Here is a 57,671-nt window from a genome sequence, read left to right as displayed (position 1 = left end):
TGTTAAAAACTTAAACATTCGGCTTGCTGCACCAGATGCGGGAACAAATTTCTTTAGTTTTAATTTTGATTTTTGAAAGTCAAAAAAACGGGCTTTTGTTTCAAAATCATTTTCTGCTAAATTTAAAATTCCATTACCAATTGTTGCAGGGCTTATTAAATTACTCTTTAAGATTCCGTTTTTAAAAATTTTTAGTTGTTGTAAAACACTTTCAATAGAAACTCCGTGATTGTAAATTTCAACAAAATCAGAAGATGAAAATCCGTGTTCTTTGGCAATTGTCAGGTTATCAATAATAATTGCAGCTTTTGCGAGGCGGCTTTCTTTATTCCCCGAAAGGGTTATAAATGGTTTTTTATTATCTATTAAAGTTTGCTTAAAAACCGAAAAAACAGTTTCTCTTCCTTCAGGTTTATCTCTAATGTCATCTTTTTCCCAAGGAACATCTATATCTGTCAGGAAAAATAAATCGTATTCATGTTCTAATGCTTCTTCATTTAAAAGAGGATCACAAAAACCATAATATATTTCAGAAAAAACTTTGGTAACCATTAAATTAGTATCGCAAAACAGGTATTTCTTTGCCGAAGAAAGTTTTTCATTTTCTAATGACATTTGTCCGTATGCAATGGGAAGCATATCATCTGCCTCACATATATGTTGGTTTTCTTCCCACCTTTTTTGCAAATAATCCCGTGCAAACTCAGGAACCCATTCCGTTTCGTAATGTGCGGCAAGTTGTTTTGCTAAAGTTGTTTTGCCTGTACTTTCAGGACCAAACAAAGCAATTTTTATTATAGCTGTTTTTTGCTGTCTAAGATTTTTCTCCATTCTAAATAAGCTGAAATAGCTAAAATTGTAAAAATTAAATATTGAAGTGACAACATTCCTAAGCCGCGATAAGCATAAAGAGGCACAACAATAATATCACCAATAATCCAAAGTGTCCAGTTTTCGATTTTTTTTCTGGCCATGTACCACATTCCTGCAAAAAATATTCCCGACGAAATCATATCAACATAATTGTCATTATGAATCTCGTAATCGAAATATTTATAAATGCCGAAAACTACAAAAATGGTCACAAAAAACAATATAATTCCAATTATTTTTTCATTAAGATTTGTTCGTGTTATAGGTAAATTATCTTCGACTGTTCCTCCTTTTGCCCAAACGTACCAGCCATAAATGCTCATTACAGAAAAGTAACCATTAATAATCATATCGCCAATATAACCGGCAATATATAAAAGATAAACAGAAATTACAGTCGCAATTAAACCTGTTGGATATACCCAAATGTTCTCTTTTTTAGCAAACCAAACACTTAAAATTCCGAACACAAAAACCAGAAACTCTAAAGCAATATGCCATAAAGGGGCATTTTTATAACTTTCTAAAAAAAAATCAATCATTTGGGTTGTTGTATTTAGCTATTATTTAATTTCTATGACTCAAAAAAACGGCTGTTATTTTCGAAAGCTGTTCCTATAACCACTAAATCTGCACCGGCATTGTACGCATTCTGAATTCCTTGCAAATCTACAATTCCTCCTCCAACAATTACAGGAATTTTAACGCTTTGAGAAATTAGCTGTATCATTTTGAATGGAACCGCTTTTTTGGCACCACTTCCGGCTTCAAGATAAATTAATTTATTTCCTAACATTTCTCCGGCTTGCGAAGTTGCCAAAACCAAATCGAGATTCTCCCTATTTAACGGCTCTGTTTTACTTACTCTTGCCACTGCTGTTTCATTACCGCTTTCGATTAAAATGTATCCTGTTGAGATTACTTCAAGATTCATTTTTTTAAGAATTGGCGCCGCCTGAACCTGATATTCTATTAAATAATCCGGATTTCTGCCTGATAATAATGACAAAAACAAAATGGCATCTGCCTGAGGCGATATTTGTGAAGGATCTCCAGGAAAGATAACCACCGGTAAATTTGTTTTTTGTTTTAATTGAGCAATTAACTCTTCTAAAATTGTTGTCTGAACAATACTACCGCCCACAAAAATATGCGTCGCCGGCGATTGATTAATTTTCAGCAATAAATTTTCTATATTTTCTAATACAATATTATCCGGATCTAAAAGAATGGCAAGCAATTTTTGTCCATTGTTTTTGGCCTGAATAATTTGCTCGTAAATATTGGGTATTTTTTGTTGCATAATGGCCGTAAAAGTAAAAGTTTTTTAATGTAGAAGAACAATTTTGAATGAATTATATTTGTGTGAAGGCTTTTAGAATCCAAAAAACAAAATTATGATTGCTACTGAATTATTAGAAAAATATGGTGCTTTAAAGAAAGTTTTTGATAAAATGGCTATTATTTTTGAAGAAGGAAATTTACCCGCTTATTATTATCAAATTGTTTCCGGTGAAGTAAAAATGAGCAATTATAATGATGATGGAAGGGAATTTATTCAGGGAATCTTTTATAAGGAACAATCTTTTGGGGAACCGCCTTTGTTTCTAAATCAAAATTATCCCGCTAACGCAATTGCTGTTGAAGATTCGGAAATTCTTCTTCTTTCAAAAAATAATTTCATGAAATTGCTGGAAGAAAATCCTTCCGTAAGTATTAAAATAATTCAGAATCTGGCGCAGCGATTATATTATAAATCGGTTATGGCGGCAGAAATGTCAACGCAGGAACCAGAACATCGGGTTTTAAAATTAATGGATCAAGGAATTGCTTATTTCAATTTCCAAAAGGATGAAAACGGATACCTCATCAATTTTACCAGACAGCAAATTGGCGATTTAACCGGTTTACGGGTTGAAACCGTTATCAGAACTATTAAAGCATTGGAAAAAAAAGGCGTTTTGAAGATTATAAATAGGAAAGTATACAGATAAAAAAGTTTCTGTTTTATGATTAAAGTCATGAAATGGAGTTGTATAGTGCATGTACCTTTGTAGTATAAAAATCTCAATATCATGACACTATATCAAACAACATTCGAAAATTTCAACAAAAACTATATGGGTTCTGCTGCAATGGCTGTAATTGGTCAAAGCTGTTTAGGTGGTGCAGCTGCAATGTACATTCTTTCACACGGAACCTCTATTGTACAAATGATACAATTGGCAATTATTGTTTTAGCCTCTGTTTTTGCCAACACTTCAATTTTAGCACAAATGAAACATAAAGTAGTTTTTAACCTTATCATTTTAAGTGCTCTATTAAGTGTTTTCTTTATATTTCTGAATAGTTTTGTACTATGAAAAAACAAATAGAAAATAGAGCCGATGTCGAATTTCTAGTACATCAGTTTTATGCTAAAATAAGAGCCGATAGAGAAATCGGCTTTTATTTTAATACGATGATAAAAGATTGGGAAAAACATCTTGAAAAACTGACTGATTTTTGGGAAACCAATTTATTTGCCGTAAAAAAATACAAAGGAAATCCGCATGCCGTACATAATGAAGTTGATGCCCATTTTGGCGAAAAAATTACTTCAAATGAATTCGGAATCTGGCTTAATCATTGGTTTCAAACTATAGATGAACATTTTGAAGGTGAAAATGCCGACACACTAAAACGTCGTGCCAGAAAAATGAGTACTTTTTTATATATGAGTATGTTTGAACATCGAAAAAAAGAAAGCGAAGTGTAGTTTTTTGTCAATTTCAATAGAAAGGAGAAATTACACTAGAAACTCCGCAATGAAATCGCCAATCCAGGTCGAGTTTCGAGTGTGATTTCTCCCTTCGGTCAAAATGACAAGACTGTTGTCAATTTTGGAATTTGGAATTTCTATTATTGGAATTTTAAAAAAAACTACTTCTCAAAGGCATACACCAAAGTAAAAGTATCATCAAAATTATCTGATTTAATTTCTTTGTAATGCACATCAAAATCTTTTACAAGGTTATCAAAATGAAGGCTTGCATCTGTTCGACTTTCGTTTAACGAAAAATCTTCAACCTGAATATGATCTTTAAAACTTATTCCTTTTTCGTTTCTGATTTTAAAGATCGCTTCTTTTGCTCCCCAAATTACGGTAAGTTTTTTTATGTATTCTTCTAAAACATTTTGATTTAAATAATCAAATTCGGTATCAACAAATTTATCAGCAATTCGAAGTATTTTTTCGCGCTGTAATTCCATATCAATTCCAACAGTTTCGTGACTGATTATTATGGCCGCAAAATGATACGAATGTGTAATCGAAATATAGTTATGACAATCAAAATAAGGTTTTCCAAATTCGTCATAATGCAAATCGTGATCTGTAAAACCCATTTCCTGAATCAACATACGAACACTCAAAAAAGCACGCTGATGCAACTGAGATTTCATTCCGTTTAATCGATTCTGTGTTTTCTCTTTTAAAACTACTTTACTCAATAACTCCTCAAAAGATTCCGTTATTTCCCAAATTAAAAGTTTGGTAGTTTCGTTACATTGTATGGTTTGAAATAAAGGCATTACTTTTTAATTATGAATTATGAGTTGTGAATTATGAATTATGAATTTTCTAATCTTATCACTATGAATCTAAAAATGCAATTAGTAAAGAAAGTACATTTAACAGAATCTTTTTTAAATGAACTTACACCACTTATATGGTGAAAAATAATTTCGAAACTAATGTTCTAAAGATTAAGAAATTAAACATTTCACAAATCTTACAGAAATAGTCAAAATTAAAAACCTATTCCGTAAATTTGCAAAAATTTTACAATATACAAATATACACTATAAATGAGTACTACAACTACGCCTTATGTGGCTTTCAAAGTAAAAGACATTTCTCTAGCGGCTTGGGGAAGAAAAGAAATTGAACTAGCTGAAGCTGAAATGCCAGGTTTAATGGCGCTTCGTGCTGAATATAAAGACGAACAACCTCTTAAAGGTGCTCGTATCGCTGGATGTTTACACATGACGATTCAAACTGCAGTTTTAATCGAAACTTTAATCGCTCTTGGTGCAGAAGTTACTTGGTCTTCTTGTAACATTTTCTCTACTCAGGATCAGGCTGCTGCTGCAATCGCTGCTGCAGGAATTCAGGTTTATGCCTGGAAAGGTCTTGATGAGCAATCATTTGACTGGTGTATTGAGCAAACTTTATTCTTTGGTGAAGACAGAAAACCATTGAACATGATTCTTGATGACGGTGGAGATTTAACAAACATGGTTATTGATCGTTTCCCAGAATTGGTTCCTGGAATTAAAGGATTATCTGAAGAAACTACAACTGGAGTTCACAGACTTTACGAAAGAGTAAAAGCCGGAACTTTACCAATGCCTGCAATCAACATTAACGACTCTGTTACTAAATCTAAATTTGATAACAAATACGGTTGTAAAGAATCTGCTGTAGATGCTGTACGTCGTGCAACTGACTTAATGTTAGCTGGAAAAAGAGTAATCGTTTGTGGATACGGTGACGTTGGAAAAGGAACTGCTGCTTCTTTCAGAGGTGCAGGATCTATTGTAACTGTTACTGAAATTGACCCAATTTGTGCTTTACAAGCTGCAATGGACGGTTATGAAGTTAAAAAATTAAACACTGTTGTTGCTAATGCTGATATCATCATTACAACTACAGGAAATAAAGATATCGTTCTTGGATCTCATTTCGAGCAAATGAAAGACAAAACTGTTGTTTGTAACATCGGACACTTTGATAACGAAATTGATATGGCTTGGTTGAACAAAACTCACGGTGCATCAAAAATCGAAATCAAACCACAAGTTGACAAATATACTATCGCTGGAAAAGATATCATCATTCTTGCTGAAGGTCGTCTAGTAAACCTTGGTTGTGCTACAGGTCACCCAAGTTTTGTAATGAGTAACTCATTTACAAACCAAACTTTGGCACAAATCGAATTATGGAAAAACAGCGCTGCTTACAACAATGACGTTTACATGTTACCAAAACATTTAGATGAAAAAGTTGCTGCTTTGCACTTAGCTAAATTAGGAGTTGAATTAGAAACTTTACGTGACGACCAAGCTGCATATATTGGCGTTCCGGTTGAAGGTCCATTCAAACCAGAATACTACAGATACTAGTAAATTTTAGATTTCTGAGTTTAGATTTTAGATTCTAAATCTCTCGATTTCTTTATTACATATTCAAACCCGATAAGTTTTAAAAACTTGTCGGGTTTTGTTTTTTATTCAGGAAGTAATCAGATTATATTTATATATTAGCTATAAAACAGAGTTTAAATCTCATCGAACACAAAAATATGATTGAAAAAGTTTTATGCGAGCAACATGGATCAAAAGAAATGTCTTTTTCCTGTATTCATATTGCAATGGCTATAGACAAAAAAGAAAAAGTTGGTTTTTTCTATTCAGAGGCTGAAGAAGACCTTCCGCAAATTGCTTGGTGTGGTGCATGTGAACAATGGTTGTTAGACAATGGTGAAGAATGGAATGATACCTTTGAAACCATAGCCGATTTTAAAACATTATGTTCTGATTGTTTTGAAGAGGCAAAAAACAAAGAATTAGAAATTCATATCCGATAAATAAATCTCATGAAAAAAATTATTATTCTTTATCTATTCCTTTGTCTAAATTTTACTTTATCAGCACAAAATAAAGATACCTGGATTTCATTTTGGGATAAAGACACAACCCATCTGGGATTTAAAGATAAAAACGGCAATATCAAAATTGAACCAAAATTTATGGGGATGACTATTGCTCATAAATTCGAAAATATAATTGCTGTTAGCGAAGAAGAAAATGAAAACTGGAAAAGCTACTATCTAACTAAAACCGGAAAAATAGTCGGACGTGACAGTTTATATGTTTTTGACAATGGACCTGATTGTGAAAATGAAGGTTTTATACGCTTTAATGATCCTAAAACTGATAAAATGGGAATGTTTAATGGAGATGGAAAAATCGTAATTCCGGCTGAATACAGTGATTTAACAAGAGTTAGAAACGGAATGATTATAGCTCTAAAAGATGCCGTTAAAGAAAAAGATGGAGAACATTTTTTTTGGACTGGAGGAAAAGAATTTCTAATTGACATTAACAATAAAATTCTAATTGAAAATTTTGGCTTCAATGATGAGTTGAATTTTTATTCTTTAGAAAAATCAAAAGAAAAAAATCCAGATCCTGTCAGAGATAATTTCCTTGGCATTGACGGACAATATTATTCGTTTATTAATTTTGACAAGGAATTTAAAGAATGGCTTAAAAACATCTTACTTACTGATTTATCAAAAGAAAATTTATTGAAACACTCTTACGATGAAATCACGTATTGGAAAAAGAAAGACGATGACGGCTGGATTACTAAACCAAAAGAAGCGTTTATGAAACTAAATTACAAACTCATAAAAGCGAAACTATTAGAATTAAAATCGGCAAATTGTGATTATCAAATATTTTCTGAAAGCTTAAATAAATTTATCTATGAAGCAGATGAATATGATCAATATTTTGATAATTGCCGTCAGGCGAAAGACTGGATTAATCCTGTGAAAAACATTGTTATTTCTCCTCAGAATAAAAATGAATCAGGGCAAGATCATTTTGAGTTTTTAAGAACCGAAAATGGATATAAACTAATAAGCGCTTCATCAAGAAAAGAGGATCTTAAATAAAATTACAATTGAATTGTTTCATGTTTCATGTTTCACGTTCTGAAGTACTTGAAACATGAAACAAAAAGTAAAAAACTCCGCAAGTTTCGGATTTTATAACCGCAAAATCCACCTGATATTTGTATTATAAAATTGAAGAAATGAACACACAAGAAAACATCAATTATAATCGTATTGCCGAAGCTATCGATTATATCAAAGCAAATTTTAAGGATCAGCCTAATCTTGATGAAGTTGCAGAAAAAGTACATTTGAGTCCGTTCCATTTTCAGAGGCTTTTTAGCGAATGGGCAGGTACAAGTCCGAAGAAATTTTTGCAGTACACAAGTTTAGAACACGCTAAAAAACTTCTTAAAGAAAATCAGGCTACAATTTCTGAAACAGCGTACGAAACAGGTCTTTCAGGTACAAGCCGTCTTCACGATTTGTTTGTAAACATTGAAGGAATGACGCCTGCTGAATATAAAAATGGCGGTAAAAACCTGCAAATTAATTTCAGTTTTGCCGAAAGTCCGTTTGGGAATATTATTGTCGCTTCTACACAAAAGGGAGTTTGTCTTATGGCTTTCGCCGAAGATGAAAAAAGAGGATTTGAAGATTTAAAACATAAATTTCCTAATGCAGCATTTTCAAGAAAACTCGATTTAGCACAACAAAATGCCCTTTTCATTTTCCAAAATGACTGGAGTAAATTATCTGAAATCAAACTGCATTTAAAAGGAACTGATTTTCAATTGAAAGTTTGGGAAACCTTGCTTAAAATTCCAATGGGCCAACTTTCGACTTATGGTTCTATTGCACAGAAAATCGAAAAACCAAACGCATCCCGAGCCGTTGGAACTGCCATTGGAAGCAATCCCGTAGCTTTCCTTATTCCGTGTCATCGCGTTATTCAATCGTCTGGAATTTTTGGCGGTTATATGTGGGGCAATACTCGAAAAACAGCTATTATTGGCTGGGAAGGTGCGCAGGTAAATCCAATAATCTAAAATTTCTATTTACAATTTATGACGACAATCTTTGTGTAGACGCACTGCTGTGCGCCTCTACAGATATGCCTTGTGTGAATAATTCGTCATATAAAATTCAATCTAAAATTATTTTATGCAAAATGTACAATCAAAAATTCCTTCTCTTAATTGGGAAAGCATCACTGAATCTATGCACGAAAATGGATTTGCAGTTATTCCAAACATATTAAATAACGAACAATGCGAAGATTTAAAATTCGATTATGACAATCCGGCTTTATACCGAAAAACGGTTGTAATGGAACGTTATCGTTTTGGATTGGGCGAATATAAATATTTTAATTACCCTTTACCTGATTTGATTCAAAATATTCGATCTTCTATTTATCCCAAGTTAGCGCCAATTGCAAATGTCTGGATGAAAGCATTAAATATCAATACTATTTTTCCTGAAACGCACGAAAAATTACTCGAACAATGTCACGCTAATAATCAATTCAAAGCAACAGTTTTAATTCTAAAATATGGTAAAAGCGGTTTTAATACTTTGCATCAGGATTTATATGGAGATATTTATTTTCCTATTCAAATAGTGCTTTTTCTCAACGAACCTGATGAAGATTTTACTGGTGGCGAATTCGTTTTAACACAACAAACGCCAAGAGCACAATCTAAAGCAATTGTTCTGAAACCTAAAAAAGGTGATATTTTGGTTTTTACAACCAATTTCAGACCTGTAAAAGGTACAAAAGGATATTATCGCGTGAATATGAAACATGGCGTTAGTGAAATTCATTCTGGAGAAAGGCATACGTTGGGAATTATTTTTCATGATGCGTTATCTTAAGAAAAGAGAGACAGAGGGACAAAGCTACAAAGGTTTTACAGCCTTGTTTACGAATGCCTCCTTTGAACCTCTGCTTCTTTGAACCTTTGAACCTAAAAACAAATGATCTATCATAATGAAATTCTGGATTCAGATCTTCGAAATAAAATTAAAAATGCAGAAATTTGCTTTGGTGGAAACCAAAAACTAAAAATCTACGGAACCTTAAAATGTTCGTCAGGAAAAAGAATGAAACGTGAAAATCGGGTTTTCTTTTTATCTGAAGAGGAAGCAAAACAAAATGGTTTCAGACCCTGCGGACATTGTATGAAATCCGAATATCAAAACTGGAAAAATGGACTTATTTAATCCCGAAATAAACGAAACTACCAACTTGCTTCCAAAAAATGGAACTGTAAATTATTACGGAAAATTGTTTTCGAGAGAAAGCGCTAATCATTACTTAGATGTTCTTTTAAATACTATTGAATGGAAAAATGACGAAGCCGTAATCTTCGGGAAATTAATTCTGACCAAACGAAAAGTTGCCTGGTACGGAGATTCGGAGTTTGAATATACTTATTCGAATACAACCAAAAAAGCATTGCCGTGGACGAAGGAATTGTTAGAATTAAAAAAGGTTATTGAAGAAAAAACAGGCGAAACGTTCAACTCCTGTTTGCTTAATTTATATCATTCCGGAGATGAAGGAATGGCATGGCACAGCGATGCCGAAAAGGATTTAAAAAAGAACGGCGCAATTGGTTCGGTAAGTTTTGGTGCTGAGCGTAAGTTTGCTTTTAAGCATAAAGAAACCAAAGAAACAGTTTCTTTAATTCTGGAGCATGGAAGTTTATTGGTAATGAAAGATGAAACACAAACACATTGGCTACATCGTTTGCCACCAACTAAAACAACTACAAAACCGAGAGTGAATTTAACTTTTAGAACAATTGTTGAAGGACAATAAAATAAAATTTTTACCATTAAGAGATTAAGAAAATTAAGATTTAGCTTTATGAATCTTAATCTCTTAATGGTAAAATAAAAGTTCTGCTTATTTTTCTGATGACTATCTTAAATTGATTTTTACCAACCTTGATTCAAGCCATTTTTTAGAACTTCTTCATATTTATCTTTATCAAAAGTATAAAGGTTTGGCGCTTTGTGAGCAACGTTACTTTTCTTTTCGTCGAGTTTATTCAGGATTCCGATGTTGGTTATTTTTCGGAGGAAGTTTCTTCTGTCAAGTTGTTTGTCCAAAATGGTTTCATATAATTTCTGAAGTTCGGGAATCGTAAATTTTTCGGGCAATAAATTATATCCAATTGGCATTAAATTCAATTCTATTCGTAGCGTATCCAAAGCTTTATCAAGAATTTCCTTGTGATCCAAAATAAGTTCAGGAACTTCTTTATGGTCAATCCATTCTATGATTTCCTGACTATTATCTTTTTGCGGAATCGCTTTTAGAAAGTCGACCAAAGCATAATATCCAATTGTTACAAAACGCTGTGTAAACCAATTTCCCGCTTCTTTGGGAATTTTAAAATGTTCTAAAACGGCATTGTTAAAATGCTGATCGTTTCGTTTTACTTTTCCGAAAGTTGCAAATTGTCTTAAAAAAATACCCTCTATTCCGGTTCTGCCATTTAAAACGGTACTAGCCGCAGTATCAATATCCTGATCCAGAGGAATAAATCCGCCGGGCAAAGACCATTTATCTTCATAAGGGGTTTTAATCAGTAAAACTTTAAGCTGGTTATCGTGAAATCCGAAAATAACGCAATCAATTGAAAGTCCCGGTTGATAATCTTTGCTATTTTCTATAAATCCATTTGACATTTGCCTTTTTTAAAATTTGATTTCAATTAAACATGCAATTTAAGGATTTTTATAAATTGACAGAATTTTTTTAAAGAAGCAATATTTCATGCCTATAATTTAAAAGTGTAGAATTCACAATTTTTACTTAAAATAGAAATTGAATTAAAAAAATAATTACATTGCGTCACAATAACACATTAAACGGTTTTTTTGCTTTAAGTTACAGTAAGTACTTACAAAAGTAATAGTTAAAGATAAAATCTTTATTTACAGGTTTAATATTGCGACTTTTTGGTAACAAACATAAAAACAAGTAGTCTATTAGATTTAGAAATATAAATTGATTTAATTATGAGCATTCCAAATTTCACAAAACTCAACAAAGGACTTATTAAAAAAGTCTTCTCTTCTTTTGGATTAGTTTCAAAAAACGATCTTTTAGAAGCTTCTATAAAATACAGTGAAGAGCAGGAAAGAATTTTCAACCAGATGATTCTTGAAAACGAAGCTAAAAATAAAAAGGAAAAAAGAGAAGCTTTTGACAAAGCGTTATTTGCATCATATAAAGGAATTGGCGCTATGGATTTTATAAATACTGTTTTGAAATAATTCATAACCGTTTATAAAATCCATAACGCCAATTTAATTGACACTCTATTTATTGTACTAATTCAAAATTTGCTTTTAATTTAATATCTGCTGACGAAGCTCCAATCATTACTTCAAAATCTCCAGGTTCAGCAACCCATTCTATTTTATCATTATAAAAAGAAAGTTTCTCTTTGTCGATTGTAAATTCGATTGTTTTAGATTCTCCTGCATTTAGTTTTACTTTTTGAAAATCTTTCAATTCTAAAACCGGTCTTACTACAGATCCAAATTTATCCTGCAAATACAATTGCACCACTTCTTCTCCGACAACTTTTCCAACATTTGATAACTGAAAAGAAACTTTAATGGTTTCGTTACTTTTTATTTTAGCAGAAGATAATTTCAAATCAGAATAATTGAATTTTGTATAGCTCAAACCATATCCAAAAGGAAATTTTGGTGAGTTTTTCAAATCAATATAAGAAGAAACATAACCTGTTGCATTTTCATTTGGAGCCGGTCTTCCGGTACTAAAATGATTGTAATAAATTGGCACTTGCCCTACTTCTCTCGGAAAAGTCATTGGCAATTTTCCAGACGGATTATAATCTCCAAACAAAACATTGGCGATCGCATTTCCTGCTTCAGTTCCCAGCCACCAGGTGTACACAATTGCCGGAACATTATCTGCAGTCCAGTTAAACACAAGAGGTCGTCCTGCATTTATTAAAACCACAACCGGTTTTCCTATTGCCTGAATTGCCTTCACTAAATCTTCCTGAACCCCTGGTAAATGAAGATCACTTCGGCTTTTTGCTTCACCACTCATGTCGCGTCTTTCACCAATACTCAAAATAACAACATCAGCTTGTTTTGCAGTTGCAACAGCTTCGGCAAATCCGTCTTTGTTATCGCCATCTACTTCACAGCCTTTTGCGTAAAGCAATTTGGTGTTTTTGCCGACTTTATTTTGTAAACCATCCCATTGCGAAACAACCCATTTATCATAATCAACGTCTGGTAATTCTACAGACCAAAATCCCATATTGGCTTTGTATTCTTTTACTATTGGGCCAATAAATGCAATTGTTTTTACGCTTTTAGAAAGTGGTAAAGTCTGATTTTCATTCTTTAATAAAACAATACTTTTCTCGGCAACTTCAAGCGCTGCTTTTCTATTTTCCGGATTATTTAATTCTTTTTCAGCTCTTTTATCATCTGAATATTTATATGGATTTTCAAACAACCCTAATTCGTATTTTTTACGAAGAATACGTTTTACAGCATCATCAATAAGATCAATAGATACTTTTCCTTCTTTTACTAATTCGGCTAAATTATAACGGTATGCGTTACTTTCCATATCCATATCACTTCCGGCTGTAATGGCAGAAAGTGCAGCCGCTTTAAGATCTTTTGAATAACCGTGGGCTACCATTTCTCCGATTGAACCCCAATCTGAAACTACAAATCCCTGAAAGTTCCATTTTCCTTTTAAAATGTCACGTTGTAAATGCACATTTCCAGTTGCCGGAATTCCGTTAATGTCATTAAATGAATTCATAAAAGTGGCTGCTCCGGCATCCAGAGCTGCTTTAAAAGGAGGTAAATACGTTTCAAACAACATACGTTCGCTCATATCTACAGAATTATAATCTCTTCCCCCAACAGCGGCTCCATAAGCTGCAAAGTGTTTGACACAGGCCATTACAGAGTTTAAATCTCCAAGTTTGTTTCCCTGAAAACCTTTTACTCGCGCATAAGCAATTTTAGAACCCAGATAGGTATCTTCTCCTGCGCCTTCCATTACACGGCCCCAACGCGGATCACGGCCAATATCTACCATTGGCGCAAATGTCCAGTGAATACCACTTGCAGAAGCCTCGGTTGCAGCAACTCTGGCAGCTAATTCAATTGCCTGTAAATCCCAACTTGCAGCTTCGGCTAACGGAATTGGAAATGTTGTTTTATATCCGTGAATTACGTCCTGACCAAATAATAGCGGAATCTTAAGGCGTGACTGCATTGCTAATTCCTGATATTGTCTGGTATATTTTGTTCCAACAACATTAAGCATCGAACCTATTAAACCAGCTTTTATCTCCGCTTGTTTGTTTGGATTTATGGTAATTGGACCTGTTGCCGAATTATCGCCTGTATATTGATTAAGCTGACCTATTTTTTCTTCAATGGTCATTTTTCTCAATAAAGCATTTACTTTTTGATCGATTGTTTCTTGTTGTGCGGCCGCAAAAAACGACACCATCAACAAGGCAAATGTGGTTAATTTTTTCATTTTAATTTAGTTAATTTCAATATAAACCGGCAAGTGATCTGATGGATATTTTAAATCTTTCGAATCACTTAAAACGGCATGCTTTTGCACTTTTAACCCGCTGTTTTTAGAAATAAAAATATAATCTATAAGCAAGGTTACGGGCTTATTGTGTTCAAAATCATTAAAAGTTCCTGTTGGACCAAAAGGCTTTTGTATAGAAACATCTTTTGTATCATCCATTACTTTTTTTATCTCTGCAATTTGAGGCGTATCAGGTTCTGAATTGAAATCGCCCATCAAAAAAACAGGATACTTTTTTGTGTTGAATTCTTTTATTTTCGAAAGAACCAATTGTACTCCTTTTATTCTTGCCTCGTTTCCAATATGGTCGAGATGCACGTTAAAAACCCAAAAAAACTTCTTTGTCTTTAAATCTTTAAAAAGAGCCGACGTACAGACTCTGTTACAAGCAGCATCCCAACCCCTGGAAACTACATTTGGGTTTTCCGACAACCAAAATGTACTTATTTTATCAACCTGAAAACGATCTTTTTTATAATAAATCGTACAAGCTTCTCCTTCTCCTTTTTCTTCTCTTCCAATTCCAAATTTGTTATATTCCGACAAAGCCGAAGCTATATAGTTAACCTGATTTGGCAAAGCCTCCTGAACTCCAAAAATATCAGGACTGTAAAATTGTATTTGCGACGTAAAATATTCTTTTCGATTAGGCCATGCATTTTCTCCATCTGAAGGATTATCTAACCGAATATTATAGGTCATCATTTTTAAATTTTGACCATAAAATGACAAACTCACAAAAAGTACGAATACGACTAAAACAATTTTATTTAACTTTTTCATATTTAAAAAATTTTAATCTGTAAAACTAGTGTTTCCGTAGTCTTAAAGAGAAAAACTCATTTAAAAATTATGTTAATTAACTTTCTCAAATGTTGCTTTTTCTTAATCTATTGTACCAACATTTATTCGAAAGGAATATTAGCTTTATTTTTTAGGCTTACTTTTTTTAGCTTCAGAAAAATCTAAATAGTTCAAATTAAAACCTCCGTTATCAAAAAGTACTTTAACTTTATTCGTGCCTTTTTTTAATTCAATTCCCGATAAAATAAACGTTTTAAATTTGTCATTTCCTTCTGTTGGAGCAAGCGTAATTACTTCTGATTTTTTGCCGTTTTCGATTTCTAAATGAAGTTTTCCTTCTAAGTTTTCACTTGAATAACGAATTGCTACATTGTATACATTTGATTTTGAAACTTCAACCGTATATTGCAGCCATTCTCCATCTTCAATAAAAGAAACCTGATAACCATTTGAACCGGCATCTTTGCAAGGCAAAATATCAACTCCGTCATTTCGCATTGCGTTACCTTTATTCCATTCGTCAAAATTTCCGGTTTCGACTCTGTAATTCACAAAATCTGTATCTGAATAAGCTTTTCCATTCGTTCCTAAATCATAAAGTGTTGCCGCAATTTTTCCGGGAATTACATGTTTCTTATATGGTTTTGTATCGTTGGTTTGCACTTGTCTGAACATGGCATCAATTACATCTGGTTTAACGGTTAGGTTTTCCATTTTGTAATTATCTGCCATTTTCATCAATGTTTTTTTAGCAAAATCTCCCGATGGTTTTTCTCCTCCGTCTTTCCAGTATTTTAGCAAAACATCGTATTCCGGAATTTTGGTTACAGAAGTTACTCCTGCAATATTTTCGATTTTTTTCATTGGCCAAAAAGCCCATCCAATATTGTTTGTTTCAACTAATGTCAGTGCGTCTTTAAACCAAACATTTGAGTTTTCTCCGCTTTCGCCCAACCAAATCGGAACATTGTATTGTTTTCTGTAATCGAGCATTTTCTGGATAGAAGCCGTAGTATTGTAATTCCAGTATTTGTGAAAACTCAACGCCATATTCTCATCCCATAAAGGAAAAATGCCGTTGTAATTATTTCCCCAGCAATTTCCTTCAATAAAAATTAAATGGTTGGTATCGACTTCACGAATAGCTTTTGTAACGCGAACCATCAAATCTCTTAAAGGTCCGTTTGCGTTTTCGTCGCAGCCGTTTTTATTCGTTCCGGTAAAATTCCAGTTAGGTTCGTTGATAATGTCGTAAGCACCAATCCACGGATTATCTCTGTAACGCGAAGCTAGTTTTTTCCATAAAGCAATCATTTTTTTCTGATTGGCTTCACTTTGCCATAAAGATGGTTTTGTAGTATCGTAATCTGAAATTGCAGCATCATTTCCTTGTCCGCCCGGCGCAGCATGCAAATCAAGAATCAGGTACATTTTATTTGCGGCACACCATTTTACCAAATTATCTGTCATGGTAAAACCTTCTTCAATCCATGTAATTTCGCCGTTCTTTTCCTGTTCAATTGGCGGTGTGTATAAGTTGTAATGCATAGGCAAACGAATGGAATTGAATCCCCATTTTGCCAGCGAATCAACATCCCTTTTAGTTATTCCGTTTGCTTTATAAGCGGCATAAAATTCTTTTGTTCCTTCTTCGCCAATAACTTCCTGAATTTTTTGTTTAATCATATATTGCGGACTCGCAAAAGGCTGTGTCTGCAACATATATCCTTCCTGCACCATCCAGCCGCCAACGCCTAATCCTCTTAATATTACATTTTTGCCGTTGCCGTCTACAATATTTTGCCCGTCTCTGTGTAGAAATCCTTGCGCAGAAATGGCAATTGAAAACAACAATTGTAATGTTATAATTAAATTTTTCATGCTTTCTTTTTACATCTAAAACTTAAAATACCTACAAGGTTTTAAAAACCTTGCAGGAATAGTTATGACTAATTTATTTTAGTAAAAAATCCGTTTTTTGATTGGCGATTTGAACTGTAAATGTTCCTTTTTCGGAAATCCATTTTAGGTCTTCGTTTACAAATTGCAAATCTTTTTGGTTCAAAGTGAATTTTACTGTTTTGGTTTCATTTGGCTCTAAACTGATTTTTTCGAACCTTTTTAAGGATTTAAATTCTGGTGTAATCGAAGCAAAGTTGTCCGACAAATACAATAAAACAGCTTCTTTTCCGGCTCTTTTTCCTGAATTTGTAACATCTACAGAAACATTTATTTCATCTGTATTGCTGATTTCTTTTTTATCAATTTTTAAATTGGAATACGAAAAAGTCGTGTACGATAATCCCGTTCCAAATTCGAATTGAGGCAAATAACTTTTCTCGTAAGTTGCATCGTTATTTTGTTCTCCTTCAGAAATACTTTCGGTATATTTTCTATTGTATTTTTCTAATGAGTTCGGGTATCTTGGATAATTATAAGGCAATCTTCCGCTTGGGTTTACATCTCCGTAAAGAATGTCTACCAATGCTCTTCCGCCTTCATTTCCTGGCAAATAACACTGAACAACGGCACTCATTTTATCTTCAAAATCGCTAATTAATCTTGGTCTTCCTTCGTTTAAAACTAAAATAATGGGCTTATTTAATTTTGATAAGGCAAGCGCTAATTTTATTTGAGATTTACTAATATAAATATCGCTGATGTCTCCAGGAGTTTCCGTATAATTTTTCTCTCCTAAGCACAATACAATTTTTGAGGCATTCTTTGCCAGATCAACTGCTTTCTGAATTTCGGCATCGTCTTCTTTTTCAAGATCAGCTCCAGCTGTGTATAATACATTTTCTTTGCCTAATTTATTTTGAAAAGCTTCCAAAATTGTCGATTTATCTGCTGCATAAGTATCTGAGTTTTCGCCTTGCCAATTGTATGACCAACCTCCGTTAAGGTATTTCATGCTATTTGCAGTTGGACCTGTAACCAGAATTTTTTCTGTTTTGTTTAAAGGTAAAACGGCATCCTTATTTTTCAATAAAGTAATCGATTCTGCAGCCGTATTATACGCTTCCTGAATGTGTTCGGCCGAACCAAATTTTGGATAATCTTTTAAATCAGCTACTGTATTTTGGAACAAGTTCAATTCGAATTTCATTCTCAAAATTCTTGTTACCGCATCATCAATTCTGGACATTGGCACTTCGCCTTTTTTTACCAAATCAACTAAATCTGTATAAAAAGAAAATTCTTCCGGAACCATGCTCATATCAATTCCTGCCATTACAGCGATACGCACGGCATCTCTTTTGGTTTCGGCAACTTTATGTCTGGTATTTAAGTAGATAATATCTTTCCAATCAGTTACAACAACGCCCTGAAATCCTAATTCATTTTTAAGAATATCGGTAATTAAATGTTTGCTGGCGTGAACCGGAGTTCCGTTGATTTCTCCTGAACTTACCATGACGCTTTTTGCTCCGGCTTTTATTGCTGCCTGATAAATTGTTAAATCGTATTGTCTTAGAATACGTTCAGGAATAATACTTGGTGTTCTGTCTTTTCCCGTTGTTGTGCTTCCGTAACCTATGTAATGTTTCATGCACGAAGCAACGCTGTATTTTGAACCTACATTGTTGTTTCCTTCAAAACCATCTACTAAAGCCACTGCCATTTTTGAAGATAAATAAGCATCTTCTCCAAAAGATTCCCACATTCTTGACCACGCAGGATTTCTTGGAAAATCCAGATCCGGAGAAAAAACCCATGGGATTGAGGAAGCTCTGGTTTCGTAAGCTGAAATTTCAGCTCCGCGTTTTACTAAGGCACTATTAAAAGTCGCAGCCAAACCTATTTGCTGTGGAAATAAGGTTGCTCCGGCTGTATAACTTGCACCGTGAATGGCATCGATTCCGTATAAAACAGGGATTTTTAATCTTGTTTTATTGGCTTCATTTGTAATCGCGGTCATGGTTTCCTGCCATCTTTTTAAAGTTGGCGCACCCGGATTTGGTACATTCAAAATAGAACCAATATGATAATCCTGAATTCCCTGCTTTAATTTTGCAGCATCAAAATAACCCGGTTTTTTTGTATCTTCAAAAATGGTGACCGTGATTTGAGTCATTTGTCCCACTTTTTCTTCTAGTGTCATTTTTGATAACAACTCTGAAACTTTAGCATCAATAGCTGCTTTATTATTTTTTGATTGGCTCCATCCTGCTCCACAAATAAGAAACAAAGACAATAGCAAAACTGAATTTTTCATTTTAATTTTTTAAATTAATATCTTATTAAAAACTAATACACAAGCGTTTGCATCGCATGTGCCGGTATTGTAATTGTATTTTTTTGAGATTTAACTGTAATTGTATACACCACATTTTTGTCTGATTGATTCATAACAATTGTGGCTATTTTTCCATCTGTATTTTTAAATGAGGTTGAAAGCAAAACTTTATCACTTACGGTTTCACTTATTCTTTTAGCATCAGGACGAACGAATTTTGAAAGATGTCCGATATAATAATACATCGGTGTATAAATTAATTGTCCTGTATTTGTATCGGCATGAATGGGTGCAAAACAAAAATTACCAACATGATTTGGCCCGCCGTTTTGGTCAAGGAGAATATTCCAGTCTGTCCAGCCAACGGTTCCATTATTAAAATCGTTGATCATGTTAAGACCGTAACGTTCGGCATTTCCCCAAAACTGAAATTTCGTTGCGTCAAACTTTTCGATGCAGCCTTCCGTAAATAGTAAATTTTTATTTGGAAAAGCTTTATATACATTGCCAACCGATTCGAATTTTGGTGTTCCGCCATTCCAGGTTTCGTACCAGTGAAATCCAATTCCCCATGCATATTTTGAAACTTCAGGATCTGAAAAAACAAGCTGTGCTCTTTTTTCCAGCATATCACCGCGATTATGATCCCAGATAATTATTTTTTTATCTCCTAAACCGTCTTTTTCTAAAGTGGGTCCGAGGAAGTTTTTCAGGAAATCTCTTTCGGCTTCGGGAGTATAAATACAAGATTCCCAACGCTGGGTCGCCATTGGTTCATTTTGAATAGTCAACCCCCAAACAGGGATTCCTTCTTTTTGGTATTCTTTTATAAATTTTGCATAATAATTTGCCCATGATTGTGCAAACTCAGGCAATAAAACGCCGCCGTGTAATATATCATTATTGTCTTTCATGAAAGCTGGGGGACTCCACGGACTAACAAATAAAGTTAATTTTCCGTCGGCAGTTTTAATTGCTCTTTTGAGTAATGGAATCCTGAATTTTCGATCGTGATCAATATTGAAAGTTTTCAAATCTTTGTCACCTTCAGCTATATAAGTATAACTTTCGCTGCTAAAATCACAGCTATGAATGTTTGTTCTGGCTAATGAATAACCAATTCCTTTGTTTTTATCGTAATAAGCAGTTAGAAATTCCTGTTGCTTTTCCGGAGAAAGTTTAGCAAAAACTTCAGCACTGGCATCCGTTATTGCACCGCCGATTCCCAAAAAAGTCTGAAATGTTTTAGAAGCATCAACTTCAATAAAAACCGTCGCTTTTTCATTCGAAATAAAATTATTAGACAACGACAGCCTTAAATCTGAATTTTCGGCTGTTGTATATATCTGGATTTTTTTATTTGATTTTGATGATGAAACTCCAGAAGATCCTGCATTTTGTGATGAAGAATAATTAGCCTGCAGAATTAATATCGAGGTTAAAAATATGCTGCTGATTGATTTCATGTCTTTCTAAAACTTATTACTTTAAAAATTGTCTTTTACTATTGTGAAAAATTAATAAACCAGCGTTTGTATTGCGTGCGCCGGAATTTTAACTATTGATTTTTCGTTTCCAATGATAAAATTGTATGTGATTTCATTATCGGTGTGATTCATTACAATGGTAGCCATTTTACCATCAGTATTTAAAAATGAAGTACTTAACAAATAGCTTCTGCTTACTGCACTACTTACTCGAACTGCATTTGGACGAATGAATTTTGAAAAATGTCCGATGTAATAATATGATGGTGTATAAATTAACTGACCTGTATTTGTATCGGCATGAATAGGCGCAAAACAAAAATTGCCTACATGGTTTGGTCCGCCACGTTCGTCCAGAAGAATATTCCAGTCTGTCCAGGCAACGGTTCCATTGTTAAAATCGTTGATCATTGAGGTTCCGTATCTTTCGGCATTTGGCCAAAACTGATATTTTGTGTCGTCAAATCTTTCTACGCATCCTTCTGTAAACATTAATTTTTTATCCGGATATGCTTCATGTACTCTTGCTACGTTGTCGAACATTGGCTGAGCGCCTGTCCAGGTTTCGTACCAGTGAAAACCCATTCCCCAAACATATTTTGAAGCTTCGGGATCTGAATAAATAACGTTTGCTCTTTGTACCATTAAATCACGATTGTGATCCCAGGCAATAATTTTTACATCTCCTAAACCTTCTTTTTTTAATGTTGGTCCAAGATAATTTTTAAGAAAATCTCTTTCTTCTTCTGCAGTATACAAACAAGATTCCCAGGTTTGAGTTGCCATTGGTTCATTTTGTACCGATGTTCCCCAAATTGGAATTCCTTCTTTGTTGTAAGCTTTTATAAATTTAGCATAGAAATTTGCCCAGGGCTGAAAATATTCAGGCAATAATTTTCCGCCTTTTAATACGTCTTTATTACTTTTCATAAAAGCATTTGGCGACCAAGGCGTTGCATAAGTAACTAATTTTCCGCCAGCCGTTTTAATAGCATCTTTTATTAGCGGGATACGGTATTTTCTGTCGTGATCTATCGAAAAAGTTTTTAGCTCTTTATCGCCTTCTTCGATGTACGAATAGCTGCCACTGCTAAAATCAGAACTCTGAATCGTTGTTCTTAGCAATGAATATCCAATTCCTTTTTGAGTATCATAATAGGCATTTAAAAATTCTTGTTGTTTTTCTTTAGATAATTTAGCGAAGATTTCGGCACTTGCGTCTGTAACGGCACCACCAATTCCCATAAAGGTCTGAAACTTTTTTGAAGGTTCTACAAAAACCGAAACCTCTGTTTCAATGGGTTGTTTTGATGGTGTAAAACTTAAATTATCTGTAGGGGTTAACCTTAATTTTGTATTATCGGCAGTAGTATAAACTGTGATTTTTTTGTTGGTTGTTGTAAATTTCTGTACCGGTTTTTGGCTCTTTTGTGAAAAAACAGATAAAGAAAAACATAAACAAGTAGTAATAATGAATGTAATTTTTTTCATTGTATATGTTTTAGTAGTAAGACTTTTGTACAAATCTCGTTTTGAACTTAGTCAACCTGATTAAAAAATAGCCCATAATCAATAAAGAATATGGGCTATTCTGACAACCAAACTTAAACTTAACTCAAACTAACATCATATTTGAAGTTACAATTCTTATATGATATTATTATTTTTAAAATAATTTAGTAAAGATCGTTTTGAACCATTTTAGTATTGTTGAATTCACTGTAAGGAATTGGGAAAGCCTCATTTTTTCCTGCAGTAAATCCTTTGAAAGCCAATTTAGCAGCAGCCTGACCTGTTCTTACCAAATCAAACCAACGGTGTCCTTCTCCGGCAAGTTCTAATCTTCTTTCTGCATAAATAGCATCTAAAGAAACGGGGACCGGTAATACTCCTGCTCTTAATCTAACTGCATCTAAAAGTGCCTGAGCTCTTGCTCCTGTCCCTCCTAAAGCTTCAGCTTCCAGCAAATAAGTATCAGCTAAACGAATGATATAAGTATTAATACCAAAATTTAAGAATGGATTAGACGATTTAATATCGCTATTAACAGCCGCATATTTAATAAAATGATATCCAGTTTCATTATAACTGTCGGTATATGTTATAAGTCCATTAGGATCAGTATTTCCAGTACCTCTTGCTGTACCTGCATCAAAAATAGTAGAAGCATAACGCGGATCTCCTAGTAAAGCAGTTCTTAAATCATTAGTAACTACCATGAAACCCCAACCATTAATATAATCCGGTAAAAGTGCGGCAATACCAGCAGTTTTTCTGGTATAATCTCTAATACCCATTAACTGAGCAGCAACGTTTCCTTCATCGTCACCTCTTTCAAAATTACCCCAGTCAGCATTTGATTTATCTGTATAAGCAATTTCAAAAATAGATTCTGTATTAAATTTGTTCGCATGATTCCATAAATCCGAAAATTTAGGCATCAAATTATAACCATAACTACTTGGCTGGCCAGGAGTAGTTCCGTTTACTTTTGCTAATTCGACAGCAGCTTCTGCTTTTTTATTGTCATATAAATATACTTTTCCTAAAAGAGCAGTTGCAGCTCCCTTTGTAAATCTTCCTAATTCAGCTGATGGTAATGTTATTGGCAAATCAGGAATAGCTTCGTTTAAATCTTTTTCGATTTGAGCATATACTACTTCCGGTTTAGACTGTTCAACTAATGGAATTTCTTCCTTAAGTACAATAGGAGCCAGGATTAAAGGAATGTTTTTAAACATTCTAACAAGATCAAAATAATAATAAGCACGTAAAGCTTTTACTTCGGCAGTAAATCTTGTTTTTTTAGCAGCATCCATAGGAATAGCAGGAAGTTTTGCCAACATGATATTACATCTTGCAACACCTTTGTAATAATCTGCCCAAATATTTGGCGGAATATTTCCAGGGCTTATGCTATAGTTTGACGCAACCTGAAGACCTGGCTGGTCATCTGGCCCTCCACCACCTGCATAGAAATCATCTGATGCAGAGTTTAAAAATAATAAAGGTGCGTTTTCCATTGCTCCTGCAAACTTTCCTAATTTATCGTAAGCGGCAACAAGACCTGAATAAGCTTCTGTTTCGTTTCTATAAAAATTTTCTTCATATACTACTCCATCACCTTTCACTTCTAATTTTTCATCTGTATCGCACGCTCCAAGTGTAAGCAACACTCCAAATGCCATAAGTGACTGTTTAAAACTTATAAGTTTCATAATATTTTATTTTTTTAATTAAAATTGCAAATTAACTCCTAACATGTACGATTTTGCCTGAGGATAATAACCTCTGTCAACACCTTGTACGTTGTTCATCCCTGCAGTAGTAGGCCCTCCAATTTCAGGATCATAACCAGTATATTTGGTTATTGTCCATAAATTTTCTCCTGTTACGTACAATCTTACTTTTTGCAATGAAATGCTTTCTATCCATTCTTTTGGAAATGAATATCCAAGTTGAACTGTTTTAAATCTGAAGAAATCTCCTTTTTCTAAGTTAAAATCAGATGGGTTTGTAAAGTTTTTGTTCGTGTCATTTGTAGTAACTCTAGGATAACTGTTTGTTGATCCTGGTCCTGTCCAACGACCTAAAACTTCTGTTTGGTAGTTTGCGTTTGTAATATCAAGTCTTCTTAAACCTTGATAAATCATGTTTCCACCAGCTCCCTGACCAAAAACTAACATATCAAATCCTTTGTAATCTAAGTTTAAAGTAAACCCGTAAGTATATTTAGGCAATGAAGTTCCCAAGAAAGTTCTGTCATTAGATCCAATTGAACCATCTCCATCTAAATCTTGCCAACGGAAATCTCCTGGTTTAGCATTTGGCTGAATTACTTTTCCTGCAGCATTTTTATAATTATCAACATCTGCCTGAGTCTGGAAAATACCATTTGTTTTAAATCCGTAGAAAGAGTTATAAGCTTGTCCTACTTGTGTTCTGTTGATCTCATAAGAACTCGACTGAACTGTTTCATCACCTACTAAAAAGTTAGTTCCTTTATCAAGGTAAGTAATCTCATTTTTGATGTATGAGAAGTTTCCATTAACTGAAAGGTTTAATGCTCCAATTTTTTTACGGTATCCTAATTCAATATCAATACCTCTATTTTCCATATCTGCTAAGTTAGCATATGTTTTTCCTGTTGCTCCAACATATCCCGGAACCGGAACTGGCATTAAGATACCTTCTGTTTTTTTGTTGAAAAAATCTACACTTAAATTGAAATCGTGAAATAACATAGTTTCAAAACCAATGTTTGTTTGTTTTGTTTCTTCCCATTTCAAATCAGGGTTTGCAATTGCATTTGTACTTTGTCCGTTAGCAATGTTTCCACCAATAGTGTAGTTTCTTTGAATTCCAACTGTTGAAATATATAAGAAATCCGGAGAAGAGTCATTACCAGTTACACCGTAACCTCCTCTAATTTTTAAATTATTTACAACATCATTTTCTTTCCAGAAACCTTCTTTAGACGGTACCCATCCTAAAGACACAGAAGGGAAAGTTCCGTATTTGTGGTTTGGTCCAAAACGTGTGGAACCATCACGACGAATAATACCTGTAAAAATATACTTCTCTTTGTAATCGTAATTTAACCTTCCAAATAATGATTCAACTCTGTGCTCTAAAGCTTGTGCATTATAAGCATTTGCAATTTTATCAGCAATTGGAATATCAACGTTAAATGATGCGTCAGCATGAGTTGTTGCAGGAACGCCTCTGTAAGTGATATCATTACCAGATGTAATGTTATCCACATAAGTTCCTTTACCTACTAAAACACTAAAGTTATGATCTCCGAATTTTTTAGCATAATTCAAAGTATTCTCCCAATTCCAGCTATATGATTTTTTGTAAGATCTAAATAATTCGTTTACATCTTTTTTCGTAGCTCCGTTTAAGTAGTAAACCGGAGTAAAATTATCTGAACCGTAATAAGCTAATTTAGCACCTGCAGTAGATCTAAATTTTAATCCAGGCAAAATTTCTGCTTCAACAAAAATATTTCCAACAAAATTTTCAGAGAAATCATTATTTCCTAATCTTGTTTGTGTATAAGCTAATGGATTTGAAGTTTCCTGAGTAACGTTTGTAGAAATACCATAGTAGTTTCCGTTTGCATCTCTAAGCGCATTTGCATTTACATATGGGCTACCTGCAACTGCGGCTTCTGGACCAACAATTGATGGTGTTAACGGATCTAAGTTGATTGCAGATGATAATGGACCGCCAAACTCATCATTTGTGTTACCAATACCAATTGTTTTTTCGTTAGAATATCCTAAAGTCTGACCAATTTTGATATACTTACCAAGCTTATGATTAGAGTTTAAACGGATATTTTTTCTTGTATAATTTGAAATATCAGTTGTAATAATACCCTCCTGATCTGTTAAACCAAATGACATATAAAAAGTCGAAGTATCATTACCACCACTAAAGCTTAATTCGTGAGAATACCGTTGAGCATGATCATTAAAAATTACATCCTGCCAGTTTGTTCCTTTAGCTGTTGTTGGTGCGAAAGGTGCAGCTTTACCTCCATTTACATATGCTTCATTTAAAATAGTTGTATATTGAGAAGCATCTAATAAATCGATTTTTTTAGCAGCCTGAGATGTTCCTGCATAACCAGTATAGTTTACTGAAATTTTACCTGCTTTACCTTTTTTAGTAGTTACCAAAATAACTCCGGCGGCAGCACGAGAACCGTAAATTGCACCAGAAGCACCATCTTTAAGCACCTCAATAGATTCAATATCAGATTGATTCAAATATCCAATTCCGCCATTATCTACAATTACACCATCAACAACCCATAAAGGATCGTTATTGTTTAATGTAGTAAAACCACGAATACGTATTGTAGACGCTGATCCTGGCTGACCTGCATTTGCAGCAATAGAAACCCCTGAAACTCTACCTTGTAAAGCTTGCTCTACTCTCGTTATTGGTAAACTTTCTAAATCTTTTGCTTTAACACTAGAAATTGATCCAGTTACAACACTCTTCTTTTGAGTACCATATCCTACTACTACAACTTCATTTAAGTTTTGAGATTCTGGTCTTAATTTAATATCCAGTTTAGTTCTTCCATTTACTGGCTCATCTACAGTAACGTATCCTACAAAAGTTACTGTTAAAGTTCCATTAGAAGGAACACTGATTTGAAATTTTCCATCAAAGTCAGAAGCAGTAGCTTTTTTAGTCCCTTTAACTGATATTGTTGCGCCCGGGACGGGTAATCCACTTTCGTCATTTATAACTCCATTTACCGTAACGTCCTGTGCCATTGCGATAACTGAAAACATTAGAGACGAAAAACAAAAAATAAGTAATTTTGTTAATTTCATTTTTCTAAAAATTTTGGTTAATTAATTAGTAATTTGATGCAATAATAAAGTTAAATTTTTACTATTTATAATTAAAATTCATTACAAAAACACATCAAAGTAAATTTTATTACATTACAAAAACACATCATTTTTTTTATAAAAAATTGATTTTTAATTATTTAAGTATAAATTATTAAATGTTATCGAAATGTTAATTATAAAAATAAACACTACATTTATGAAAAAACAATTATTTTCGCTTTTATTGAAAATAATTAAGTAAAACTATAGAATCATAATCACGATATTCGATTTTAAATCAAAATATAAAACATTACTCATAAAAATAGATCTTAAAAATTATGAAATTCATAAATTCACTCTTAACATTATTTGTAATTTTTATCTTACCCTTTCAGTTTTTTGCGCAAGTAAAAAGTGTCGGTTTGCCCCAGGTAAAGAACTATAAAAGGACGGAATATAAAGGAGGAACCCAAAACTGGAACATAGATCAGGATAAGAAGGGAAATATGTACTTTGCCAACAATAGTGGCTTAATTCAGTTTGATGGATCTACATGGCATAAATATTCCTTGCCAAACGGAACAGCGATAAGAAGTGTAAAAATTGACAATACCGGAAGAATATTTGTAGGAGGAAATGATGAATTTGGATATTTTAAAAGCAATGAAAAAGGAGTTTTAAAATACTTTTCACTTTCAAAATTGATTGATAAAAAAGCAAACAAAAACATCAATCTTATTTGGAGGATCCATCTATATAAAGGAGAAATAATTTTTCAATCATTTACCAAAGTATTTTTCTTTAAAAATGAAAAATTACGATTTATTGATGCGCCCAATAAGTTTCAATTTTCATTTTTGGTTAATAAAAGACTCTATTTTCAAGATAAAGTTTTGGGAATTCTGGAATATAAAAATGGAAAATTAATTCCACTTAAAGGTTCGACGGTTTTTAACGATAAGGAAATCTGGTCTGTTTTTCCTTTACCAAATAACCGCTTGCTTTTGGCCACTCTGGAAAAAGGACTTTTTGTTACCGACGGAAATTCAGTTAAGCCATGGGAAACTGAGGCCAATGAATTTATTAAAAAAAACACATCACTGGGTGGCTGCATAATAAAAAATAAATTTATCGTTCTCAATTCTGTATTAAATGGATTCATAGTTTGTGATTTAAACGGAAAAATAATTCAACATCTTAATCGTCAAAAAGGGCTTCAAAACAATACTATATTAACTTCATTTGTAGACAGCAAGAACAATCTCTGGCTGGGATTGGATAATGGAATTACTTTTATAAACGAGAATTCGCCTTTCACCTTTTTTGATTATAGTTATAATATCGGAACCGTTTACTCGTCTCTGCTTTTTAATGGATATTTATATGTTGCAACAAATCAGGGATTATTCTATCATACCTGGAATAAATCATTTAAAGACGAACCGTTTAGCAGGGTTGAAGGTACAATTGCGCAGGCCTGGAATGTACAGGTAATAAACAACACGCTATTATGCGCCAGTAATAGCGGAGCATTAGTGATTGATCAAAACAGGGTTTCGAAAGTACTAGATACAAAAGGTTATTTCGGATTTAAAGCAATTCCGAATCACGAAAACTATATAATAGGCGAAAGTTATAATGGTTTTTCGATTTTTAAAAAGGGTGCAAATGGCATTGAATATGTAAATCAGGTTGAAGGATTTGACGAAACTACAAATACATTTGAAATAGCATTAGATGGAAATTTTTTATGGCTAAAAAAAGATCCCTATTTATATCAAATGGTATTGTCTGATGACTTAAAAAGATTTGATAACATAAAAAAGCATACTCAACTTTCATCAGACTATAAAGGAATCGGAAGCTTACAAGTACTGAATAAAAAAATCTACTTTCAAACTAAAAATCATTTTTATAGATTTTCGAAAGAACAAGAAGCTTTTTTTGAAGACAAAAAAATTACTCAGTTATTCCAGGGCATACCTACAATAAACACTTTAATAGAAGACACTTATGGAAATTTATGGTATTCATATAATGAATCGCTGGGTGTATTAACAAAAAACAAAAATGGTAGTTTCACAAAAAAAGAGGCTCCGTTTTCTAACCTTACCGGAAACCTCGTTAATAATTACATTTCTGTAAATACTATTGATCCCGGCAATGTTTTTATTGGCCTAACGGATGGTTTAACGCATTATGATTCAAAAATATCAAACAGTTTTATAACGAAACCAAACACATTTATTGAAAGTTTTTCATTTACTGATGACACCATTCTTATAGGAAATCTTGAAATAACAGAAAAAGAATTTAAACTGCCTTATAGTTCAAATCATGTTAAATTTACATTTTCGTCACCAACTTATGAAAATCAGGAAAACTTACTGTATTCATATAAGCTAGAACCTTTTGATGATAGCTGGCGAAATTGGTCTACTGTAGCAATTAAAGAATATACCAATTTGAGAGAAGGCAATTATACAATGAAAATTAGGGCCAAAAACAGCTATGGTATTGTCTCTGATGTTAATGAAGTAAATTTTACTATATCTCCGCCGTGGTACAGACATTTTCTGGCTTATCTTATTTATTTTATTTTTGTTTTAGCCGCTATATATATTATTTCGAATAGAATTCAATCAAAAATTAGAAAAAATAAATATTACGAAACTATAGAACAACGAAGATTGTATCTTGAAAAAGAATCAAGAATAAGACATGAACAACATGAACTTGAAAAAGAAATCGAAAAACTTAAAAGCGACAAGCTTCAAATTAAAATTTTAGCAAAAGATAAAGAACTCGTAAATAATTCGCTTCAGGTTGTAAAGAAGAATAAAATCTTAAATGGAATAATTCACAAACTCAAAGACATTGATACTAATATCCTGGACGACTCAACAAAATTTGAGTTCAATAAATTACACAAAAGTATCGTAAAAGAGGTCAATACAGACAAAAGCTGGAAGGACTTGGAAAAGCACATTAAAAATGTACATTTTGAGTTCTTAAAACGTCTAAAAGAAAAATATCCGACGATTTCTCCACGCGAACTCGATTTGTCTACTTATTTATTAATGAATATGTCAACAAAGGAAATAGCTGAAATTATGAATATTTCAAGCGGCGGTGTTGAACTTGCCAGATATCGATTAAGAAAAAAACTCGGATTAAATAAGAAAGAAAATTTAATTGGCTTTTTGATGAGTATTTAATTTAAAACAAAACAGCCATTTATAATGATAAATGGCTGTTTATTTATGCTATAAAAAATTAAATATATTCTAAACTTCGCTCAAGAGCCATTCCTCTCGAACCTTTAATTAAAATAATATTGTCATTAAAATCTATCGTTTTAAGGTATTCTGCAAAAGCATCAAAGGTTTCAAAAAACCAGATATTTTCTTTTGAAATTCTACTCTCATAAAATGCTTTTCCAATGAAATAACAAGCAGATTCACTTTGATTGGAAACTGAATCGACAATGATTTTATGCTCTTGGACACTTTCATTCCCTAATTCGAACATATCACCCAAAATCATAACTTTTTTTGGATTGTCTAGTTGTACAAAATTGGCAATAGCTACCGCCATACTACTTGGATTTGCGTTATAAGCATCCAAAATAATTTGATTTGTACCTTTTTTCAATAATTGAGATCTGTTATTATCAGGAACATATCCTTCAATAGCCGCCTTTATATCTTTTGTATCAACTTTAAAATATGTTCCTATAGCAACAGCTGCATTAATATTATTAGCATTATAAAGACCAATTAAATTAGACTTTACAGTAAAATCATTATACTTAATTTCTACAAATGGATTAGCTTCAATACTATTAATTTCCAAATCAGCTTTCTCTTTTTTAATTCCAAATGTAAATGAATCTATAGCGTTTGATTTTTCAATCTGAATTGGATCTTCCAGATTTACAAAAGCCGTTTTCTTATTTTTGGCAAGATATTGATACATCTCACTTTTTCCTTCAATTACACCTTCAACACCACCAAAACCTTCTAAATGAGCTTTGCCAAAATTGGTTATGTAACCATAATCAGGTTGCGCAATTTCACATAAAAATTCAATCTCTTTCTTATGATTTGCCCCCATTTCAACAATACCTATTTGAGTTTCACCAGTAAAAGACAATAAGGTTAACGGAACTCCGATATGATTGTTTAAATTTCCAATTGTTGCTTTTGTGTTGAATTTTTTAGCCAAAACAACATTAATCAATTCCTTGGTTGTTGTTTTACCATTGCTTCCTGTTAATGCAATAATTGGCAATTTTAAATATGTTCTGTGAAATTTTGATAATTCCTGTAATGTTTCTAAACTATTTTGAACAAGAATTGTTCTTTCATCTATTAAATAAGACTCGTTGTCAATAACAACAAACAAAGCACCTAAATCCAGTGCTTGCTGAGCAAAAGTATTAGCATCAAAATTTTCTCCTTTAATAGCAAAAAACATGGAACCTTTTTCAATTTTTCTTGTATCAATTGAAACAGATTTACATTGCAAAAACAAATTGTGAATTTCCTGAATATTCATTTATAAAACATTTTTTATGAATTGTAAAAATAGAAAAGTTATCATAAAAAAATTCCAAATTCCAAACTGAATATTCAGCACTTGGAATTTGGAATCTTTTATTTTGAAATTTCTAAAACTTAGTTTCTAGGCGACTTTCTTCTTTCAGCTTTAGAACCTACTCTAGACATTGCACATCTGAAACCGATATAATCAGTTGCCATATCCTGAGGAAAATATCTTCTTTGAGCCGGATCTAACCAATAAGCTCTGTCTCTCCAAGAACCTCCTTTGTAAACTCTTACTTTATCATCGATTAAAGTAGTACGTTTACTAGAGTTGTCATATTTTCTCAACACCTTACCTAAACTATCTGTAGTGATATTATGTTTAGGAGAGTTGTACATTGTTTGATCAGCTTTTGTTCCAGATTCTGAATCTCCAAAGTCAAAATATTTAGATGATTGTTTGTCACCATCTCTATAATTGATATTGTCACTTGTACTGAAATTGGTTCTCAAGTAAGTTTCGTTTTCGTCAACTGGCACCTGAGCAATTTCTCCCGGAAGATTTCTTGCTACAACTTTACCGTTACTTAAAGTATCATATTTGATGTTCTCTTTAGTAATGATTTCAAGTTTACCGTCCTTACCAATTTTGTTTTTAGCGTATTGATTTCCTCTATAGTAGTTAAAATCATTTGCTTCATTATCAATAATAGGTCTGTAAACGTCAGCAACCCATTCTGCAACGTTACCCGCCATATCGTATAATCCGAAATCATTAGCAGCATAGCTTTTTACAGCATTTGTGATATCTGCTCCATCGTCTGACCATCCTGCAATTCCACCGTAATCACCGTTTCCTTGTTTAAAGTTAGCCAATTGATCTCCTTTATTTTTACGTTTTGCCGAACGAGTATAATCTCCAGACCAAGGATATTTCTTTTGTCCTTTATATATATTGTACTCTCTTTGTCCAACATCAGCTGCAGCAGCATATTCCCATTCAGCTTCTGTAGGAAGTCTGTATTCTGGCAAGATAACTCCAGAAGAACGTTGTGCGTACACATTCTTTTCTTCTACTACACCATCTTTATTTGCTTTTGGTCTTCTTCCGTTTGGATTTTTCTTTAATACTAATTCTTCGTTACCACCATAAGTAGTAGAAGGTGAAGCAAGGTAAGCTTCAGTATTAAATAAACTTTCAGCACTTACGTCTGTAGTTTTAGCACCTTTTTTAAGATATCCGTCTTTTTCTAAAACAGCCTCGTTTACACGGTCTGTTCTCCATTTACTAAATTCAACAGCTTGAATCCAGTTTACACCTACTACTGGGTAGTTAGCGTAAGAAGGGTGTCTTAAGTAATTATTAGTCATCGTTTCGTTATACCCTAAACGATTTCTCCATACCAAAGTATCAGGAGACGCTCCTTCATAAATATTCTTGTAATTTTCTTCTGTTGGAGGGAAAACTTTTTTAAGCCACTCCAGGTACTCTAAGTACATACCATTCGTAACTTCAGTTTCATCCATGTAGAATGATTGAACGTGTTGTTGAGTTGGTGTGTTATTCCAATCGTGCATAACATCATCCTGTACTTTACCCATAGTAAATGTACCTCCTTCAACAAAAACTAACCCAGGACCAGCCTGTTGTTTTTTCCCTGCATTTCTAGCAGCAGTTCCATTCTGACTATCTACATCCCAACCTGTTGCTCTAGAAGCGTGGCTTGAACTCGATTTTTTGCTACAACTAGCCGTGCCCAACATCAATACCATTGACATCATTAATTGCAAGACTACAATTTTGTTTACTTTCATACTCATTCTTAGGTGATAAATTTAGGTGCTGCAATATAATAATTAACATTTAATTAGCAACATCTGTTCTAATAATTTTATTTAGCTGTTTTTTACCAGAAAATAACCTATAGTTACGAACGCAAAAATATACTTTTTATTATTTACTATAACATGAAATACTATATTTTTACTTACTAAAATGTTTTAATTTCAAACTAGTATTTTCAACCTATGAAACAAGCCATAATTCTATATCTTTTTTTGATTCCTTTTGTCTCATTTTCTCAGATAAATGGCGGCCTCACATTAGATTGGCAAAATAAAAAAGAGATGAGTTTTGGCGAATACAAAATAATCATACCTTACTTCACAGGAAGCAGTTTTAGGTTCGATACTACAAAAAAAAGCATAACACTGCTTCTTAAACTTGCCGAATCGAGCTCTTCAAACAGCAATTCTGTTTCGTTAACTAACGTCATATACGAAACAATTTCTATTACGGATTTAGGAGATTTAACACTTCAAAACATTCCGGACAGACCAAATGAAACATTAAAAAACGTCTCAGCAAGAGATAAGAAACAAACTTTTCTATCTCTTTACCCAATTATTAAGGAAGGAAATAGCTATAAACGAATCAAGTCATTTTCGTATTCAATAAATAATAGTACAGCAAAAAGCAGTAGTTCTTCTTCTTATCAAAAATCAGCCTTAGTTTCTAATTCTGTTTTGGCTTCTGGCGACTGGTATCGCTTTTATGTCGAAAAATCAGGTGCTTATAAAATTTCAAAGTCTTTTTTACAGAGTTTAGGATTTGATGCAGGCAAAGTTGATCCGAGAAAGATTAAAATTTATGGAAATGGTGGAAAAATGCTTCCATTAGCAAACAATACTTATTATCCTGATGACTTAATGGAAAACAGTATTCAAATTATAGGAGAAAATGACGGTACTTTTAATAATGAAGATTATATTCTTTTTTATGCAGAAGGAGTTGACAACTGGAATAATGAAAGCCAGACCAATATTAATTTATACGACACCAAATCATACTATTATATTACAGCAACCGGCAGCGATGGGAAAAGAATTTCTACCGCAAATCAGCCAACAGGCAGCGCTACACTGAACTTAAACACGTTTGATGACTATCAATTTCACGAAGTCGACCTTACTAACGTTGCCCATTTAGGGCGTCAATGGCTAGGAGAAGCGTTTGATATTAATGCAGAACAGGAATTTGAGTTCAATTTCCCAAATCTGGAAACAACAATTCCTTTAAAAATAGAAGTAAACGCAGCTTCGGCCGCCTACACTCCTACTTCTTTTGCAGTTTCTGCCAACGGGCAAAACATTGGCAACATTTCATTTAATTCATTAGTTACAGGTTCTGATGTTAGATATTACTCGGTAAAACTCCCTTCTAACAGCACTTTTACAGGTGCAGACAATATCAAAATAAAACTTACCTATAATAATAATGGTGTACCAGGCTCAAAAGGATATCTGGATTATATCAACCTAATTGCAAAACGAAAACTGCAGGGCACAGGAAAACAATTTAAGTTTCAATATGATCTGGCAGGTTCAACTTCGGGAATTGTGAATTATACTATTGGCAACGCTTCAGGCATTAGTCAGATTTGGGATGTTACAGACCTATATAATGTATCAAAAATAGAAAATACAAATTTGGCCACTTTTAGCTTTAAAGCTTCTTTAGGAGAAATTCGAAAATACATTGCAATTGATGCTTCAGATTTTTATACTCCTTTAAAAGATAGTCAGCCCAAAATTGCAAACCAGAATTTGAAAGGAACACTTTTTAAAAACAATCAAAATGCGTTTCAGGATATTGATTATGTAATTATAACTCCTAAAATTTTAATTTCCCAAGCAGAAAAACTAGCCAATTTTCATCGCACTAATTCTAATTTAAATGTAAAAGTAATTTCGCTAGAAAATATCTATCAGGAATTTTCTTCTGGAAAACAAGATATTTCTGCCATTAGAAACTGCATCCGATATATTTATGACAATGCTTCTTCCGCAGAAAAAAGAATTAAATACGTGAATTTGTTTGGCGATGCATCATTCGATTATAAAAACAGAATTTCAAATAACACGAATATTGTACCTATATATCATTCCTTAAATAGTAATACCGTTGGAGAATCTTCATTTGCATCAGATGACTTTTACGCCCTCATGGATGCTGACGAAGGAAATGTGATTTCTTTTTTTGGAGGAATTGATATCGCAGTTGGAAGAATGTTAATCTCAGACAATGCTCAGGCCGAAGAAATGGTCAATAAAGTTTTGGAATATCACGATACTAAATCGTACGGAAACTGGAGAAATAATTTTGTTTTAGTAAGCGATGATGCTGACCAGAGTTCTGATGCTTCTTTGCAATCCCGTCAAAATGCATTGGCAGATCTTATCTCAACCGAAAAACCTTTTTTTAATATTGACAAAATTATTCTGGACTCATATACTCAGGAAGCTTCTGCCGGAGGATCGAGATATCCAAAAGCAAGAACTGACTTTTTTGATGCTTTTGAAAAAGGAGCTTTGGTTTTTAATTATCTGGGACATGGCGGTGAAGATGGATTGGCAGCCGAAAGAATCTGGGAGAAATCTGACGGTCAAAATTTAAACAATCAATACAAATATCCCTTATTTATAACTATCACCTGCGAATTTTCAAGATTTGATGACCCAACAAGGCCAACAGCAGGCGAATACACATTTTGGAATCCAAAAGGAGGAGCAATTGCAATGCTTACAACCATTCGTGCTATAGGTCAATATAATGCAGAAAATTTTAATGACAACCTTACAAAAAACCTGCTTTCTTATGGCACAAACCAATATACTGCAATCTCAGAAGCACTTCGGATTTCTAAAAATGATAATCCAAGCTCATCCAGTAATGTAATTTTTTACATTGGAGATCCCGCTTTGATGCTGGCTATTCCCAAACCCAGAATTAATTTAACAAAAGTAAATGATATTGTTATCTCACAGCCTATTGCTGATTTTAAATCTTTAGCAAAAATTAAAATTACAGGAGAAATTACAGACGAGAACAATACTGTTTTAAGTAATTATAATGGCGAATTGGCCACTGCTATATTTGATAAATTAATTACAACCACAACTTTAAATAATGATGGTTATAGCCCTGCAATGTCTTTCAAAACTTTGGGAGAAACTATTTTTAGAGGAAATGCATCAGTAACCAATGGTCAGTTTGAATTTAGTTTTGTTGTTCCAAGAGACATCAGAATACCGGTAGACTATGGCCGAATTAGCTTTTATGCAAAGAAAACGGCACTTTTAGAGAACCAATCAGGCTATAATACTACCATTAAAATAGGCGGAATAAATGAAAATGCACCTGCGGACAATATAAATCCGAAAGTGAAGTTATATATGAACGACGAAACTTTTGTTTCTGGCGGAATCACAAATAGTTCTCCATTTTTATTGGCTTTTTTAGAAGATGAAAACGGGATAAATACCGCTAGCGGAATTGGTCATGATATTGTAGCGATTTTAGATGGAGATGTAAGTAATCCTTATATACTAAACGATTATTATCAAACTAAATTAGACGATTATACAAATGGAAATTTACGTTTTCCGCTAAGAAATTTAGAAGCAGGACTGCACACTATAAGTTTTACAGCCTGGGATGTTTATAACAATCCCGTAACAAGCGAAATACAGTTTATAGTTGTTGGAGATGAATCACTGACCCTGACACACGTTCTTAATTATCCTAATCCATTTTCGACCTACACTCAATTCTGGTTTTCACATAACAGACCTTATGAACCTTTAGATGTTCAGGTTCAGGTGATGACAATTACCGGAAAAGTGGTATGGACAAAAAATCAGGTTATTACAACTGAAGGTTTTTTATCAAGAGAGATAACCTGGGACGGCAAAGATGATTTTGGAGACCGCATTGGGAAAGGCGTTTACATCTACAAACTCACTGTTAGATCAAATTTAACAAATAAAAGAGCAGAAAAGTACGAAAAACTTGTCATATTATAAATATATATATATTTTTACCATAAAAACCTTAAATCTATAAATGAAAAAAATATCTCTACTATTAATTTGTTTATTAATTATTTCGTACGCAAAAGCCCAAGACATTGAACGTCCCATTACTACCGGAGTACCTTTCTTACTCGTTGCCGCAGATGCAAGAGCGGCCGGTATGGCAGACCAGGGTGTAGCAACAGCAACAGACGCTTATTCTCAACAATGGAATCCTGCAAAATATGCATTTGCAGTAGAAGCACAAGGGCTTTCAATAAGCTATACTCCTTATTTGACAGATTTGGCTAACGACATTTCTTTAGGACAACTTACCTATTACAATAAAATTAACGAACGAAGTGCTTTTGCAACAAGCTTTCGTTTCTTTGGTTTTGGAGGAATTGAACTAAGAGAAACTGGAGATCCAAATGAGCCTACAAGAGAAGTAAATCCTAATGAATTTGCCCTAGACGGATCTTATTCATTAAAATTAAGTGATAAATTTTCTATGGCCGTTGGCGCAAGATACATCCGTTCAAACTTAAAAATCCCTTCAACCGACATTGATGCATCAGCTGCAAGTTCTTTTGCAGTAGACATTGCTGGTTTTTATCAATCTGATGAAATCGCTTATGCTGATTTTAACGGAAGATGGAGAGCAGGTTTCAATATGCAAAATTTAGGTCAAAAAATCAGTTATGATAATGACGACATAAGTGCTAACTTTTTACCTGCAAACCTAAGATTAGGAGGAGGTTTTGATTTTATTTTAGACGACTACAACAAAGTTGGTGTAAGTTTAGAATTTACAAAACTTTTAGTACCAACTCCTCCAGGACCAGGAACTGCTGTTGATGCAAACGGAGATGGAGATTTTACAGATGCCGGAGACATTTCTCAGGCAGATGCAGATGCAGCAAATTATAAAGCCTACAATGATATTGGCTGGGTTTCTGGAATATTTAAATCTTTTGGAGATGCTCCGGACGGATTTAGCGAAGAATTAAAAGAAATAACCTATAGCGTTGGTGCAGAATATATGTATCAGGACTCATTTGCCGTAAGAGCAGGTTATTTTCATGAAAGCCCTGAAAAAGGAGCGAGACAATTTTTCTCTTTAGGGGCCGGATTCAAATATAATATAGTTAAAATTGACGTATCTTATCTATTTTCAACATCAAAAGTTAAAAATCCGTTAGAAAACACACTTCGTTTTTCTTTAACGTTTAACTTTGGCGATAAATACGAGCAATACTAAACAAAAAAATTAAAAACAATACAACAATCCAAATTTCTAAAATTAGAAATTTGGATTTTTTTTCCCTTAAAAAGAATGAAAGAAATAAGCGTTACATCATCATTTTTAGTTTATGATTCAATAGAAGAACTGCCAAACGACATTCAAAACTTAATGGATCAGGCAATTCAAATTCGCAAAAAAGCATATGCCCCATATTCCCAATTTAGAGTTGGTACCGCTTTACTTTTAGATAACGGAAAAATAATTCTGGGATCAAATCAGGAAAACGCGGCGTATCCTTCGGGATTATGTGCAGAACGTGTCGCTATTTTTCACGCCGGAAGTGTATATCCGGAAGCTAAAATCTTAAAAATGGCAATTACAGCAGCGTCAGATACCAATCAGACAAAAGCTCCAATTCCGCCATGTGGTTCATGCCGTCAATCAATAGCAGAATACGAAATTAAACAGGAAACCCCTATAGAAATCTATTTTATGGGTGAAATTGGAGAAGTTTACCAATCAACATCCCTTAAAAATTTGCTCCCTTTTATGTTTGATAAAAAGTTCTTGTAAAAAAAAGCCAAAAAGTAGCGTTTAAATTTTAGTTCTTAAATGTAATGTCTTATTTTTGCATCCCGACCTTTCGGGCGCAAATTTGTGGGAGGAAACTATTTTGCGTTATAGGCAACAATTGATAACACAAACAAACTTTAGCAAAAGAAAGAATTCAGATGAAAGAAGTTACAAAAGAAGTATATTTAAAGTGGTACGAAGACATGCTGCTTTGGAGAAAGTTTGAAGACAAACTTGCAGCATTATACATTCAACAAAAAGTTAGAGGTTTTCTACACTTATATAATGGTCAGGAAGCTGTATTAGCAGGCGCATTGCACGCTATGGACCTGACTAAAGATAAAATGATTACTGCTTACAGAAACCACGTACAGCCAATTGGTATGGGAGTTGATCCCAGAAATGTAATGGCTGAACTTTTAGGAAAAGTAACAGGAACCTCTAAAGGTATGGGAGGTTCTATGCACATTTTCTCTAAAGAGCACCGTTTTTACGGAGGTCACGGTATTGTAGGTGGACAAATTCCGGTAGGAGCTGGTTTGGCTTTTGCTGATAAATATTTCAACACGGGCGGTGTTACCATGACTTATTTTGGTGACGGAGCTGCAAGACAAGGTTCATTACATGAAGCTTTCAACATGGCTATGTTATGGAAATTACCAGTTGTATTTATCGTTGAAAACAACGGTTATGCAATGGGAACTTCTGTAGAAAGAACTGCAAACCACACTGATATCTGGAAACTTGGTTTAGGATACGAAATGCCTTGCGGACCTGTTGACGGAATGAATCCTGTAAAAGTTGCTGAAGCAATGCACGAAGCTATTGAAAGAGCACGTCGTGGAGACGGACCAACTTTCCTTGAAATGAAAACGTACCGTTACAGAGGACACTCAATGTCTGATGCACAATTATACCGTTCTAAAGAAGAGGTTGAAGAATACAAAAAAATTGACCCAATTACTCAGGTTTTAGATGTAATTATGGATCAAAAATACGCTACAGAAGAAGAAATTGAAGTAATTGACCAAAGAGTTAAGGACTTAGTTGAGGAATGTCAGAAATTTGCTGAAGAATCTCCATATCCTGAATTGCAACAATTATACGATGTAGTATACGCACAAGAAGACTATCCATTTACACCTCATAAACTATAAAATATTATGGCGATAAAAGTAACAATGCCTCGTTTGAGCGATACTATGACGGAAGGAACGGTAGCGACTTGGCTTAAAAAAGTAGGCGACAAAATTAGCGAAGGAGATATCTTAGCTGAAATTGAAACAGACAAAGCAACAATGGAGTTCGAATCTTTTAACGAAGGAACTCTTTTACATATTGGAATTCAGGCTGGAGAAACTGCTCCGGTTGATTCATTATTAGCAATTATTGGAAAAGAAGGAGAAGATATTTCAGCACTTTTAGCTGGTGGAGATGCTCCTGCTGCTAGTCCAGAAGCTTCGGCACCAAAAGCTGACGCTCCTGCTGCTGAAGCAAAAACAGAAACTGCTGCTCCTGCAAAAGCTGCAACTGAATTACCAAAAGGTGTTATAGTAGTTACTATGCCACGTTTGAGTGATACAATGACAGAAGGAACTGTAGCAACCTGGTTGAAAAAAGTAGGCGATACTGTTGCTGAAGGAGATATTTTAGCAGAAATTGAAACAGACAAAGCTACAATGGAGTTTGAGTCTTTCAATGCCGGAACATTATTATACATCGGTATTCAGGAAGGAAATACTGCGCCTGTTGATAGCTTATTAGCTATCATTGGACCAGCAGGAACTGACATTGCCGGAATTGCTGAAAATTATACTGGCGGAGGCGCTGCAACTGCAAGTGCTCCTGCAACAGAAGAAAAAGCTGCTGCTCCTACTGCTGAAAAAGCTACAGAAGCTGTTGCCGATAATTCAGGAGGAAGAATTTTAGCTTCTCCATTAGCTAAAAAAATCGCTTCTGATAAAGGAATCCAATTAACTCAGGTTAAAGGTTCTGGAGAAAACGGACGTATCGTAAAAAGCGATATCGAAAACTTTACTCCATCCACACAAGCAAAACCTGCTGCAAGTGCTGACGCTAAATCAGAAACTGCTGCACCATCTGCTCCGAAAGTATTTGTTCCTGCCGGAGAAGTTTACACAGAAGAGATCAAAAATTCTCAAATGCGTAAAATTATCGCAAAACGTTTAGCCGAATCTTTATTTACAGCACCTCACTACAACTTAGTGATCGAAGTAAGCATGGACGAAGCAATGGGCGCAAGAGCAACTATCAATACTGTTCCTGATACAAAAGTATCATTCAATGATATGGTGATTAAAGCTTGTGCTTTGGCATTGAAAAAACATCCAAAAATTAACTCTCAGTGGAAAGAAGATGCTATCATCATCAACCACCACGTTAATATTGGTGTTGCTGTTGCTGTTGAAGACGGATTAGTAGTTCCTGTATTGAAATTTACAGATGCTATGAGTTTATCTCAAATTGGTGCTAGTGTAAGAGATCTTGCAGGAAGAGCAAAAAACAAAAAATTAGGACCACAAGAAATGGAAGGAAGTACTTTTACAGTATCTAACCTTGGAATGTTTGGTATTACTGAATTTAATTCAATTATCAACCAGCCAAACTCTGCTATCCTTTCTGTAGGTGCAATTGTTGAGAAACCAGTAGTTAAAAACGGTCAGATTGTAGTTGGAAACACAATGATGTTATCATTAGCTTGCGACCACAGAACAATTGACGGCGCAACCGGAGCTCAATTTTTACAAACGTTAAAACAATACATCGAAAGCCCGGTTACAATGTTGGCATAATCGATTGTTTACATATTTAAATCCCGTTTTGAGTAATCAGAACGGGATTTTTTATTTAATTTAGTTTCTCAATTTCAATACTTCATAAATATGAAAAAAATATTCTTAGTAACCTTATTTTTAACAGCTTTTGCGTGTCAGAAAAAAGATCCGGCAGAAAAAACAACCACTGCTAAAGCTACTATTAAAGACGAGCACACTTTTTCTAAAGCAGATCTTGCTGTCGTAAAACACTTAGATCTTCATATCAAAGTTGACTTTGATACACAAACAATCTCAGGAAAAGCTTCCTGGCAAATTGATAATATTAGCAAAGGAAACGAAATTATCTTTGATGAAAACACGCTAAATATTACCAAAGTAACTTTAGGTGACGAAGAAAAAGAAACGAAATTCGAACTCGGTGCAGCAGTTGAATTTCACGGAAAACCACTTCATATTACTATTGAACCAAACACTACAAAAGTTAACATTTATTATAGCACAACCAAAGATGCTGTTGCATTGCAATGGCTAAATCCGCAACAAACTGCAGATAAAAAGAAACCTTTTGTTTTCTCTCAGGGAGAAAGTATCTGGTCTCGTACCTGGATTCCATGTCAGGATTCACCGGGAATACGCTTTACTTATAATGCAAAAGTTACGGTTCCTAAAGATTTGTTAGCTGTAATGAGCGCCTCTGTAAATCCTCAACAAAAAAACGACACAGGTGTTTACACTTTTAAACAAGATAAAGCGATTCCATCTTACTTAATGGCAATTGCTGTTGGAGACATTGCATTTCAATCAATTGACAACAGAACCGGAGTTTATGCTGAACCTTCTATATTAAAAAAAGCTGCATGGGAATTTGCTGAGCTGGGAAAAATGGTTGGTGCTGCCGAAAAACTTTATGGACCATATCGTTGGGGACGTTACGATGTTTTGGTTTTACCTCCAAGCTTTCCTTATGGTGGAATGGAAAATCCAAACTTAACTTTCCTGACTCCGGGCGTTATTGCCGGCGATCGTTCTTTAACAAGTTTATTGGCGCACGAATTAGGCCACAGTTGGAGCGGAAACTTAGTAACCAACGCAACCTGGGATGATATTTGGTTGAACGAAGGTTTCACTACTTATGTTGAACACAGAATTGGCGAAGAAATTTTCGGTAAAAAAGAAGCTGAAATGCAGGATGTTCTAACTCGTAAAGATTTAGATGACAATATTGCTGAATATGGCGCTACCAATCCTGATACAAGATTAAAAGTAAGTCTTACCAACAGAAACCCAGATGACGGAATTAGCCAGATTCCTTATGTAAAAGGCTATAATTTCCTGAAAGTAATCGAAGCAGCTGTTGGTCGTGAAAAATTCGATCCGTTTATTAAAAACTATTTTGATGCGCATGCTTTTCAATCTATAACAACAGAAGATTTCGTAAAATACCTAAAAGAGAATCTTATTAAAGGAGACAAAGCCCTGGCTGATAAAATCAAATTAGACGACTGGATTTATAAACCAGGCGTTCCATCAAATATAACCACTCCTTCTTCTGAAGATTTTACTGCAATAGATAACATTCAGAAAAACTGGAGAACAACAGGCGTTAAAGGATTAAGTTCGAAAATAAAATCAACAACGGAAAAACAGCATTTTATTGATTATTTGCCTGCAGATATTACTGTTGAAGAAATGGCCGCAATTGACAATGAATTCAATTTTACTAAAAACGGTAACTTCGTAATCAAACGTCAGTGGTTTGCACAGGCAATAATTCATCAGTACAAACCTGCTTATCCTGCAATAGAACAATTTATGATTGCAACGAGCAGAACCGGATCTTTAATGACACTTTATAAAGAATTGGTAAAAACTCCGGAAGGAAAAAGCTGGGCAAAACAAATTTTTGAAAAAGCAAAATCAGGTTATCATGCAACAACCGTTCAGGCTGTTGAAGGTTTGTTGAAATAAACTTTAAAAGAATACAATCTTAAAAGAGACTATCCTCAAAGGAATAGTCTCTTTTTTTATACGTGTTATTTGTAATTTCTCCTCCGCCGAAATGACAAAATAAACGGAAATATTATTTTGAAAATGATTGTCCTAGCCCCGATAGAAGTGAAAATCCTTTTGTGGCGGTCCCGAGGCTTCGGGAGCCACAAAAGATTGGAACGGATAGCGGGATTAGCTCCTGAAAAATGGAAGCCTAATTTTTATTCTTCGCTTCAATCCATTTTGCCATGTATTTGGTACTTTTTAAAGTATGATGCTGCAGCAAACTTCCCATAAAATTATGCAAACGATGATTTTCAAAATCATTCAATAATGAATTAATTGTTTTAATTAATTCATCTGAATATTTATTTTTTTGATAGCACTCGTTCACAATTGCGATTCCATTTTTTTGGGCTTGCTTCCACGAGTTTTCATCCCTATATAATTCAGCAGCTTTTTTGGCAAACTCCTGAATATCATCAGTAATAAAACCATTCCACGGTAAATTACCATGCATTGCTTCCGAACCAATTGTTGTGGTTGCACTTGGCGTTCCGCATTGCATTGCTTCTAACAATTTTCCTTTTAAACCTGCACCAAAACGAATTGGAGCCAAAACAATTCTGGCGTTTTTTACAATTTCATTGGCATCCTCTGCTCTTCCCATAATAAAAAAACCGCTTTTAGGCTGATGCAATTGCAGTACTTTTTGTGATGGATATGCGCCATAAACTTGTAAAATAGCTTCGGGAAACTGTTTTCTAATTAAAGTCCAAATCGTTTCTTTTAAATACTGAACTGTATTCCAATTTGGTTCATGAAGAAAATTTCCGATGAAAACAAAATTCTTGCGTTCTCCAAAAGAAGGTAATTCCTGAAGATTTTCCTCAGACATTTTATCAACTAAAAAAGGTAAATAATGAATCAGATTGGAATCAATTTTGAAAGTATCTTTTAGGAGATCCATTTCAAATTCTGAAATAATAAAAGATAAGTCACATCTTAAAATACTTGCGATTTCACGTTTTGCAACTTCCTCAGATAACAAATCCTGAACTTCAAAAGTTCGATTTTCTTTAAAAGCTTTTTGTCTCGCCGTTCTCAAACAATGTAAATCTTCAGTATCAAGTAAACGAATTGCTTTTGGACAGTTTTCTGAAACCCGCCATCCAAATTGTTCTTCAATCATAAAACGATCAAATAAAACAATATCCGGATTTAATGCCATAATAAAATCATCAAAACTGGAATTATTCAATTCTATGGTTCTTTTTTCAACTCCAAAAGCTTTCAAATCAACCATAAAATCACTGTCTAATGCCGGGCTTGCAAATGTAATTTCAAATCCATTTGTTGCAAAAATAGAAATCAACTGCATCATTCTTCCACCCGCTGCAGACGAATTTGGCTCCGGCCAGACAAAACCAATAATTAAAAGTTTTTTTGCGTGATTCATTTGATTTGTTTCAAGTTACAAAATAATACTATTTTACGCGGATTTGCACCATATTTCCTGACTTTCGGCGATAAAAAACACTAATTTTGCAAAACACTTTTTTCTATAAAATTATGTTAGGATTAAAATTAGCCACAGACCCTCGTTGGGTAAATATCGTCGAATCGAATATCGAAGAAATTTTAACGGATCATGCGTGGTGCGAGCAAAAAGCAGCTTCAAACGCCATTAGTTTAGTTACTTACAATTCTGAATTGGAAGAATTGGTAACCGAAATGCTTGTAATTGCAAGAGAAGAACTGGAACATTTACAAATGGTTCACGACATAATTAAAAAAAGAGGCCTGACTTTGGGCCGCGAAAGAAAAGATCATTATGTAAATGAACTTTTTAAATTTATGAAGAAAGATGGAAGCCGTAAAGACGCGCTTTGCGATCGTTTATTGTTTTCGGCAATGATCGAAGCCAGGAGCTGTGAGCGTTTTAAAGTGCTTTCTGAAAATATAAAAGACGAAGAATTAGCCAAATTTTATCGTGATTTGATGATTTCTGAAGCCGGACATTATACTACTTTTTTAGGCTTTGCCAGAAAATATACAGACAATATTGACATCGACAAACGCTGGAAAGAATGGATTGAATATGAAGGTTCAATCATAACCAATTACGGAAAAAGCGAAACCGTTCACGGATAAAAAACTTATCCGATCCTAATTCAAAATATAAATCATATCACAATTTTAAATGCCAACTAATAAATTTAAATCGGTCTTACTAAAAACAGGTAAATACCTGGCAATAGCTTTTGCTGTTATTCTGGGGTTATTGTTTTTAACGCCAATCATTTTTGAAGATCAAATTAAGGATCAAATCAAAAAAACGGCGAATGAAAGGCTAAGCGCCGAATTGAATTACTCTGATGTTTCTGTATCTTTTTTTCGTCATTTTCCTTCTTTAACCTTAACATTAAATGATTTAAGTCTTAATGGTTCTGCACCTTATAAAGCTGAAAAATTTATTACTGCAAAAGAGGTTTCGTTTGGAATAAACGTTGCAAGTTTAGTTTTTGGCCGATCTGTAAAAATCGACCAGATTTATTTGTCTGACTCGTTTATTAATGTAAAAGTCAATAAAAATGGTGAAGCCAATTACAACATTTACAAATCTACGGCACAGACAACCACACAAAAAGACAGCTCAGATACAGCTTTAAAATTGGAACGAATTGAAATCATCAACAGTAAAATTATTTATGATGATCGATCCACAAAAGTACATTTTGATGCTCTTGGTTTTAATTATTTAGGAAAAGGAGATTTAAACAAATCCGTTTTCGATTTATATTCAAAAGCAAAAGTCGAAAAACTAAATATTGTTTATGAAGATGAACCTTATTTAATGAACAAAAAAATTGATGCCGATTTGATTACGAAAGTAAATATCAATTCGTTATCATTCTTTTTCCAACAAAACAATTTAAAAATAAATCAGCTGGTAGTCGATTTTAAAGGAAATTTCAATTTTCTAAAAGACGGCTATAATATGGACTTGGCAATAAAATCAGAAAACAGCGACTTGTACGATGTTTTCACTGCTTTTCCACCAAAATACATCACCTGGCTTTCTAAAACAGAATTAAAAGGTAATACTAATTTACTTTTAACAGTAAAAGGAGACTATATTGCTTCGCAAAAAAAAGCTCCGGACCTTAATTTAGATGTAAAAATTGACAACGGATTTGTGAATTATAACAAAAGTGCTTTTCCGGTTTCTGATCTTAATTTAGAGGTAAAAACAAAAGTTCCTTCATTAGATCCTGAACTTTTAATTGTTGATGCCAAAAATATATCACTGAAGATCAATAACGATTATTTAAAATCAAAGTTATATATGGAAGGCTTAAGCACTCCAAATATTGACGCCGATTTTAAAGCCAAAATAGATCTTGCCAAATTAAATAAAGCTCTTGGAATTCCTGATTTGGAATTAAAAGGAACTTTGGCCGGAGATGTAAAAGCGAAGGGGAAATTCGATCAAAAAAACAAACTTTTTCCTGTTACAAAAGGAAATATTGATTTAGAGAACGGCTATATTAAAACAAAATATTATCCAAATGCGATTACCAACATTGTTGTAAAATCTAACATCAGCAATCAAAAAGGAACTTTTCAGGATTTGAAAGTGAATTTAAAACCAGCTCAGTTTACTTTTGAAGGAAAACCTGTTTTTGTATCTGCTGCTTTAAGCGATTTTGATGATTTAAATTACGACATCAAAGCAAATGGTGAACTTGATGTAAATAAAATATACAAAGTGTTTTCTCAAAAAGGTTTGGATTTAGATGGTTTTATAAAAGCTGATTTGGTTTTAAAAGGCAAACAAAGCGACGCTGAAAAAGGAAATTACAGCAAACTTTACAACAAAGGAACGCTTGAACTTAGAAACATTGGAGTTGCATCAGAATATCTGCCTAAAAAATTCATCATTAAGGAAGGTATTTTCAAAATCAATCAGGATAAAATGTCTTTCAATAACTTTTTGGCTGCTTATGGGCAATCAGATTTTAAGATGAACGGATATTTGCAGAACGTTTTTAATTATATAACAACAAATACAGGAGTTTTAAAAGGCTCTTTTACGGTTTCGGCGAGATATATTAATGTTGATGAATTTATGTCTGAAACAGATACAAATGCAGCTTCTCAAACGGAAACCAAACAAACTGGAGTTATTATTATTCCAACCAATTTAAATTTGCAATTAATGGCGCATGCCCAAAAAGTTTATTTTGACAAATTAAATCTTCAAAATGCCAGCGGAAATTTAAAGATGAACCAAGGCAAACTGAGCATGCAAAATACAGGCTTCAATTTAATTGGCTGTAATGTTGCTATGAATGGCAATTATCAGGCTGTGACGCCTCAAAAAGCAAATTTTGACTACAGCATTAAAGCTTCTGATTTTGATATTAAAAGGGCTTACAATGAAGTTGAAGTTTTTAGAAAAATGGCTAGTGCAGCCGAAAAAGCACAAGGAATTGTATCGCTTGATTATCAGTTAAAAGGGAGATTAAACGAAAACATGAAACCGGTTTATCCATCGCTTGTTGGCGGCGGAACACTTTCTGTAAAAGATGTAAAAGTAAGAGGTTTGAAAATGTTTAATGCCGTAAGCAAACAAACCAATTCTGAATCTATGAAAAACCCTGATCTTTCAAAAGTTGAAATAAAAAGTAAGATCAAGAATAATATCATGACAGTTGAACGTTTTAAATTTAAGTTTGCCGGCTTTAGACCAAGAATTGAGGGAACTACAAGCTTAGACGGAAAATTAAATTTAAAAATGCGTTTGGGATTACCTCCATTAGGTATTTTCGGAATTCCATTAACTGTTACAGGAACTCAGGATAGTCCTAAAGTAAAAGTTGGCCGTAAAACTGAGGATTTGGAAGAAACGAAGGATACGGAATAGAATAAATTAAATCCCAATTTAAAAATCCCAAATTCCAATTCCCGACAATCTTATCATTTCGACCGAAGGGAGAAATAACACAAAGTAAAGACACTCTCTGGATGCGATTTCTCCCTTCGCTCGAAATTACAAAACAATTATAACTTAAGCCACGTACAACACGCCCGAAACATATAAAATACCTTTGGCCAGCAACCACAATAATACCGCCATTCCAAGAAATCCCCAAGTAGCCGTTTTGCTTCTTTTCCAGCTGACAAAAAATGTTGGAATCTCCCAATATTTTATAATAACATAAATGCTTGTTCCTATTAACGACGCCCAAATCATTTCTCCGGAATGAATATAAAAACTATACAATAAAACAGCCGAAAGAAAAAGAATGGTAATAAATTGCAAATAATAGTAATTTTTATAATTGTATTTAAAATTATCCTTAAGTGACAATAATAAAAAGGAAATAATCAGCAAACTAGTCAACGCAATAATGACATAGCAAAAAAGCGGATTCTGCTGTGCTATAAAAAATCCATCTATAAGCAAAGCTAAAACCATGCAGGCAGCAAGTGAATAAATACTTCTCTCGATCGAAGTATCTTTAAAAGGTATTAGAATTGGCGATATATATTTCTCTAAAACACGCCAAAAAGGTAAAGCACAAATAGCCGCCATACCAGACACAACAATCTCATAATTATATAATGTATCACCCGGAACTTTATATAAGACATACAAAAGAGCGACAGTCACAATAATTGCAGGAAGACAAATTGTTTTTACCGTTTCCCATTTATTGTTTCCCCAGAAATTGTCTTTTATTTGAAAAACATACTTCTGAACCAGATATTTTCTTGTAAAAATGGCAGTTGACTGACTCCACAATAAAAACAGACCTGTATGAATTACTACTGTTCTCAGTGTCATTTCTTCTAAATAGCATCCTCCAATAATGCATGCAACGCCTATCAGTAACAACTCATACGTAAGCAAAATGGCCGAAAACAAAAGCCTGAATAACGGTGCAAATTGTTTTATAAGAACACCTATGAGCAAATTCCAATAATTGCGTAATAAACCAATTATGGCACAAATTGCAATAAAAGCGGCCAAATACAACATCCAATTCGTGAGTGATTGCGTTTGCATCCAAATTTGAACTGCAGAATCTTTTACCGGAATATAAACTACATGAGAGTTGACGTAAATTTCATTTGCTAATTGATTTCTTACCGAATCATTGAGTACAAAAAACTGATTTTTATGTTTCAACCAATATGCATTAGCATCAGAACCGCTTTTTTGTAAAACTGCGAATTCATATAAAATCTTTTTTTGAGTATCATTTAATGACGCTATTTGTTCAGTAGGATGAATTTCTTTTGCAAACAGGCTTGTAGAGAAAAGAAATAAAAGAAAAAATATTTTTTTCAAAATTTGAGTGGTTTAGTCCAGTCAAAAATACAAATAATACGATACAAAAAAATTTCAATTCAGATAATAAAAAAACATGGATCAACGCCAAATATTGTGGAGAAACATTAAAATTCCCATACTCCTCAATTATTTTTTACCACAGAGAACGCAAAGATTTTTCGCAGAGTTCACTAAGATCTAAGTTGTGTATACACAATCTAAGTCCGCAAAGCTTTGTGACCTTTGTGTTTTTACTAAACTTGACATATTTAAAAAACTTTGCGTTCTCTGTGGCAAATTTTTATTTGTCTCTGCACCGGTTTTAGGACGAATTCAAACTCAGTTTCTGTGTTAATTTCAACTAAGAAAAAACCACATAACACTGATTATATGATGCTTTCTATAATAAAACAATAAAATTTACCGTTTTATTTATATTATGTATACGCCGATAGCCAATTTCAATTTACAGAAAAAGAAAAAACCCGCTCTTTTCAGAACGGGTTTTTTTAATAAGTAATTTTATGATTATGCTTCGAATGGAAGGATAGATACATAAGATTTGTTATCTTTTTTCTTTTGGAACTTAACAACTCCAGCTACTCTTGCGTGTAGTGTGTGATCTTTACTGATGTAAACGTTTTCACCTGGATTATGTTTTGAACCTCTTTGTCTAACGATGATGTTCCCAGCAATAGCAGCTTGACCACCAAAAATCTTAACGCCTAAACGTTTTGATTCTGATTCTCTACCATTCTTCGAACTACCGACACCTTTCTTGTGAGCCATGACGTATGAGTTTAAATATTGTTATTATTCTTTAGTAGCTTCTTTTTTTGCTTTTGGAGCTGCTGCTTTTTTTGCTTTTGGAGCTGCTTCAACTTCAGTAGCCGGAGCTTCTTCTGCTACAACTGCTTTTTTAGCTGCTGCTTTTTTAGTTCCACCTGCTGCAGTAATACCTTCAATTACAATTTGAGTAAGATATTGTCTGTGACCATTTCTCTTTTTGTATCCTTTTCTTCTTTTCTTTTTGAAAACGATAACTTTATCTCCTTTTAAGTGTTGTAACACTTTAGCTTCTACTGAAGCACCTTCTATAGCTGGGGCGCCTAAAGTTACATTTCCATTATCGTCTAATAAAAGAACTTTGTCAAAAGAAACTTTTGAACCTTCTTCATTAGCCAAACGGTGAACATAAACCTTTAAGTCTTTGCTTACTTTGAATTGTTGCCCTGCTATCTCTACGATTGCATACATACCAAATTGATTTATTGATTTTTAAGGTTGCAAATATACAATTAATAATTTACTGTGCAATCTCTTATTTCAAAAATATTTTCATCGCATTAAAGTCTGTTTTTCAAGGTGTTTTATGGCTTTAAAAAACATATCCCGATGTAAAAGACTGTTAAAGTAGCATCAAAATATTGGCTAATATTAAAATCATCATTAAAAAAACTTATTTTTGATGTAACTATAATTACCTCTTGACTACCTACTATAATATTAGGTAATAAAAATTATTAATCTTTATGAAAAATTCGATAATGATGTTAAGTGCTGCATTAATGCTTGGCGGAGTAGCTCATGCTCAAAAAGTAGCTTTTGAAGAATATAATTTAGACAACGGCATGCATGTTATTTTGCACAACGATCCTTCGGCGCCAGTTGTTGTAACTTCTGTGATGTATCATGTGGGATCTAAAGATGAACGCCCGGATCGTACAGGTTTTGCTCACTTTTTTGAACATTTGTTATTTGAAGGAACCCAAAACATAAAACGCGGTGAATGGATGAAAATTGTAACCGCAAATGGCGGAGTAAACAATGCCAATACATCTGATGACAGAACTTATTATTATGAAGTTTTCCCGTCAAACAGTTTAGAACTTGGTTTATGGATGGAATCTGAAAGATTGATGCACCCAATTATCAACAAAATTGGAGTTGATACGCAAAATGAAGTCGTAAAAGAAGAAAAGAGAATGCGTTACGACAATCAGCCTTATGGAAATATTTTGCCTGAAGTTAAAAAAAACATGTTCAAAAACCATCCGTATCGCTGGACAACAATTGGCTCTATGAAAGATCTGGATGCTGCAACTCTTGAAGAATTTCAGGCTTTTAATAAAAAATTCTACACACCAAATAACGCCGTTTTAGTTGTTGCAGGCGATTTTGACAAAACAAAAACCAAAGAATGGATTCAAAAGTATTTTGGTCCAATTCCGAAAGGGGAAGTCGTAAAAAAACAAACTTTTACAGAAGAACCAATCAACCAGACTATAAAAGCAACTTATGAAGATCCGAATATTCAGATTCCGATGGTCGTTGCTTCGTACAGAACACCATCAATGAAAACAAGGGATGCCCGGGTTTTAGACTTAATCTCTTCTTATTTAAGTGATGGAAAAAGCTCAAAATTGTACAAAAAAATAGTTGATGATAAAAAAATGGCGCTTCAAATTGGTGCTGTCGGTTTTAGCCAGGAAGATTACGGAATGTACATTTTATACGGTTTGCCAATGCAGCCTAATACAACCGCAGACATTTTAAAAGAAATGGATGAGGAAATTGTTAAAATACAAACCGATTTGATTTCTGAAAAAGACTATCAAAAATTACAAAATAAATTTGATAATAATTTTGTCAACGCAAACGCAAGTGTCGAAGGAATTGCAGAAAATTTAGCTTCTTATTATTTACTTTATGGAGATGTAAATCTTATAAATACCGAAATCGACCTCTACCACTCTATAACAAGAGAAGAAATTAGAGATGTCGCTAAAAAGTATTTAAACCCTAATCAGCGTTTAATTTTAGATTATGTTCCTTCAAAAAAAGTTGAAAACTAAGAGTCTCAAATCATGAAAAAAATACATACAATTTTAATCCTTTTATTCCTAACGGGAATTATGCAAGCACAAGATCGCCCACAACCTAAACCAGGTAACGCACCAGTAGTCAACATCAAAAAACCACAAACTTTTGTTTTGGCAAACGGTATGAAAGTTTTGGTGGTTGAAAATCATAAATTACCACGAGTAAGTTTTAATCTTACGCTTGACAACGCTCCTTTTACCGAAGGAAACAAAAAAGGCGTTGACGAATTAACCAGCAGTTTAATTGGAAACGGCTCTAAAAAAACAAAAAAAGAAGCTTTTAATGAAGAAATTGATTTTTATGGCGCAAGCATCAATTTTACTTCATCTGGCGCTTATGCAAGTTCGCTTTCTAAATATTCCGGAAGAGTTCTGGAGCTTTTAGCCGAAGGAGCTTTACAGCCAAATTTTACTCAGGAAGAATTTGATAAGGAAAAAGCAAAATTATTGGAAGGCCTTAAAGCCGATGAAAAAAGCGTTCCGGCAATTGCCAATCGCGTTGTTGACGTTTTGGCTTTTGGAAAAAATCATCCAGCTGGAGAATTTATTTCTGAAGAAACGTTGAAAAATGTTACTCTTGCAGATGTTCAGGCAAATTACGCTACTTATTTTGTGCCCGAAAATGCTTATTTGGTTGTAATTGGAGATATTAAATTTAAAGAAACAAAAGTAGCCGTAGAAAAGCTTTTTGGCGGATGGAAAAAACAAAACGCTCCAAAAAATACTTACGCAGATCCGCAAAATGTATCAAAACTTCAAATTGATTTTGTTGATGTTCCAAACGCAGTTCAATCTGAGATTTCATTGGTCAATACCGTAAATTTAAAAATGAGTGATCCTGATTTTTTCCCTGCTGTAATTGCAAATCAAATTTTGGGTGGTGATTTCAACAGTTATTTAAACATGAATCTGCGCGAACAGCACGCCTGGACATACGGCGCAAATTCAAATATTGGAAGCGGAAAATATGTTACTAAATTCAAAGCAACATCTGCAGTTCGAAATGCGGTTACCGATAGTGCCGTTACCGAATTTGTAAAAGAAATTAAAAGAATCAGAACAGAAAAAGTTTCTGATGATGTGTTGAAAAACGTAAAAGCAGGTTATATTGGAAGATTTGTAATGCAGGTTGAAAAACCTCAGGCTGTTGCTCGTTACGCTTTAAATATCGAAACAGAAAAACTTCCGGCTGATTTCTATGAAAAATATATTCAGACGATTAATAATGTTACTCCAGATGATATTTATCGTGTTGCCAACAAATATTTCCCTCTTGATAATATGCGAATTGTTATCGTAGGAAAAGGATCTGAAGTACTAAGCGGTTTAGAAAAACTTCAAATTCCTATTTATTATTTTGACAAATACGGAAACCCTGTTGAAAAACCGGTAAGCAAAAAAGAAGCTCCGGCTGAAATCACCGCAAAAACTGTGTTTGAGAATTATATCAAAGCAATTGGTGGCGAAAAAGCGGTTTCTGCAGCAAAAACACTTTCTATGAAAGGTTCTACAACAATTCCGCAAGCGCCGACTCCTTTAACTTTTACTTCAAAATTAGATTCAAAAGGAAAAATGATGGTTTCACTTTCTATGGGAACCATGGCTTTGATGAAGCAAGTTGTAAACGATAAAGGTGCTTATATAGAACAACAAGGTCAACGTAAAAATCTTGAAGGCGCAGATTTAGCCGAAATGAAAGCAAATGCAGCTCCTTTTGAGGAATTGCTGTTAAGCAAAAAAACTGGTTTAAAAGTGGAAGGAATAGAACCAATAAACGGCAACGACGCTTATTCTATAAAAGATGGAAAAACTATTTATTATTACGATGTAAAATCAGGATTAAAAGTAGCCGAAACCAAAATAAAAGAGCAAAGCGGGCAATCGACAACACAAACAACTTATTTTAATGATTATAAAGAAGTTAAAGGCGTAAAAGTTCCTTTTAATCTAATACAAAACGCTGGTTTTGAATTAGACATTAAAATGTCTGAGATTAAGATAAATGAAGGCGTTTCTGAAGCAGATTTTCTTTAAAAAGGTTTTGGTATTAAGTTGCTATCCCGAAGCTTCGGGACTAAGATTTTTTTAAAAGCTTTGTCAAAGTTTAAAACTTTGACAAAGCTTTTTTTATTTCTTAGCCGACAAATAAACTCCGATCAAAATAATAAAAGCGCCAAAAAACTGAACTGGCGTTAGCATTTCATTATCTAATAATCCCCAGAAAAAAGCAACTATCGGAATTAAATACGTTACTGATGTTGCAAAGACAGGCGATGACATTTGAATTAATTTAAAGAATAAAACATTTGCAATTCCGGTACCTAAAACACCCAAAATCATTACAAATAAAATAGAATGCTGTGTTACTTCGAGATTTATTCTTTGTGTAAAATCGGTTGTACTTAAAATAATTAATGCAGGAATAAGCAAGACCGTAAAATTTCCGGTTGTGATGCTTAATGAATTCAAATCCGGCAAATACTTCTTGATTAGATTTACATTTATGGCGTAACAAATCGTTGCAATTACGACCAAAAGAACATAATAATAATTTTGTCCCGGATGCGCAGAAGCACCGCTTAAAACCAGCAACAGACATCCAATTAAACCAACGAAAACTCCTAAAACCTGACGTTTTTGAAATTGTATTCCGAAAGCAATTATTCCTAGAACCAATGTATTTAAAGGTGTAAGCGAATTTAAAATAGCTACAATCGAGCTATCGACCTGAGTTTCGGCAATGGCAAAAAAGAAAGCAGGAATAAATGTCCCAAAAACTGATGTTAGCGCCACAAATTTCCATTGACGGCGGGAAATTTTCTTTAAACTTGAAAATCCTACAATAAGCAAAAACAAAGCGGCAAAAATAATTCGGAGTGAACCTACCTGAATTGCTGTTAAACCAACTAATCCTCTTTTAATTAAAATAAAAGAACTTCCCCAAATTAGCGAAAGCAAGAATAAATAAAACCACTTTAATTGTTTTGCATCCATAAATAGTATTTTACTGCAAATTTGTAATTATTTTATGAACTGACCTTCGCTTTTTTATTAATTTTGCAAACAACGTTATTAGCTAATTTAAAACATCGATATAATGAAATTTACAAAAATCATAACGGCACTAGCAATTTCAGGTTTAGTACTTGTAAGCTGCAAAAAAGAAGAAGACAAAAGCTTAGCGGTAATAAATGCTGACAAAACAGTTACTAAAGAACACAAAGCAATTGCCGCGGAAAATGTACAAACAGCAAGTTTTACAATCGAAGGAATGACTTGTGCGGTAGGTTGTGCAAAAACTATCGAAAAAGAACTATCAAATCTTGAAGGTGTAGAAAAAGCTGCCGTTGATTTTGATAAAAAAACGGCAACAGTTACTTTCGACAAAACAATTCAAAACCCTGAAAATTTAACTAAAGTAGTTCAGGAAACAGGGGATGGAAAAACATATAAAACTTCAAATATCAAATCTTAATAAAAGATTTATAGAGTACTGAAAAACAAAAGAAATAATACATTTCAAACAGTAGTAAACTCAGGATTACTACTGTTTTTTTTTAAAATTATTTAAATCGATTTCACTCACAGCAATAATAAATTAATATAAAAAATAATGAACCTTAAATTTAGCCATATAGACATTTTAGTTAAAGACCTTCAGGTAGCCTGTGATTATTACACACAAATCCTTGGAGCCGAAATCTCAAAGAAATTCACTTGGGAAAGAGGAGAACTTCATGTCGAATATGCTGTTGTAAAAATGGGTCAGGAACGATTTATGCTGGTGAAGCCTTTTTCGGGAAATTTAAAAAACCTATTAGATACTAAAGGTGAAGGAACTATTTATCGTCATTGTTATTCTACTCCGGACATTGAAAAAGTTTTTGATGAATTGGTCTCTAAGGGAGTTCAGCCGGAAGATGAAAATGGAAATCCTTTGTCATTAGAAAGCCTTAATTCTCCCAGCGGAATTCGAATTATTTGGCTTCCAAAACGTTTTGGAGAATTCTCAATCGAAATACTCGAAGAAGCAGGACTTCAGGATTTTATGAATGATGCATTTTCGGCTTCTTAGTTCAATGCAATTTTTAATTACATCACTTTAAAACATAAAAAAAGCATTCAGTTGAATGCTTTTTTTATTATTTCCATTTTAATGTTTCCATCAACTGTCGCATATCATTTTTGATATAACTGGCTGCCGGCATAATTGAATCGAAGTTTGGTTTTGCATAAAAATAAACCGATCCGGTTATAAAATGTTTTGTACTGTCTGTAACGTAAAATTGAGAGTTTGTAGCAGCGTTTCCATCAACTTGATAAAACATTCCGTAAACCTTTTTTTCAGGGTTTAAATATGGCTGTTCTAATA

Annotated in this window: 45 protein-coding genes (2 of these 45 running past the window's edge); 24 read left to right on the top strand and 21 right to left on the bottom strand. The window is 33.6% G+C overall.

The window, feature by feature from the left end; translation table 11 throughout:
- The 3 genes in view from RT99_RS18575 to RT99_RS18565 are tightly spaced (at most 32 nt apart) and all read right to left on the bottom strand, a layout consistent with a single transcriptional unit that may run on beyond the window.
- On the bottom strand, positions 1 to 831 hold the beginning of the coding sequence (locus RT99_RS18575) for a DUF4301 family protein (RefSeq protein WP_042566233.1). It extends 1,284 nt beyond the left edge of the window; only the first 831 of its 2,115 coding nucleotides appear in the window; the start codon lies at positions 829 to 831; the stop codon falls past the left edge of the window.
- Entirely contained in the window at positions 795 to 1,415 is a 621-nt protein-coding gene (pnuC, locus tag RT99_RS18570; RefSeq protein WP_042566232.1) for a nicotinamide riboside transporter PnuC, read from the bottom strand. Before pnuC ends, RT99_RS18575 begins: the two co-directional genes overlap by 37 nt.
- A 32-nt stretch (positions 1,416 to 1,447) precedes the next feature.
- Entirely contained in the window at positions 1,448 to 2,176 is a 729-nt protein-coding gene (locus tag RT99_RS18565) for a geranylgeranylglyceryl/heptaprenylglyceryl phosphate synthase (RefSeq protein ID WP_042566231.1), read from the bottom strand.
- Between the two features lie 94 nt (positions 2,177 to 2,270).
- On the opposite strand from RT99_RS18565, the gene RT99_RS18560 reads away from it, so the two are divergent.
- The 3 genes from RT99_RS18560 to RT99_RS18550 all read left to right on the top strand — a co-directional run bounded on the left by RT99_RS18560 (position 2,271) and on the right by RT99_RS18550 (position 3,631).
- Entirely contained in the window at positions 2,271 to 2,867 is a 597-nt protein-coding gene (locus tag RT99_RS18560) for a Crp/Fnr family transcriptional regulator (protein WP_042566230.1), read from the top strand.
- Positions 2,868 to 2,948: 81 nt separating this feature from the next.
- Positions 2,949 to 3,236 (top strand): hypothetical protein, encoded by a 288-nt coding sequence (locus RT99_RS18555; protein ID WP_042566229.1) that lies wholly within the window; start codon positions 2,949 to 2,951, stop codon positions 3,234 to 3,236.
- Positions 3,233 to 3,631 (top strand): group III truncated hemoglobin, encoded by a 399-nt coding sequence (locus tag RT99_RS18550; protein WP_042566228.1) that lies wholly within the window; start codon positions 3,233 to 3,235, stop codon positions 3,629 to 3,631. The genes RT99_RS18555 and RT99_RS18550 overlap by 4 nt, the downstream gene beginning before the upstream one ends.
- A 164-nt stretch (positions 3,632 to 3,795) precedes the next feature.
- Here the strand turns inward: RT99_RS18550 and RT99_RS18545 are convergent, their stop codons facing one another.
- Positions 3,796 to 4,446 carry a 4'-phosphopantetheinyl transferase superfamily protein gene (locus tag RT99_RS18545; protein WP_042566227.1) on the bottom strand — a complete coding sequence of 217 codons (651 nt, stop codon included), beginning with the start codon at positions 4,444 to 4,446 and terminating at the stop codon, positions 3,796 to 3,798.
- Between the two features lie 276 nt (positions 4,447 to 4,722).
- Here RT99_RS18545 and ahcY point away from each other — a divergent pair, with 276 nt between their 5' ends.
- The 7 genes from ahcY (at position 4,723) to RT99_RS18510 (ending at position 10,365) form a co-directional block, all read left to right on the top strand.
- Positions 4,723 to 6,039 carry an adenosylhomocysteinase gene (gene ahcY, locus RT99_RS18540; protein ID WP_042566226.1) on the top strand — a complete coding sequence of 439 codons (1,317 nt, stop codon included), beginning with the start codon at positions 4,723 to 4,725 and terminating at the stop codon, positions 6,037 to 6,039.
- A 179-nt stretch (positions 6,040 to 6,218) separates the two neighbouring features.
- The gene (locus tag RT99_RS18535; protein ID WP_042566225.1) at positions 6,219 to 6,503 is read left to right on the top strand and encodes a hypothetical protein; all 285 of its coding nucleotides are present in this window, start codon (positions 6,219 to 6,221) and stop codon (positions 6,501 to 6,503) included.
- 9 nt (positions 6,504 to 6,512) lie between these two features.
- Positions 6,513 to 7,598, top strand: coding sequence for a WG repeat-containing protein (locus RT99_RS18530; protein ID WP_042566224.1), 1,086 nt, complete (start codon positions 6,513 to 6,515; stop codon positions 7,596 to 7,598).
- A 140-nt stretch (positions 7,599 to 7,738) separates the two neighbouring features.
- Positions 7,739 to 8,587: a methylated-DNA--[protein]-cysteine S-methyltransferase gene (locus tag RT99_RS18525; protein WP_042566223.1), complete on the top strand. Its 849-nt coding sequence runs from the start codon at positions 7,739 to 7,741 to the stop codon at positions 8,585 to 8,587.
- A 115-nt stretch (positions 8,588 to 8,702) separates the two neighbouring features.
- Positions 8,703 to 9,416: a 2OG-Fe(II) oxygenase gene (locus RT99_RS18520; protein WP_042566222.1), complete on the top strand. Its 714-nt coding sequence runs from the start codon at positions 8,703 to 8,705 to the stop codon at positions 9,414 to 9,416.
- 102 nt (positions 9,417 to 9,518) lie between these two features.
- Entirely contained in the window at positions 9,519 to 9,764 is a 246-nt protein-coding gene (locus tag RT99_RS18515; protein WP_042566221.1) for an Ada metal-binding domain-containing protein, read from the top strand.
- A complete protein-coding gene (locus tag RT99_RS18510; RefSeq protein ID WP_042566220.1) occupies positions 9,751 to 10,365 on the top strand; it encodes an alpha-ketoglutarate-dependent dioxygenase AlkB in 615 nt (204 codons plus the stop codon). The genes RT99_RS18515 and RT99_RS18510 overlap by 14 nt, the downstream gene beginning before the upstream one ends.
- A gap of 119 nt (positions 10,366 to 10,484) precedes the next feature.
- Here RT99_RS18510 and RT99_RS18505 read toward each other — a convergent pair whose 3' ends face one another.
- Complete coding sequence (locus RT99_RS18505; RefSeq protein ID WP_042566219.1) at positions 10,485 to 11,240, bottom strand: NUDIX hydrolase; 756 nt, start codon at positions 11,238 to 11,240, stop codon at positions 10,485 to 10,487.
- Positions 11,241 to 11,573: 333 nt separating this feature from the next.
- Between RT99_RS18505 and RT99_RS18500 the strand changes: the two genes are divergently transcribed.
- Positions 11,574 to 11,831 (top strand): hypothetical protein, encoded by a 258-nt coding sequence (locus tag RT99_RS18500; RefSeq protein WP_042566218.1) that lies wholly within the window; start codon positions 11,574 to 11,576, stop codon positions 11,829 to 11,831.
- A 49-nt stretch (positions 11,832 to 11,880) separates the two neighbouring features.
- Here the strand turns inward: RT99_RS18500 and RT99_RS18495 are convergent, their stop codons facing one another.
- The 8 genes from RT99_RS18495 to RT99_RS18460 form a co-directional block, all read right to left on the bottom strand.
- On the bottom strand, positions 11,881 to 14,109 hold the full coding sequence (locus RT99_RS18495; RefSeq protein WP_042566217.1) for a glycoside hydrolase family 3 N-terminal domain-containing protein: 2,229 nt from the start codon (positions 14,107 to 14,109) through the stop codon (positions 11,881 to 11,883).
- A gap of 6 nt (positions 14,110 to 14,115) precedes the next feature.
- Positions 14,116 to 14,955: an endonuclease/exonuclease/phosphatase family protein gene (locus RT99_RS18490; RefSeq protein ID WP_042566216.1), complete on the bottom strand. Its 840-nt coding sequence runs from the start codon at positions 14,953 to 14,955 to the stop codon at positions 14,116 to 14,118.
- A 144-nt stretch (positions 14,956 to 15,099) separates the two neighbouring features.
- Positions 15,100 to 16,857, bottom strand: a complete 1,758-nt coding sequence (locus RT99_RS18485) for a cellulase family glycosylhydrolase (protein WP_042566215.1) — start codon at positions 16,855 to 16,857, stop codon at positions 15,100 to 15,102.
- Positions 16,858 to 16,930: 73 nt separating this feature from the next.
- On the bottom strand, positions 16,931 to 19,195 hold the full coding sequence (locus RT99_RS18480) for a glycoside hydrolase family 3 N-terminal domain-containing protein (protein WP_042566214.1): 2,265 nt from the start codon (positions 19,193 to 19,195) through the stop codon (positions 16,931 to 16,933).
- A 32-nt stretch (positions 19,196 to 19,227) separates the two neighbouring features.
- Complete coding sequence (locus tag RT99_RS18475; RefSeq protein WP_042566213.1) at positions 19,228 to 20,682, bottom strand: glycoside hydrolase family 30 beta sandwich domain-containing protein; 1,455 nt, start codon at positions 20,680 to 20,682, stop codon at positions 19,228 to 19,230.
- Between the two features lie 51 nt (positions 20,683 to 20,733).
- Positions 20,734 to 22,194: a glycoside hydrolase family 30 beta sandwich domain-containing protein gene (locus RT99_RS18470; protein WP_042566212.1), complete on the bottom strand. Its 1,461-nt coding sequence runs from the start codon at positions 22,192 to 22,194 to the stop codon at positions 20,734 to 20,736.
- A gap of 185 nt (positions 22,195 to 22,379) precedes the next feature.
- Positions 22,380 to 23,921: a RagB/SusD family nutrient uptake outer membrane protein gene (locus tag RT99_RS18465; RefSeq protein ID WP_042566211.1), complete on the bottom strand. Its 1,542-nt coding sequence runs from the start codon at positions 23,919 to 23,921 to the stop codon at positions 22,380 to 22,382.
- 18 nt (positions 23,922 to 23,939) lie between these two features.
- A complete protein-coding gene (locus tag RT99_RS18460) occupies positions 23,940 to 27,062 on the bottom strand; it encodes a TonB-dependent receptor (RefSeq protein WP_042566210.1) in 3,123 nt (1,040 codons plus the stop codon).
- A 344-nt stretch (positions 27,063 to 27,406) separates the two neighbouring features.
- Here RT99_RS18460 and RT99_RS18455 point away from each other — a divergent pair, with 344 nt between their 5' ends.
- Complete coding sequence (locus RT99_RS18455; RefSeq protein WP_042566209.1) at positions 27,407 to 30,286, top strand: triple tyrosine motif-containing protein; 2,880 nt, start codon at positions 27,407 to 27,409, stop codon at positions 30,284 to 30,286.
- Positions 30,287 to 30,344: 58 nt separating this feature from the next.
- Here RT99_RS18455 and murF read toward each other — a convergent pair whose 3' ends face one another.
- On the bottom strand, positions 30,345 to 31,628 hold the full coding sequence (gene murF, locus RT99_RS18450) for a UDP-N-acetylmuramoyl-tripeptide--D-alanyl-D-alanine ligase (RefSeq protein ID WP_042566208.1): 1,284 nt from the start codon (positions 31,626 to 31,628) through the stop codon (positions 30,345 to 30,347).
- Positions 31,629 to 31,747: 119 nt separating this feature from the next.
- Entirely contained in the window at positions 31,748 to 33,430 is a 1,683-nt protein-coding gene (gldJ, locus tag RT99_RS18445) for a gliding motility lipoprotein GldJ (RefSeq protein ID WP_042566207.1), read from the bottom strand.
- 213 nt (positions 33,431 to 33,643) lie between these two features.
- Between gldJ and porU the strand changes: the two genes are divergently transcribed.
- The 6 genes from porU (at position 33,644) to RT99_RS18415 (ending at position 44,053) form a co-directional block, all read left to right on the top strand.
- Positions 33,644 to 37,480: a type IX secretion system sortase PorU gene (porU, locus tag RT99_RS18440; protein ID WP_042566206.1), complete on the top strand. Its 3,837-nt coding sequence runs from the start codon at positions 33,644 to 33,646 to the stop codon at positions 37,478 to 37,480.
- Between the two features lie 40 nt (positions 37,481 to 37,520).
- Positions 37,521 to 38,729 (top strand): type IX secretion system outer membrane channel protein PorV, encoded by a 1,209-nt coding sequence (gene porV / locus RT99_RS18435; RefSeq protein ID WP_042566205.1) that lies wholly within the window; start codon positions 37,521 to 37,523, stop codon positions 38,727 to 38,729.
- A gap of 75 nt (positions 38,730 to 38,804) precedes the next feature.
- Positions 38,805 to 39,287 carry a cytidine deaminase gene (gene cdd, locus RT99_RS18430; RefSeq protein ID WP_042566204.1) on the top strand — a complete coding sequence of 161 codons (483 nt, stop codon included), beginning with the start codon at positions 38,805 to 38,807 and terminating at the stop codon, positions 39,285 to 39,287.
- A gap of 158 nt (positions 39,288 to 39,445) precedes the next feature.
- Entirely contained in the window at positions 39,446 to 40,444 is a 999-nt protein-coding gene (gene pdhA / locus RT99_RS18425; RefSeq protein WP_042566203.1) for a pyruvate dehydrogenase (acetyl-transferring) E1 component subunit alpha, read from the top strand.
- A 6-nt stretch (positions 40,445 to 40,450) separates the two neighbouring features.
- Positions 40,451 to 42,100, top strand: a complete 1,650-nt coding sequence (locus RT99_RS18420; RefSeq protein WP_042566202.1) for a pyruvate dehydrogenase complex dihydrolipoamide acetyltransferase — start codon at positions 40,451 to 40,453, stop codon at positions 42,098 to 42,100.
- A gap of 90 nt (positions 42,101 to 42,190) precedes the next feature.
- Positions 42,191 to 44,053: a hydrolase/aminopeptidase gene (locus RT99_RS18415; RefSeq protein ID WP_042566201.1), complete on the top strand. Its 1,863-nt coding sequence runs from the start codon at positions 42,191 to 42,193 to the stop codon at positions 44,051 to 44,053.
- Positions 44,054 to 44,288: 235 nt separating this feature from the next.
- Here RT99_RS18415 and RT99_RS18410 read toward each other — a convergent pair whose 3' ends face one another.
- Complete coding sequence (locus tag RT99_RS18410) at positions 44,289 to 45,533, bottom strand: glycosyltransferase (RefSeq protein ID WP_042566200.1); 1,245 nt, start codon at positions 45,531 to 45,533, stop codon at positions 44,289 to 44,291.
- A 113-nt stretch (positions 45,534 to 45,646) separates the two neighbouring features.
- On the opposite strand from RT99_RS18410, the gene RT99_RS18405 reads away from it, so the two are divergent.
- Entirely contained in the window at positions 45,647 to 46,228 is a 582-nt protein-coding gene (locus tag RT99_RS18405) for a tRNA-(ms[2]io[6]A)-hydroxylase (RefSeq protein WP_035685975.1), read from the top strand.
- 49 nt (positions 46,229 to 46,277) lie between these two features.
- Positions 46,278 to 49,004: an AsmA-like C-terminal region-containing protein gene (locus RT99_RS18400; protein WP_042566199.1), complete on the top strand. Its 2,727-nt coding sequence runs from the start codon at positions 46,278 to 46,280 to the stop codon at positions 49,002 to 49,004.
- A gap of 144 nt (positions 49,005 to 49,148) precedes the next feature.
- Here RT99_RS18400 and RT99_RS18395 read toward each other — a convergent pair whose 3' ends face one another.
- The 3 genes from RT99_RS18395 to rplU form a co-directional block, all read right to left on the bottom strand.
- Entirely contained in the window at positions 49,149 to 50,435 is a 1,287-nt protein-coding gene (locus RT99_RS18395) for a hypothetical protein (RefSeq protein WP_242607227.1), read from the bottom strand.
- 510 nt (positions 50,436 to 50,945) lie between these two features.
- Positions 50,946 to 51,206: a 50S ribosomal protein L27 gene (gene rpmA, locus RT99_RS18390; protein ID WP_017497241.1), complete on the bottom strand. Its 261-nt coding sequence runs from the start codon at positions 51,204 to 51,206 to the stop codon at positions 50,946 to 50,948.
- Between the two features lie 24 nt (positions 51,207 to 51,230).
- On the bottom strand, positions 51,231 to 51,674 hold the full coding sequence (gene rplU, locus RT99_RS18385) for a 50S ribosomal protein L21 (RefSeq protein WP_042566198.1): 444 nt from the start codon (positions 51,672 to 51,674) through the stop codon (positions 51,231 to 51,233).
- Between the two features lie 275 nt (positions 51,675 to 51,949).
- Here rplU and RT99_RS18380 point away from each other — a divergent pair, with 275 nt between their 5' ends.
- The gene (locus RT99_RS18380; protein ID WP_042566197.1) at positions 51,950 to 53,272 is read left to right on the top strand and encodes a pitrilysin family protein; all 1,323 of its coding nucleotides are present in this window, start codon (positions 51,950 to 51,952) and stop codon (positions 53,270 to 53,272) included.
- 12 nt (positions 53,273 to 53,284) lie between these two features.
- Positions 53,285 to 55,333: a pitrilysin family protein gene (locus RT99_RS18375; protein ID WP_042566196.1), complete on the top strand. Its 2,049-nt coding sequence runs from the start codon at positions 53,285 to 53,287 to the stop codon at positions 55,331 to 55,333.
- 93 nt (positions 55,334 to 55,426) lie between these two features.
- Here RT99_RS18375 and RT99_RS18370 read toward each other — a convergent pair whose 3' ends face one another.
- Positions 55,427 to 56,293 (bottom strand): DMT family transporter, encoded by an 867-nt coding sequence (locus tag RT99_RS18370; protein ID WP_042566195.1) that lies wholly within the window; start codon positions 56,291 to 56,293, stop codon positions 55,427 to 55,429.
- A gap of 103 nt (positions 56,294 to 56,396) precedes the next feature.
- Here RT99_RS18370 and RT99_RS18365 point away from each other — a divergent pair, with 103 nt between their 5' ends.
- Positions 56,397 to 56,774: a heavy-metal-associated domain-containing protein gene (locus RT99_RS18365; RefSeq protein WP_042566194.1), complete on the top strand. Its 378-nt coding sequence runs from the start codon at positions 56,397 to 56,399 to the stop codon at positions 56,772 to 56,774.
- 138 nt (positions 56,775 to 56,912) lie between these two features.
- Entirely contained in the window at positions 56,913 to 57,374 is a 462-nt protein-coding gene (locus tag RT99_RS18360) for a VOC family protein (protein WP_042566193.1), read from the top strand.
- 67 nt (positions 57,375 to 57,441) lie between these two features.
- Here the strand turns inward: RT99_RS18360 and gldD are convergent, their stop codons facing one another.
- A protein-coding gene (gene gldD / locus RT99_RS18355; RefSeq protein WP_042566192.1) for a gliding motility lipoprotein GldD crosses the window boundary here: on the bottom strand, positions 57,442 to 57,671 show its 3' portion. 331 nt of this gene lie beyond the right edge of the window; 230 of the gene's 561 nt are visible here — the last part of the coding sequence; its start codon lies beyond the right edge, outside the window; the stop codon is at positions 57,442 to 57,444.

The sequence above is a fragment of the Flavobacterium sp. MEB061 genome (assembly GCF_000834715.1).
Taxonomy (GTDB): Bacteria; Bacteroidota; Bacteroidia; order Flavobacteriales; family Flavobacteriaceae; genus Flavobacterium; species Flavobacterium pectinovorum.
The sequence above is the reverse complement of the archived record's forward strand: the minus strand, read 5'-3'. Positions and strand labels throughout refer to the sequence as shown.

Excerpts from the sequence above, each read along its gene's own strand:
- RT99_RS18420 (WP_042566202.1), top strand. The coding sequence starts at position 40,451 with ATGGCGATAAAAGTAACAATGCCTCGTTTGAGCGATACTATGACGGAA.
- RT99_RS18480 (WP_042566214.1), bottom strand. The coding sequence starts at position 19,195 with ATGAAAAATTCAGTTTTGCTATTGTCTTTGTTTCTTATTTGTGGAGCA.
- RT99_RS18400 (WP_042566199.1), top strand. The coding sequence starts at position 46,278 with ATGCCAACTAATAAATTTAAATCGGTCTTACTAAAAACAGGTAAATAC.
- porU (WP_042566206.1), top strand. The coding sequence starts at position 33,644 with ATGAAACAAGCCATAATTCTATATCTTTTTTTGATTCCTTTTGTCTCA.
- pdhA (WP_042566203.1), top strand. The coding sequence starts at position 39,446 with ATGAAAGAAGTTACAAAAGAAGTATATTTAAAGTGGTACGAAGACATG.
- RT99_RS18485 (WP_042566215.1), bottom strand. The coding sequence starts at position 16,857 with ATGAAAAATTTAATTATAACATTACAATTGTTGTTTTCAATTGCCATT.
- porV (WP_042566205.1), top strand. The coding sequence starts at position 37,521 with ATGAAAAAAATATCTCTACTATTAATTTGTTTATTAATTATTTCGTAC.
- RT99_RS18460 (WP_042566210.1), bottom strand. The coding sequence starts at position 27,062 with ATGAAATTAACAAAATTACTTATTTTTTGTTTTTCGTCTCTAATGTTT.
- RT99_RS18475 (WP_042566213.1), bottom strand. The coding sequence starts at position 20,682 with ATGAAATCAATCAGCAGCATATTTTTAACCTCGATATTAATTCTGCAG.
- RT99_RS18495 (WP_042566217.1), bottom strand. The coding sequence starts at position 14,109 with ATGAAAAAATTAACCACATTTGCCTTGTTGATGGTGTCGTTTTTTGCG.
- RT99_RS18375 (WP_042566196.1), top strand. The coding sequence starts at position 53,285 with ATGAAAAAAATACATACAATTTTAATCCTTTTATTCCTAACGGGAATT.
- RT99_RS18370 (WP_042566195.1), bottom strand. The coding sequence starts at position 56,293 with ATGGATGCAAAACAATTAAAGTGGTTTTATTTATTCTTGCTTTCGCTA.
- RT99_RS18455 (WP_042566209.1), top strand. The coding sequence starts at position 27,407 with ATGAAATTCATAAATTCACTCTTAACATTATTTGTAATTTTTATCTTA.
- RT99_RS18520 (WP_042566222.1), top strand. The coding sequence starts at position 8,703 with ATGCAAAATGTACAATCAAAAATTCCTTCTCTTAATTGGGAAAGCATC.
- RT99_RS18525 (WP_042566223.1), top strand. The coding sequence starts at position 7,739 with ATGAACACACAAGAAAACATCAATTATAATCGTATTGCCGAAGCTATC.
- RT99_RS18505 (WP_042566219.1), bottom strand. The coding sequence starts at position 11,240 with ATGTCAAATGGATTTATAGAAAATAGCAAAGATTATCAACCGGGACTT.
- rplU (WP_042566198.1), bottom strand. The coding sequence starts at position 51,674 with ATGTATGCAATCGTAGAGATAGCAGGGCAACAATTCAAAGTAAGCAAA.
- RT99_RS18405 (WP_035685975.1), top strand. The coding sequence starts at position 45,647 with ATGTTAGGATTAAAATTAGCCACAGACCCTCGTTGGGTAAATATCGTC.
- RT99_RS18500 (WP_042566218.1), top strand. The coding sequence starts at position 11,574 with ATGAGCATTCCAAATTTCACAAAACTCAACAAAGGACTTATTAAAAAA.
- gldJ (WP_042566207.1), bottom strand. The coding sequence starts at position 33,430 with ATGAAAGTAAACAAAATTGTAGTCTTGCAATTAATGATGTCAATGGTA.
- RT99_RS18545 (WP_042566227.1), bottom strand. The coding sequence starts at position 4,446 with ATGCCTTTATTTCAAACCATACAATGTAACGAAACTACCAAACTTTTA.
- RT99_RS18465 (WP_042566211.1), bottom strand. The coding sequence starts at position 23,921 with ATGAAACTTATAAGTTTTAAACAGTCACTTATGGCATTTGGAGTGTTG.
- RT99_RS18535 (WP_042566225.1), top strand. The coding sequence starts at position 6,219 with ATGATTGAAAAAGTTTTATGCGAGCAACATGGATCAAAAGAAATGTCT.
- RT99_RS18410 (WP_042566200.1), bottom strand. The coding sequence starts at position 45,533 with ATGAATCACGCAAAAAAACTTTTAATTATTGGTTTTGTCTGGCCGGAG.
- RT99_RS18515 (WP_042566221.1), top strand. The coding sequence starts at position 9,519 with ATGATCTATCATAATGAAATTCTGGATTCAGATCTTCGAAATAAAATT.
- RT99_RS18380 (WP_042566197.1), top strand. The coding sequence starts at position 51,950 with ATGAAAAATTCGATAATGATGTTAAGTGCTGCATTAATGCTTGGCGGA.
- RT99_RS18550 (WP_042566228.1), top strand. The coding sequence starts at position 3,233 with ATGAAAAAACAAATAGAAAATAGAGCCGATGTCGAATTTCTAGTACAT.
- RT99_RS18555 (WP_042566229.1), top strand. The coding sequence starts at position 2,949 with ATGACACTATATCAAACAACATTCGAAAATTTCAACAAAAACTATATG.
- RT99_RS18360 (WP_042566193.1), top strand. The coding sequence starts at position 56,913 with ATGAACCTTAAATTTAGCCATATAGACATTTTAGTTAAAGACCTTCAG.
- rpmA (WP_017497241.1), bottom strand. The coding sequence starts at position 51,206 with ATGGCTCACAAGAAAGGTGTCGGTAGTTCGAAGAATGGTAGAGAATCA.
- RT99_RS18415 (WP_042566201.1), top strand. The coding sequence starts at position 42,191 with ATGAAAAAAATATTCTTAGTAACCTTATTTTTAACAGCTTTTGCGTGT.
- RT99_RS18490 (WP_042566216.1), bottom strand. The coding sequence starts at position 14,955 with ATGAAAAAGTTAAATAAAATTGTTTTAGTCGTATTCGTACTTTTTGTG.
- murF (WP_042566208.1), bottom strand. The coding sequence starts at position 31,628 with ATGAATATTCAGGAAATTCACAATTTGTTTTTGCAATGTAAATCTGTT.
- RT99_RS18530 (WP_042566224.1), top strand. The coding sequence starts at position 6,513 with ATGAAAAAAATTATTATTCTTTATCTATTCCTTTGTCTAAATTTTACT.
- RT99_RS18470 (WP_042566212.1), bottom strand. The coding sequence starts at position 22,194 with ATGAAAAAAATTACATTCATTATTACTACTTGTTTATGTTTTTCTTTA.
- RT99_RS18510 (WP_042566220.1), top strand. The coding sequence starts at position 9,751 with ATGGACTTATTTAATCCCGAAATAAACGAAACTACCAACTTGCTTCCA.
- RT99_RS18560 (WP_042566230.1), top strand. The coding sequence starts at position 2,271 with ATGATTGCTACTGAATTATTAGAAAAATATGGTGCTTTAAAGAAAGTT.
- cdd (WP_042566204.1), top strand. The coding sequence starts at position 38,805 with ATGAAAGAAATAAGCGTTACATCATCATTTTTAGTTTATGATTCAATA.
- RT99_RS18365 (WP_042566194.1), top strand. The coding sequence starts at position 56,397 with ATGAAATTTACAAAAATCATAACGGCACTAGCAATTTCAGGTTTAGTA.
- RT99_RS18565 (WP_042566231.1), bottom strand. The coding sequence starts at position 2,176 with ATGCAACAAAAAATACCCAATATTTACGAGCAAATTATTCAGGCCAAA.
- pnuC (WP_042566232.1), bottom strand. The coding sequence starts at position 1,415 with ATGATTGATTTTTTTTTAGAAAGTTATAAAAATGCCCCTTTATGGCAT.
- ahcY (WP_042566226.1), top strand. The coding sequence starts at position 4,723 with ATGAGTACTACAACTACGCCTTATGTGGCTTTCAAAGTAAAAGACATT.